This is a genomic window from Rhodoferax sp. GW821-FHT10B06 (genome assembly GCF_059415605.1).
The window spans coordinates 112213-157271 of record NZ_JBWKNO010000012.1; the positions used below are offsets into that span (position 1 = coordinate 112213).

The window sequence follows — 45059 nt, forward strand, 5'->3', positions numbered from 1 at the left end:
AACAACACCGGCTACCTGGGCATGTGCGGCCACGGCACCATCGGCCTGGTGGTCAGCCTGGCGCACATGGGGCGCATCCAGCCCGGCGTGCACAAGATCGAAACCCCGGTGGGCACGGTGGAGGCCACTCTGCACGCGGATGGCTCGGTCAGCGTGCGCAATGTGCCGGCCTACCGCTATGCAACCCAGGTGGCTGTGCAGGTACCGGGCTACGGCCTGGTGCATGGCGACGTGGCCTGGGGCGGCAACTGGTTCTTCCTGGCTAGCGACCATGGCCAGACCGTGGCCAGCGAGCAGTTGGCCGGCCTGACCCGCTACGCCAGCGCGCTGCGTGAGGCCTTGGGTGCGCAGGGCATCACCGGTGCCGAGGGCGCCGAAATCGACCATATCGAACTGTTCGGCCCGGACGATAACGGCGCCGACAGCCGCAACTTTGTACTGTGTCCGGGCCTGGCCTACGACCGCTCGCCCTGCGGTACCGGCACCAGCGCCAAGATTGCCTGCCTGGCGGCGGATGGCAAGCTGGCACCGGGTGCCATTTGGCAGCAGGCCAGCGTGATCGGCAGCCGCTTCGAGGCGTCCTACACCCTAGACAACGGCCAGGTGATTCCAACCATCCGCGGCCGCGCCCATGTCTGTGCCGAGAGTACCTTGCTAGTGGCCGAGGACGATCCCTTCGGCTGGGGCATCACCTTAGTACCCCGACTCGGAAGTATCGGAACATGAAAGCGCGTCTTCGCCCCCATGGCGGCGTTGCAAAGCCTCGCCATAGCCACAGCTATGTCTGCGTTTTACGCCTTGCCCTAGTGGCTAATCCATCACTTTCATTGTGTTCCTCCACTTCCGAGTCGGGGTACTAGGATGAACGCCGACACCATCGTCATCGGCGCCGGCATTGTGGGTGCGGCCTGCGCCCATGCGCTGGCACATGCCGGCCACCAGGTGCTGGTGCTCGACGCGCAACTGGGCGGCGCCACCGGCGCCGGCATGGGCCACCTGGTGGTGATGGACGACAACCCGGCGGAGCTGGCCCTGAGCCGGTATTCGGTCAACTTGTGGCAAGCCCTGGTACCGCAGATGCCAGCCGACTGCGCCTACAGCGGCTGCGGCACGCTGTGGATTGCCGCCAACGCCGAGGAAATGGCCGCCGCCGAGGACAAGCGCCAGCGCATGCAGCAGCACGGCATTGCCAGCCATTTGCTGGATGCTGCCGCCCTGGCCCAGGCCGAGCCGGCGCTGCGCCCAGGCCTGGCTGGCGGGCTGGTGGTGCCGGGCGACGCCATCGTCTACGCACCCAATGCGGCGCGCTGGCTGTTGCAGCAGGGCGGCACGCAGATCCAAGTTGAGCACGCCGAAGTCACGGCGATAGACGGCCAGCGCGTGCGCCTGGCCGACGGCAGCTACCGCCAGGCGCCACAGATCCTGCTGGCGAATGGCATCCAGGCCACCACGCTGTGTTCTGATTTGCCGATACGCCCCAAAAAAGGCCATTTGCTGATCACCGACCGCTACCCCGGTACCGTGCACCACCAACTGGTGGAGCTGGGCTACATCACCAGCTCGCACCATAGCGAAGGGCCTTCCGTGGCTTTTAACCTGCAGCCGCGCCCGACGGGCCAACTGCTGCTGGGCTCCTCACGCCAGTTCGACACGACGGACATGGATGTTGAGGCCCACATGCTGCAAGCCATGCTGCAACGCGCGTTGGGCTACATGCCGGGCCTAGCCGGGCTGAATGCCATCCGCGCCTGGACCGGCTTGCGTGCCGCCACGCCAGACAGCCTGCCCATTCTGGGCCCGCACCCCATGCGTGAAGGCCTGTGGCTGGCGGTGGGCCACGAAGGGCTGGGCGTGACCACTGCGCTGGGCAGTGCCCAGCTGCTGGCGGCCCAGATGACCGGCGGCACGGCCGCCATCGATGCCAGCCCCTACGGCTTGCAACGTTTCAAGGAGGCGGTATGCGCGTGAATCTGCATATCGATGGCCAGCCGGTAGCCGTGCCTATGGGCTGCACCGTGGCGGTGGCCTTGGCTATTTCGGGTAATGGCGTAGCGCGCATTTCCGTGCGTGGGGATGCGCGGGCGCCCCTGTGCGGCATGGGCGTGTGCCAGGAATGCCGGGTCAGCGTGGACGGTCAGCGCCAGCTGGCCTGCCAGACCCTGTGCATTGAGGGCATGCAGGTGGAGAGAACGCTATGACGCACAACTTGCCCATCCACGAATCCTGCGACCTGCTCATCATCGGCGCAGGTCCGGCAGGCATGGCGGCGGCGCTGGCCGCGGCGCCCAGTGGCGCGCGCATCGTGGTGGTGGACGACAACCCGTTGCCCGGCGGCCAGATCTGGCGTGATGGCCCCGGTGCCCAATTACCGCCTGTTGCACGCCACATGCGTGAGCAGGTGGCTGCCTGTGCCAATGTGCATTGGCTCAGCGCCACCCGCGTAGTGGCTGCACCCGCGCCCCAGACCCTATTGCTGGAAGATGCGCAGCGCGGCTGGTCCATCCAGTGGAACAAGCTATTGCTGAGCACCGGCGCACGTGAGTTGCTGTTGCCTTTCCCGGGCTGGACCTTGCCCGGCGTGACCGGCGCCGGGGGCTTGCAGGCGCTGATCAAGTCCGGCCTACCTGTCGCCGGCGAGCGGGTGGTGGTGGCCGGCAGCGGCCCTTTATTGCTGGCCGTGGCGGCTACCGCGCGCAAAGCGGGTGCCCAGGTGTTGCGCGTGGCCGAGCAGGCCAGCGCGGCAGCCATGGCTGGTTTTGCGGCACAGCTGCCGCGCTGGCCTGGCAAAGCGGTGCAAGCGCTGGGTCTGCTGCAGGCCGGCTGGCGCACGTCTTCGTATGTGCTGTCGGTGCAGGGCCAGGGCCGGGTGGAGTCGGTGCGGTTGCAGCAGGGCGGCAGCATTGTGGAGCTGGCTTGCGACCGCGTCGCCTGTGGTTTTGGGCTGGTGCCGAATATCCAGCTGGGCCAGCTCTTGGGCTGCGCGCTGGTACCTACCGCAACAGGCGCGCAGGCGCTGCAGGTTGATACCTGGCAGGCCACCAGCGTGCCCAATGTGTATGCCGCAGGCGAATGCACAGGTATAGGCGGTAGCGAGCGGGCATTGGCCCAGGGCGCAGTCGCCGGCCATGCGGCCGTGGGCCAGCAGGCTGCGGCGCAGCAGCGCTGGCCGGAGCGTGCACGTTGGGACCGCTTTGCGCAGCAGCTGGCGCACAGTTTTGCACTCCAGCCGCAGTTGCGCAGCTTGCCGCAGGCTGACACCCTGGTCTGCCGCTGTGAAGACGTGCCCTACGCCGCTGTGTCCGCCTGCTCCGGCTGGACCGATGCCAAGCTACACAGCCGCTGTGGTATGGGCGCCTGCCAGGGCCGCGTGTGCGGCGCCGCCACCCAGTTTTTACTGGGTTGGACGCCGCCCGTGCCCCGGGTGCCGCTGACGCCAACACGGGTTGGCACGCTTGCTGCAATGGTCTCCACACCAGGCGCTGCCCAGCGCCATACCTCTTGAAAGGATATTGCCAACATTAGCCGACCTTCTTTGCGCTCATATTTGCTTCAATCAGAACAAACCCGCCCATGCGACCCGGCCGTTAGAGCCTACAGTCCAGCGGTGGCCTATTACAAGCTTCACATATGTCTTACCCGGTGCCCTGTCGATGGTTACAAGCCCTTGAATCAGACACTGTGTAAGTCTTAACCCAATCCCTTTCTAGGACAGAGTTCATGCAACCTACTTTCACGAAGATCGCACTTGTTGGCGCCATGGCAATGGCAATGGCCGGCGGCGCGTACGCAGAAGACCAGATCGTCAAAATCGGTGTGACCGGCCCCTTGTCTGGCCCCAATGCTTTCATCGGCAAGGACAATGAAAACGGCGTACGCCTGGCAGTTGAAGACCTCAACGCCAAGAAAATGGTTGTCGGCGGCAAGACCCTGAAGTTTGAGCTGGAGTCCGAAGACGACCAGTGCGACCCCAAGTCCGGCGTAAGCGTGGCCCAGAAGCTGGTGGACGCAGGCGTCAAGTTCGTGATGGGCCCATACTGCTCGGGCGTGGCCATCCCCGCTTCGCGCGTGTACAGCCAAGGCAATGTGGTGGTGTCCACCGTGGGCAGCAACCCCAAGGTCACCATGGGTGGCTACAAGAACCTGTTCCGCATCATGGCCGGCGACAACGAAATCGGCGCACGCCTGGCCTTCTATGCGGCCAACATCATGAAGGTCAAGAAGGTTGCTTTGATCGATGACCGCACCGCCTACGGCCAAGGCCTGGCAGACGAGTTCTCTAAAGAAGCCAAGAAGCTGGGCCTGGAAATTGTGGGCCAAGAGTTCACCACCGACAAGGCAACGGACTTCTCCTCCATCCTGACCAGCCTGAAGGCCAAGCAGCCTGAAGTTATCTTGCTGGGCGGCTACGCGCCACAAGCTGGCCCCATGGTGCGCCAGATGAAGTCGTTGGGTGTGACCGCCAAGCTACTGGGTGGCGACGCCATCTGCACGGCTGAACTGGGCAAGCTGGCAGGTGATGCCGCGACCGACACCGTGTTCTGCGCCCAGGGTGGTGCGGTGCTGGAAAAGACGGCTGAAGGCCCCGCCTTCAAGGCCAAGTACAAGAAGCGCTTCAACATCGACCCCGATGCGTACGCTCCTTCGTTCTATGACCAGACCATGTTCGTGGGCCAGTCCATCCAGAAGGCTGGTGCAGTGGACTCCGAAAAGGTCGGCGCCGAGATCTACAAGACTTCCTACAAGGGTATGTCGGGCACGTTCGGCTTTGACGACAAGGGCAACCTGAAGGCTGCGCCTATCACCATCTACACCTTCAAGGCTGGCGCACCGTCCGCACTGGGAACGTACTAATCTCTAGCTCTGCTAGCGTGAAGTAAAAAGGGCCGTTCAGACGGCCCTTTTTTTATGCACAACTGTAGTGCGTAGTCAGTCTGCAGTGCCTTCGTCTTCGTCGTCCATGCCCTCGCTGTCCATCACGGCGATTTCGGCGTATTGCACGGCATTCAGCTGGTGGCGGTAAGCTGCATAGGCGTGGCGTGCACAGCCCTCGTCATCGCCGTCGTCGTCTGCTGTCGCGGCCAGCGCATGGAATTTGGCAGCCGCAGCAAAGTGGTGCGCCGCCATGCGGTGGTGGTCGCCCAGGGTTTCAAACTCTTCTTCCAGGATGGTGGTGTCGGCAGTGTTCATAAAGTCCTCGCAGATGCTGGCGCGGCGACATACCGCGTGCCTAGGATGCGTGGTTTGGATGAAGGCTTGATGACACGGGTGCTATGGTTGTTGTAGCTGGTTGCGCAGGTTTTATGTGCGCTGGAGGGGGATTTCTTTTCTTTAACCTTGGCGCTCGCGCCAGCCCAAAGGGTTAGGCCTCAGTGGGGTACGCGTACTGACTGCCAAAGGGTTTCTCCTCGGTGAAGTTACCCCAGAGATTCCAGAGGGATTGGTCGGGAACTGCTGCTGCGAAGACCCAGACTGACGCGACGTTTAGATGCTGGAGGTTCAGGCGACTCGGCTCAAATCTTCCTGACTGGTTCAGATGGATCGCAACGGTCAGGCCTGACGAGTTTGTGTACTTTGCAAGTCCATGGATGAGCGACGTCAGTTCCGCCTCTGTGTTCAATGATTTCGGGACAACTTCCTTCAGTTGCACTTGCGCCACGTGCTGTTCACTTCCGACAACCCAAGAAGCAACGAAATCGAAGTCTTGGTCCTCGTGCGCCGCAAAGTAGACCGTCTGGCCAATCCTTTGGCTCATTCCCTCACAGAACAGTGCAGCCTGTCGTTGCTCGCGCGCTTGCCTGAGTCCATTTGTGCGAAAGTTCTTTACTTTATCCGGCGTGGCTGATTGGGCAAGCTCCAGCTTAATTTTCCTCAAGTTGATAAGGAATGGCCGAGGGTCCTTGTATTTGAGTTTCTGGGCAGCGCGCAACCAAGGTCGGTCCATTCTGAGTCCTAACGAAAGAAAGGGACTTCCCAGTTCCAAGCCGATTGCGCCCGTTGGGGTTGCAGTGATCTGCCACAGAGTGTATTGATGAAGAGGCCCAGCCTTTCATCAACGTACGCACTTGAAAGGGGTATTTCATGGCGATCGTAACCGGTCATCGATCAGGCAAAGAATGTCTTTGCTTTACGGGGCACAATTGAAACCACGTTGACGTTCATGTGATCCCCGGCCGGGATGTGCGCCCGGCGGCGCAGTAACTTTTCTTTTGCGCAAAAGAAAAGTCACCAAAAGAAAGGCGCCCCCACTGTCTGCGTCCCAGCGCTATCGCACTGGGAAACCTGCGGTGCGCGCTTTGGGCGGGGTCTGGCTAAACTCGCTTCGCTCAAACAACGCCAGCCCTGATCCGCTCAAAGCTGTGCTCCTCGGCGCATACAGAGGGGGACCCCGGGGAGCGGGATCGGTGGCGCGCAGCGCCACATCGCGCCTAGGGCGCGAGCCCGGCTGCGCCGGGCTGGGGTTGGCTGTTCGGCTGTTGGTTCCCACGCCGTGTGGCGTCGGCGAGTAGCGCAGGGCTGGGCGGATCAGGGCCCGCGATTGTTTGAGGCCGCAGGCCGAGTTCGAGCGGGACCCCGACCAGACCGAGCAACGCAGCGTACCCCGGAGCGAAGCGCAGGGGGCGACGACTTCGGCTCGCCTTTCTTTTGGGTACTTTTCTTTGGCGAAGCAAAGAAGAAGTACCTCGCCCGCCGGGGCGAACTCCCGGCCGGGGATGCCAAAGACATCAACCCATCCAAAGGTTCAAGCCAAATCACCCGCTAGCGCAGGATTTACCTACGCTAGCGGCTATTAATTTGAGAGTAGACGTTCATCCGGCCCTGGGGTCAGAGCCGAAATGCGGGTGGGCGTGGCGGGCTTCAAAGAACAGGTGGCGCGCAATTCGGATCTGACCCCAGGGCCTGCCTGCGCGCAATGCCCTATCTGCGGGTATCAAGCCAAACGGATGCTTGCGCAGGTAGAACGTGCGCTAGCAGCTATCGAATCACTAGCAAAGACTACTTCGCCGCCAGCATCCACTCATGCGCCGGGTCGTTCTTGAAGACCCAGAAGCGGTTCGGGCCGGCCATCACGTTCAGGTAGTACAGGTCGTAGCCATGCGGCGCCACCACCGGGTGGTAGCCGCGCGGGACCATCACCACGTCGTGGTTTTCCACGGCGCAGGCTTCGTCCAGGCTGCGGTCGTCGGTGTAGACGCGCTGGAAGGCAAAGCCTTGCGGTGGGTTCAGGCGGTGGTAGTAGGTTTCTTCCAGCAGGGTTTCTACCGGTGGCTGCTCGATGTCGTGCTTGTGCGGGGGGTAGCTGCTGGAGTGGCTGGCGGGTGTGAGGACCTCGACCACCAGCAGGTGGGCGGCGGTGGGGTCGTCGTGCGGCAGCACGTCGCAGACATAGCGGGTGTTCGTGCCCTTGCCGCGCACGCTGCGGCGCATGTTGGCGGGGTCTAGCACCTTGACCGCATGCGGCGTGTTGCCAGCGGGCGCCGTGCACAGGCCGACTTCGGCATCGGTCTCGGCCAGCACCACTACCGTCTTGCCAGCCGGCACGTAGACCGCTGCGGGCGAGACTTCTTCGAACACGCTTTTGCGCGTGCCCAGGTGCGCATGGGTCTGGCCGTCGATGGTGACGCTGACGGTGCCGGTCAGCACCACCAGGCAGAGTTCGCGCGTGCTGGTGTTGACGGTTTCAGATTCGCCTTTTGCCAGGCGCACCGCGCGGAAACCCACATGGGTCCAGCCGGCGCGTTCGGGCGTGACGTTGACGATCTCGCGGCCCGTGGGGGCCGCCTTGGCGAGCAGGGGGCTGACCATCTCAGCCGCCGATCTTGTTGACCAGGCCGCGCAGCGTGTCGTAGCCTTTCTTGGCGTATTCGTAGCTGGGGGCGACGGCCGGGTCTTGCTCGGCTTCGACCACCAGCCAGCCTTCGTAGCCGGCGTTCTTCAGCGTGGTCAGCACGGCTTCGTAGTCGATGCTGCCGTCGCCGGGCACGGTGAAGGTGCCGTTGATCACACCGTTCAAAAAGCTCCAGCCGTCGTTGCGTGCCTGGGCAATCACGGGGGTGCGCACGTCCTTGCAGTGCACGTGAACTACGCGCTCCACATGGCGTTGAAGCAGGGTGACCGGATCGGCGGCACCGCCGAAGTAGGCGTGGCCGGTGTCGAACAGCAGGAACACCTTGGTCGGGTCGGTCAGGGCCATCAGCTTGTCCACATCGGCGGGGGACTCGACGTAGGCGCCCATGTGGTGGTGGTAGGCCAGTTTGATGCCATAGGTCTTGACCAGGTGCTCACCGAAGGCGTTCAGGCGGTCGGCGTAGGCCTTCCATTGTGCGTCGTTGGCGAACTTGGGGCGCTTGGACACGGGGGTGTCGATCTGGCCCTGGATGGTGTCGGCGCATTCGCCGTAGACCACCACGTTCACCTTGTTGTACTGCAGCTTTGTCATATGCGCCTTGCAGCGCTCGATCTCGGCTTCCACCGTGTCGTTGCCCAGAAAGCCGGAGTACCAGCCGGACACGCAGGCCAGGCCGAATTCGTCCAGCTTGGCTTTCAGGCCGGGGCCGTCCTTGGGAAATTTATTGCCCAGCTCGAAGCCTTCGTAGCCGATTTCCTTGCCTTCGCTCAAAGCCGTTTCCAGCAGGGTTTCGCCGCCCAGCGAGGGCAGGTCGTCGTTCATCCAGGACAGGGGGTTGATGCCGATGCGTACGTTCCAGGTCATAGTGGTTCTCTTGAGTAAATACTTAAATACGTTGTTCAGTTTTTGCGGCGGTGTAGCGCTCAAACGCTTCGTTCACCGCAGGGCGTTCAGAGACTTCGGGAATGGCGACCTCCCACCAGCAGCCGCCTTCGGCCGTAGTGCGCTCATAGGTGGTGTCGATCACGATGACTTGGCTCTTGGTGGCGGCGCGGGCGGCCACCATGGCGGTCTTCAGTTCGGCCACGTCCTTCACGTGCACCGCATCGGCGCCCATGCTGCGGCCGTGCATGGCAAAGTCGATCTGGCTGCTGCTGCCGCCCTCGGGGATGCAGTCGTCCAGCATGTTATTGAAGTTGGGCGTACCGCTGGCGCGCTGCAGGCGGTTGATGCAGCCGTAGCCCCGGTTGTCCAGGATCACCACGATCAGCTTCTTGCCCAGCAGCACCGAGGTGGCCAGCTCGGAGTTCATCATCATGTAGGAGCCATCGCCGACGATGACGATGACTTCCTGGTCGGGCCGGGCCATCTTGGCACCCAGGGCACCCGCCACTTCGTAGCCCATGCAGGAGTAGCCGTATTCCACGTGGTAGTTGCCGGGCCGGGTTGCGCGCCACAGCTTGTGCAGCTCGGCGGGCAGGGTGCCGGCGGCGCAGACCACCACGTCGTGCACATCGCTGTTGGTAATGGAGTCGCGCACCGCGCCAATGACTTCGGCGTCATAGGGCAGCACGTCCTTGGGCACGGCGGTAGTGAGCTCGGTCACGCGCTTCACCCAGCCTGCGGCCAGGCTGTGGGCGCGGGTGGTCCAGGCGGGTTCGGCCTTCCAGTCGCCAGCGGCGGTGCTGAGCTGGGCCAGGCCGACGCGGGCATCGGCCACCAGGGCGGCGCCGGCCCACTTGGTGGCGTCGAAGCTCTGTACGTTCAGGCACAACAATTTGGCCTTGGCGAACAGCGCGTGCGAGCCGGTGGTGAAGTCCTGCAGGCGCGTGCCCACGGCCAGCACCACATCGGCTTCGCGGGCCAGTTCATTCGCGGCCGGGCCGCCATCGACGCCGATGCCGCCCAGGTTCAGCGGGTGGTCCCAGGGCAGGCTGCTCTTGCCGCCGTGGGATTCGACTACCGGCACGCCGTGTTTCTCGGCAAAGGCGCGCAGCGCGTCCCAGGCCTGGCTGTACAGCACGCCACCGCCGGCGACGATCAGCGGCTGCTTGGCGGTCTTCAGCAGTGTGGCGGCAGCGGCCAGCTCGCGGGTGTCGGCCGGTGGGCGGCGGAAGTGGATCACGCCGGGCTGCAAAAAGCTTTCGGGGCAGTCGAAGGCATGGGTTTGCACGTCCTGGGGCAGCGCCAGGCAGACCGGGCCGCAGCTGGCCGGGTCGGTCATCACCTGGATGGCGCGGGGCAGGGCGGTCAGGATTTGCTCGGCGCGGGTGATGCGGTCAAAGAAGCGCGTCACCGGGCGGAAGGTGTCGTTGGCGCTCAGGTCGCCGTGCTGGAAGCTTTCGATCTGCTGCAGCACCGGGTCGGGCGCGCGCGAGGCAAAGGTGTCGCCGGGCAGCAGTAGCACGGGCAGGCGGTTCACATGGGCCATGGCCGCGGCGGTGACCAGGTTGGTGGCGCCGGGGCCGATGCTGGTGCTGACGGCCATGATGCGCTGGCGGAAATGCGCCTTGGCATAGGCCACGGCGGCGTGGGCCATGCCTTGCTCGTTATGGGCTCGGTAGGTGGGCAGTTGGGCGCGTTCGGCGTACAGGGCTTCGCCGAAGCCGGCCACATTGCCGTGGCCGAAGATGGTGAACACGCCCGCGCAGTAGGGTTGGATGCTGCCATCGGCCATTTCGACTTGCAGCGCGGCCAAGTGCTTGACCAGCGCTTGGCTCATGGTGAGTTTTTGGGTTTTCATGGGCGAATTTATTTGGCAGATTTCCGGTTACGCCAGGCATTGACGAGGGTAGCAAAGTTGTGCGCAACGGCGTCTTTGAAGGCGTCGTCGTTGATTTCGTTCTTCAGCCACTTTAGCGAAGGTTCTGCCCACAGGGTGCGGCCCACCATGAAGCCCTTGACGATGGGGTTGGTGGCGTGCACAAAGCTGTCGGCCAGGTGCTGCAGTGGCTGGTTCAGGCCCAGGATCACCGCGCCGCGGCAATACGGGTCGCGCTCGGCCACCAGGGCGGCCAGTTCGGTCCAGCCCTTAGCCTGCATGGGCGCCAGCTTCCACCATTCGGGCTTGACACCCAGGTTGTAGAAGCGCTTTACCGAACGCAGCACGGCCGCGTCTTCGGTGCCGGCGGGCGTCATGGCGCGGGGGCAGATGATTTCCAGCAGCAGCTCGTTGCCGCTGGTGCGGGTGGCTTCCCACAGTTCCAGCACGGTTTGCTCTTGCTGCAGGCGCAACTCGTAGCTGTCGTCCGGGTGGTAGTGCACCAGGCACTTGACCACGTGTTCGGTTGGCCAGTTGATGAGTGCGCTGCCGACCGAGCGGGTACCGTCAAAACGCAGCGGGCGCGAGCCGGGCAGCTCGACCGGGCGGCCCACCCACCAGCCACGGCCGGTGGCGCTGGCCAGCGCGTCGCGGCCGTAGTCGCCGCCGTCGATCAGCACGCCGGTGTGGCCTTGCAGCTTGTGGCTGGTTTCCACCTGCTCGGCGGCTTGCACCAGCAGTTTTTTCAGCGCGGGAATGCGCGAGTCGCTGGCACCGGCTTCACGGGCAATATCAAAAAACTGGCTGCGGTGGTCGAACGCCAGTACGCACATCTCGTTCCAGTCGGGGCGGGCCGCGGTGACGCGGTGCAGATGGGCCAACTGTTCATCGGCATCCACCTTGGGGTTGCGGCTGCCGCTGAACCAGTGGGCCAGCTCGGCCGGCGTGGCCATGGCAGCCGAGCAGGCGTGGCGCGACACCACGATGGCACCGCAGGCGTTGGCCACTTTGGTGGATTCGGCCCAGTCCTTACCCTGCAGCAGGCTGGCCATCAGGCCGGACAGAAAGGAGTCGCCCGCGCCCAGCACGTTCAGCACTTCGACGCGCTCGCCCTTAAAGGTGGGGGCGTCGTCGATATTCGTGGGAATCGCGCCTTCGATCACGCTGCAGCCAGCGGCGCCGCGCTTCACCACCAGGGTGGCGGAGCTGATGGCGCGCACCGCACGCAGGCTGGCCATCAGGTCGTCGGCCACGCCGCCGGCGATGAAGAACTCTTCCTCGGTGCCGACCAGCAGGTCGAACAGGGGCAGGGTTTCCTGCAGTTGCTTCGTCACGTGTGCATCTGCTACGTAACGATTTTCGCCGGCGCCGCGGCTGGTCAGGCCCCACAGCACGGGGCGGTAGTCGATGTCCAGCACGCGCACCACGCCGTGTTTCTTGGCGTAGGCGAGGGCGGTCTCCGAAGCGCGGCGGGTGCCGGGCGTGCTGAGGTGCGTGCCGGTGATGGCCAGAGCCCGGCATTGGGCAATGAAGTCTTCGCTGATTTGCTCGGCATCCACCGCCATGTCGGCGCAGTTTTCGCGCACGAACAGCAGGGGAAAGGTATCGCGGTCCTTCAGGCCCAGCAGCACCAGCGCGGTCAGGCGTTCGGGGTCGACCTGCACCTGGCTGGTGTCGCAGCCAACTTGATCCAGGGTTTCGGTAAGGAAGCGGCCCATCTGCTCGTTGCCCACGCGGGACAGCATGGCGCTTTTCAAACCCAGGCGGGCCACGCCAAAAGCCAGGTTGCCCGAGCTGCCGCCCAGGTACATGGCCATGCTGCGAGCGTCTTCAAGGCGGCTACCGAACTGCTGGGCATACAGATCCACGGCCAAACGGCCCAGGCAGGCAAGATCGATGCGGCGATTGGATGGGAAGTTTAGGTGGCTCATCAGACTACGGTTGATCAGGAAATGGGTTCTCGCGTCAGGCGAGAAGGCGGCATACGCAACGGCCAACTGTGCCCGTTGCAGCGACTATAAATTGTAGAGAAATATTTTTCTCTAAGTGTAATCACTTAGAAATTTATTTTCTATTTTGGCTTTTTGTGATTACAGTACGGATCGTGGTCAGGGACATTTTTGCGCCCTAGCCCCAACCAACCGAACGGCGCAACCGTCGCTGTTCTTTAACCATCCGGAGACGCATCAAAATGAAAAAATTGTTACTCGCTGCAGCCGTGTCGACCACCATGCTGGCCCCGATGGCCGCACATGCTGAAAAGGTCGGTTTGGCCATGGCCCAGCTGGACACTTTCTTGACGATCCTGAAGAACGGCGTAGTCGATGCCGGCAAGAAGTCGGGTACCACGGTGCAAGTGGAAGATGCACAGAACGACGTGGGCAAACAGCTCAGCCAGATCCAGAACTTGATTGCCCAGAAGGTCGACGCCATCATCGTCAACCCGGTGGATACCGACGTCACCCCCAAGATCACCAAGATGGTGACCGACGCCAAGATCCCGCTGGTCTATGTAAACCGCAAGCCGGTCGACTTTGCCAAGCTGCCCGCAGGCGTGGCGTTTGTGGCCTCCGACGAAGTGGTCTCTGGCACCCTGCAAACCCAGGAAGTCTGCCGCCTGCTCAAGGGCAAGGGCGAGATCGTGGTGCTGATGGGCGAGCTGTCGAATGAAGCAGCGCGCACCCGTACCAAGGACATCGAAGACGTGCTGGCCACCAAGGACTGCAGCGGCATCAAGGTCCTGGACAAGCGCGAAGGCAAGTGGGACCGTACCCAGGGCCAGGACATCACCACCAACTGGTTGTCCAGCGGCGTGAAGTTTGACGCCATCATCGCCAATAACGACGAAATGGCCATCGGCGCCATCAATGCATTGAAGGCATCCAAGAAGTGGACCCCTGCTTCCATCGTGGCTGGTATCGACGCCACCCCTGACGCCCTGGCTTCCATGAAGGCCGGCGACCTGAAGGTCACCGTGTTCCAGAACGCGGCCGGCCAAGGCAGCGGCGCGCTGGACGCCGCCCTGAAACTGTCCAAGAAGCAGCCCGTCGAGCGCTTCGTCAACGTGCCATTTGAACTGGTAACGCCGGCTAACTTGGCCAAGTACTCCGGCAAAAACTAATTTGCCCTGATTGGCCATTCGCCAGACGCCTCCACCGATGGGGGCGTCTACCCATTTTTACCGTTCAATCGAGTTAGCTGTATGTCAGATACCGCCACCATGGAGCGACCGGCTGCGCCGTCCGCCGCCGCCGTTCCGCCTTTGCTGGAGATCCAGGGCATCCTGAAGATATTTCCAGGTGTGGTCGCACTTAACAATGTGCAACTCAAGCTGCGCGCAGGTACCGTGCACGCGCTGATGGGCGAAAACGGCGCCGGCAAGTCCACGCTGATGAAGATCATTGCGGGCATTTACACGCCAGAGAAGGGTGATATCCGCCTGCGTGGCCAGCCCATCGTGCTGAAGTCGCCGCTGGACGCGCTGAACCAGGGCATCGCCATGATCCACCAGGAGCTGAACCTGATGCCGTACATGACGGTGGCAGAGAACGTCTGGATCACCCGCGAACCGAAAAACTGGCTGGGCCTGGTAGACCACGCCGAGCTGAACCGCAAAACCGCCGAGCTGTTCAAAGACTTGAACATCGATATCGACCCGGCGATAGAGATCCAAGAACTGTCTGTCGCCAGCCGCCAGATGGTGGAGATTGCCAAGGCCGTGTCCTGGAACTCCGATGTGCTGATCATGGATGAGCCGACATCGGCCCTGACCGAAACCGAAGTGGCGCATTTGTTCGCCATCATTCGCCGCCTGCGGGCCCAGGGCAAGGGCATCATCTACATCACACACAAGATGAACGAGCTGTTCGAGATTGCCGACGAGTTCTCGGTGTTCCGCGACGGCCAGTACATCGCCACCCATTTGTCCTCCGAGGTGACCCGCGACGACATCATCCGCATGATGGTGGGGCGGGAAATCACCCAGATGTTCCCCAAGCTGGACGTGCCGATCGGCGACGTCGTGCTGTCGGTGAAAGACCTGTGCGTCGAAGGCATTTTCAAGAATGTGAGCTTCGACATCCGTGCCGGCGAAATCGTCGGCATGGCCGGCCTGGTCGGCTCGGGCCGCTCGAATGTGGCCGAGGCGCTGTTTGGCGTGGTGCCTGCGACCTCCGGCACGATTTCCATCAAGGGCGAGCCCGTGCAAATCCGTACGCCGCAGCAGGCGCTGGCCGCGGGCATGGCGTTTTTGACCGAAGACCGCAAGGAAACCGGTTGCTTCCTGGCGCTGAATATCCAGGAGAACATGGACTCGGCGGTGCTCAACCAGCGCTACGTGAGCAAAGGCTTTGTGCAGAGCGAACAGCTTAACAAAGACTGCCTGGAAATGGCCAAGCGCCTGCGCGTGAAGACGCCCAGCATGGACGAGATCATCCAGAACCTGTCGGGTGGCAACCAGCAAAAAGTGCTGGTGGGTCGCTGGCTGCTGACCAACCCGCGCATCCTGATTCTGGACGAGCCCACCCGCGGCATCGACGTGGGCGCCAAGGCCGAAATCCACCGCCTGGTCTCCGAGCTGGCCGGCACGGGCGTGGCCATTTTGATGATTTCGTCGGAAATGCCCGAGGTGCTGGGCATGAGCGACCGCGTCGTGGTGATGCACGGCGGCCAGGTCACCGGCATCCTGGACCGCAAAGACGCCAACCAAGTCTCCGTCATGGACCTGGCTGCGAAGTAATTTAAAAGGAATGAATGTATGAGCTCCCCTACCATCTCTCAGCCCGCGTCAGGCGGCACCAAAGCAAAAATGAAGTTGCCCCCAGAGTTCAGCATCCTGCTGGTGCTGCTGGGTATCTGCGTCTTTTTTGAGGCGCTGGGCTGGTACCTGAACGGCCAAAGCTTCATGTTCAACGCCGAGCGGCTGCAGGTCATCATCTTGCAGATGTCGGTCATCGGCATCATCGCGGTGGGCGTGAACATGGTCATCATCACCAGCGGCATTGACCTGTCGTCGGGCTCGGTGGTGGCCGCGTCTGCGGTGGTGGCGGCCAGCCTGGCCCAGGTGTCGGACTTTCCGCGCGCCGTGTTCCCGCATCTGACCGATCTGAACCCGATCTGGCCCATCCTGGCCGGGGTGCTGGTGGGCGTGGTGGTGGGCTTGATCAACGGCTGGCTGATTGCCGCCACCGGCATCCCGCCCTTCATTGCCACGCTGGGCATGATGGTGGCTGCACGCGGCTTCGCCAAATGGTTCACCGGCGGCATGCCCGTCAGCATGCTGACCCCCGAGTTCGCCTGGATCGGCGAGGGGGCCAACCCGGTGATCATCTTCTTGGTGATCGTGGCGATTGCCCATGTGGTGCTGCGCTACACCCGCTTCGGTAAGTTCACCTACGCCATCGGTGCCAACCGCCAGGCGGCCCGCGTCTCGGGTATCAATGTGAACCGCCACCTGATCTGGATCTACACCATTGCCGGCCTGTTGAGCGGCGTGGCGGGTACCGTGACCGCAGCGCGTGCCATCTCCGGCCAGTCCGGCATGGGCGTGAGCTACGAGCTGGACGCGATTGCGGCCGTGGTGATCGGCGGCACCTCGCTGGTCGGCGGCCTGGGCCGAGTCACCGGCACCGTCATCGGCATTCTGATCCTGGGTGTGATGATGTCGGGCTTCACCTTCATCCGCATCGACGCCTACTACCAGGAAATGGTCAAGGGCGGCATCATCGTCGCTGCCGTGGTGGCCGACCAGTACCGCAACAAGAAGCGCCGTACCTGATGGTCCGGGCGGGGCTTGAAGGCTAAGCCATCCGCCCGTTGGTTTCCTTCAGGAAGCAGCCGCTGATGCGCCACTGTTTGTTCTTTTGCCGCTCCAGCGTGTAGATGACCATCCAGCTGGTGCCTTCGGCGTCTGACATCTGTACCGGCTGTACCACCACCTTGCCATCGAGGTCTGGCTGCAAATACGCCACCGACGCGGGCCGGTACACCACGGCATATTGGCCGCGCACCATAGCCATGAAGTACTGCGCCGAGGCGACCGATTTGCGCACACTGGGCGCCGCGTAGGAAAAGGCTTTTTCCGCATCGTCGGCGGCAAAGGCATCCAGCTGCGCATGGATGACCTCACGTACCGCCTTGGCATCCTGGCTACTGAGCGGCGTTGCCAGCGCGGACGCGCCCACCAGCAGTGCTAGCAGCATGCCGACCGTGGTGCGCCATAAGGATTGGAAGCATTGGATGGGGTTTTGCATGGCCACGGCTCCTTTCACAAACGCATGGAGCGCCCCACGCGGGGCTCCATGCCCATCCAGCTTACGCTTTTCAGCGGATTTGTGTCAGCGCAAGGTGTTGCCGGCACTGGCTGGCCTGTGCAGTACAGCTCAGCATTCCGTTTCTGGATTGATGGGGAAACATGGCTCTGGCGCAGGTATTGCCTGCGGTAGTAGCTATTAAAAGAGGAGTATTTTTCACGCGAAACGCGTGGGAAACGCGTGGGAAATGCGGTCTGGGCTGCGAGCCGTTGCGGCCCTGAAGGCGTTCTCAACCCGTGTCCCGTGCCACGCTGAATCCTATGGTGTTGATGCCGTTTGCACTGCTGGCGCTGACCTGGCCGCCGTGCATGCTGGCGACTGCTTTTACTATCGCCAGGCCCAGGCCGTGTCCGTGGTGTTGGCCCAGGCCCTGGCGGGATGTATCGACGCGGTAGAAGCGGTCGAACAGGTGCTGCTGGTGCGTTCTGGCAATCGGCTCGCCGGGGTTGGCGACCGAGATCCAGGTGGCCTTGGCCTCGTTGCGGAGTTGTACGGTCAGTTGCGCGCCGGGTTGCGAGTGCTCGATGGCGTTCTGCAGCAGGTTGCTCATGGCGCGGCGGAACAGGGCGGTTTCGAGTTCTGCCTCGACCGCCGCGTCGCCTTCGATACGAACCTGCATGCCGCTTTCGTCCAGCACGAATTCAAAGAAATCGATGGTCTTGCGCACCTCTTCGGCGATGGGGGTGCGCACCCGGCCGGTAGCGGCTTCACCCCGGTCGGCGCGCGCCAGGAATAGCATGTCGTTGACGATGGAGCGCAGGCGCTCCAGGTCTTCCAGGTTCGATGCCAGCACCTCTTGCAGCTCGGGGGCCGTGCGCTGGCGTGATAGCGCGACCTGCGTGCCACCTATCAGGTTGCCCAGCGGCGTGCGCAGCTCGTGGGCTACGTCGGCATTGAAGGCCTCTAGCTGGGCATAGGCTTCCTCCAGCCGGGCCAGTGCGCCGTTGAACGCCTGGGTCAAGGCTTTCAGCTCGATGGGCAGCGCGGCCTCCGGCAGGCGTTGTGACAAAGTCTTGGGGCGCAGGGCCTGGGCTTCGTTGGACAGCTGCTCCAGCGGCTTCAGGCCCACGCGGGCTATCCAGCGGCCGGCCAACGCCACCGCCAACACCGCCGCCAGGCTGAGCGCCAGTAGCGCGCTGACAAAGGCCTGGCGCGTGCGCCGGTAGGGCGTGGTGTCGCTGCCGATGATGAGCCGCACCCCGGGGCGTTCGTCCAGCGGCGCGATATAGATAGACCGGGTGCGCAGAGACGCTGCCTGGCCGGGTAGCGCCAGGGTGCCCCGGCCATCCGCCCCTTGGGTGATGCGCTCCATGTCGGCCAGGCCGCTGCCGTACACGAAGCGTGGGTCGTCGCTGAGCACCCAGAAGCGCACATTGCCATCTTGCGGCGCGAGCGTGTCCATCTTGGCCTGTACGCGGTTCCAGCGTTCTGCGCGGCCCACGCGCTGGATGGTGTAGGCCATGCTGTTGAGGCCGATGTTGAGCTCATCGTCCTGGTGGCGGGTCAGTTCGCGGTCCAGCACGGTGTACAGCGCGGCGCCTATCAGCGCAAAGGTCAGCAGCGCTGCTGCGGCGAACATGGTGACCAGTCGCGCCGTGATGGAGCGCTTCACGGCGCGGCGCCCCGGTCGGCTTCCGCCTCGGTGCGTACCTCCATCACATAGCCCATGCCGCGTATGGTGTGCAGCAGCTTGGGCGCGGCAGCCGCAAAGGGCACATCGATCTTGTCGCGCAACCGCTTGATGGCGACTTCGACCACATTGGTGTTGCTATCGAAGTTCATGTCCCAGACCAGCTCGGCAATTGCCGTCTTGGACAAAATCTCGCCCTGGCGCCGCGCCAGTACCGCCAGCAGGGCGAACTCCTTGGCGGTCAGGTCGATGCGCACCCCGCCGCGGAAGGCTTTGCGCTTGAGCAGATCGATCTGCAGATTGGCAATATTCAGCTGCATGGGCTCCTGGCTGCGGCCGCGCCGGTTCAGCGCTTGCAGCCGGGCCAGCAGTTCGATAAAGGAAAAGGGCTTGACGAGGTAGTCATCCGCGCCGTCGTGCAGCCCTTTGACGCGGTCTTCGATACGGTCACGGGCGGTGAGCATGATCACCGGCGTCTGCTTCACTGTGCGCAGCGAACGCAGCACCGAGAAGCCGTCCAGGCCGGGCAGCATGGCGTCGAGCACGATCACGTCGTAGTCGTGCTGCATCGCCAGGTGCTGGCCGTCGAGTCCGTTGTCGGCGACATCCACCGCGCAGCCTTGCTCGGTCAAGCCCTTGTGCAGGTACTCGGCCGTCTTGGCTTCGTCTTCGACAATCAGGATTTTCATCTCACTCCAAAATCTAAGCCTGGGCCTGCGGCTGTGGCAATGCTTCTGCGCCAGCTTTAGCGGCCTTTTTCGCGGCCCGGGCGTCCTTGCGTGCCTGGTACCAATAGTGTGCCCGATCGAGGTAGAGGTAGACCACCGGGGTGGTGAAGAGCGTCAGCATCTGCGACAAGATCAGGCCGCCCACCATGGCGTAGCCCAGGGGTCGACGCAGCTCTGAGCCCGAGCCATGGCCCAGCATCAGCGGCAAGCCGGAGAGCAGGGCGCACATGGTGGTCATCATGATGGGCCGAAAGCGCAGCAAGCAGGCCTGGTAGATGGCTTCTTGTGGCGCCATGCCGTGCTCGCGCTCGGCCTTCAGCGCAAAGTCGATCATCATGATGCCGTTCTTCTTCACGATGCCGATCAGCAGGATGATGCCGATCAGCGCGATCACGCTCAAGTCGTAGCCACCGGCCATCAGGATCAGCAGTGCACCCACGCCGGCTGAGGGCAGGGTGGACAGAATCGTTAGCGGATGGATGTAGCTCTCATACAGCAGGCCCAGCACGATGTACACCGCCACCAGTGCCGCGGCGATCAGGTAGGGCTGCGAGGCCAGCGAGTCTTGGAAGGCCTGCGCCGTACCCTGGAACGCGCCCGACAGCGACTGCGGCAAGCCCATCTCGGCCTGCGCCTGGTTGATGGCATTCACTGCCTCGCCCAACGCATGGCCCGGCGCCAGGTTGAAGGAGATGGTCACCGCCGGGAACTGGCCCTGGTGGTTGATCGCTAGGTAGGCGGTCTTGCTGGTGTCTACCTTCACAAAGGTCGACAGCGGCACCTGTTGGCCGGTCAGCGGCGAGTTCAGGTACAGCTTGCTGAACAGCGCCGGGTCCTGCTGCATCGCCGGCGTGACTTCCAGCACCACGTGGTAGCTGTTGAGCTGGGTGAAGTACTGGGCGACCTGGCGCTGGCCGATGGCGTCGTACAGCGTGGCGTCGATGGTTGCCGGCGTGATGCCGAAGCTGGCTGCACGGTCACGGTCTATGGTCAGCACGGCGGACGCTGCGGCGTTCTGCTGGTCAGAGGCCAGGTCGGTCAGCTCGGGCAGCTGGCGCAGGCGCTGCAGCAGCTTGGGCGCCCAGGTGTTGAGCTCGTCCAGGTTCGCATCGGTCACGGTGTACTGGTACTGCGTGCGCGACGAGCGGCCGCCCACGCGGATGTCCTGCCCGGCCTGCAGGAACAGGTTTACGCCCTGTATCTTGGCCAATTGCGGACGCAACCGGGCGATGATCTGGTCGGCACTGGCCTCCCGGCCGGCTTCCTTGGATTTGAGTCCGATGTAGAAGTTGCCGGTGTTGTAGGTGGACGAGCTGCCGTTCATGCCGAAGCCGGCGACATCCGGGTCGCGCCGCACCACGTCGGCCAGCTCGACCATGCGGGCGTTCATGGACTGAAACGATGCGTCTTGCGCGGATTCCGCAAAGCCCGAGATAAAGCCGGTGTCCTGCTGCGGGAAGAAGCCCTTGGGAATGATGAAGAACAGAAAGCCGGTGGCCACCACGGTGGCGATGAAGCCGCACAGGGTGATGAACTGGTGCCTGAGCACCAGGTGCAGGCCGCGCTTGTAGCCACTCAGCAGCGCGTCGAAGCCGCGCTCGAACAGCATATACAGACGGCCATGCTTGCTGGCATGCTCGTTCTTCAAAAAGCGCGAGCACAGCATGGGCGTGAGTGTGAGTGACACCACCACCGACACCAAGATGGTCAGCGTTACCGTGACAGCGAATTCGCGGAACAGCCGCCCGACGATGCCGCCCATCAGCAGCAGCGGAATGAACACCGCGATCAGCGACACTGAAATGGAGATGATGGTGAAGCCGATTTCGCCCGCGCCCTTGTAGGCAGCTTCCATCGGCGTCATGCCTTCCTCGATGTAGCGGTAGATGTTCTCCAGCATCACGATGGCATCGTCTACCACGAAGCCCACCGCAATGGTCAGCGCCATCAGCGACAGGTTGTCCAGGCTATAGCCCAGCAGGTACATCACGCCCACCGTGCCCATCAGCGCCAGCGGCACGGTCACGCTGGGGATCAGCGTGGCCGGCACATTGCGCAGGAACACGAAGATCACCGCCACCACCAGGGCAATCGTCAGCAGCAACGTGAACTCCACGTCTTTCACCGAGGCGCGGATGGTCTCGGTGCGGTCGATGATGGCGTTGACCTCCACCGTCGGCGGAATGGATGCCTTGAGCTTGGGCAGGGCCGCGTTGATGCGGTCTACCGTTTCGATGACGTTGGCACCCGGCTGCTTGGTAATGGCCAGCACGATGGAGCGGCCGTTCTGTACCGTGTTGCCCGCCGGTGCGGCAGCACCTGCATAGGCCCAGCCGGCGATCTTGGCGTTTTCGGGGCCGTCCACTGCCACGCCCAGGTCGCGCACGCGGATGGGGGCGCCGTTGCGGTAGGCCAGGATCACGTCGTTCCAGGGGCCGGACTTCAGAATCTGGTCATTGGTGTAGACGGTAAAGCTCTGGTTCGGCCCGTCTATCGTGCCCTTGGGCTGGTTGGCCGTGGCCGATGCCAGCACCGTGCGCACGTCCTCCAGGCCCAGGCCCAGCGCGGCCAGCTTGGCCGGGTCCAGTTGCACCCGCACGGCCGGCTTTTGTACGCCACCGATGTTGACCAGGCCCACGCCGGAGATCTGCGAAATCTGCTGCGCCAGGATGTTGTCGGCATAGTCATTCACCTCGGTCAGCGGCAGGGTTTTGGATTGCACTGCCAGTATCAGGATGGGCGAGTCCGCCGGGTTCACCTTGCGGAAGGTCGGCGGGCTCGGCAGCGTGGCCGGCAATTGCCCGCTGGACGCGTTGATGGCGGCCTGCACGTCCAGCGCTGCGGCATCGATGCTGCGGTCCAGGTCAAACTGCAGCGTGATCTGCGTCGAGCCCAGGCCGCTGGTGGAGGTCATTTGCGACAGGCCGGCGATCAGCGAGAACTGCCGCTCCAGCGGCTGTGCCACGTTGGACGCCATGGTCTCCGGGCTGGCGCCCGGCAAGCTGGCGGATACCTGGATGGTGGGAAAGTCCACCTGCGGCAGGGGAGCCACCGGCAGCAATGGGAACACCGCCGCACCGATGAGCAGCAGGGCAATCGCCAGCAGCGTGGTGCCGATGGGGCGTTTGATGAAGGCAGCAGAAATGCTCAATTTCAGCTCCCTGCCATCGTGGTGGATGGCTTGGCCGCGGCCTTGGTGGGCTCGATGATGCCTACGCCCACCTTGAGCTTGTACTGGCCATCGACCACCACGCGCTGGCCGGTACTTAGGCCCTTGTCGACCACGGCCACGCCGTCGGCAATCTGCGCCACGTGCACGGGGGTGTTGGCCACGGTGCTGTCATCGCCCACAGTCCACACATAGGTGCCGTCCTGGCTGCGCTGCACAGCGGCGGCGGGCACGGTCAGCGCATTCTGGCGTTGCCCCAGCTGCAGCCGTACGTTGACGAACTGGCCCGGCCACAGGCTGTGCGTGGGGTTGGCGAAGCTGCCCTTGAGCTGCACCGTGCCGGTGGTGGTGTCGATCTGGTTGTTCATCAGGATCAGCTTGCCGCTGCCCAGCATATTGCTGCCGCTGCGGTCATAGGCCACCACACCCAGCGGCTGCTTGCTGGCGTTCTGCGCGCGGTTGATGTCCTGCACGGCTTCTTCCGGCAGGGTGAACTGCACCGCGATCGGGTCGATCTGGTTGATGACGACCAGGCCGGTGGCGTCCGCCGCGTGCACGATATTGCCCGGATCCACCAGGCGCGCACCCACACGCCCGCTAATGGGCGAGGTGATGCGGGTGAAGCTCAGCTGCACCTCGGCGTACTGCACGGCGGCGTTGTCGGTCTGCACCGCGGCTTCCAGCTGCGCAACCAGCGCCTTTTGCGTGTCCAGCTGTTGCTGGGTGGCGGCGTCTTGTGCGATCAAGGTGGCGTAGCGTGCCAGGTCGGTGCGGGCATTCGCCAACGTCGCCTGGTCCTTGGCGCGGGTAGCCTGGGCCTGGGCCAACTGGGCTTGCAATGTGCGCGGATCCAGCTGCGCCAGCAACTGGCCGGCCTTCACGTCCTGGCCTTCGCTGAAGCCCACCTTGTCGAGCTGGCCGTCGATGCGGGCTTTGACGGTAACCGTCGCCATCGAGCTGACGGAGCCTATGCCGGCACGGTAGACCTGCACGTCCTGCTGCTGCACGCGGGCGGTGGTCACCTGCACCGGCGGCGTCTTCACGGCGGTATCCAGCTTGGCGGCAAACGCCGTGTGGTGCAGCGACCAGGCAGTGCCCGCGCCCAGGATCAGAACGGCAGTGGCCGGAATCCAGATCGGGCGGCGTTGGAGGAGGGGGGCGGGTGGAGTGGGAGTCGTCATGGTGTCAGGTTCCTGAACCGGTAGCGGTGGTCAAGGTGGTGGTCGATGCAGTGGTAGATGGTGTGGATGCGAGATCGGCGGTGTTCCAGCCGCCGCCGGTGGCGGCGATCAGCGCCACGCTGGCGACCAACTGGCGGCCGAGCAGCTGGGCGGCAGTGCGCTGGTTGCTCAGTGACAGGGTTTGCGCCGTCACCACGCTGAGGTAGGTGGCTGTGCCAGCGCGGTACTGGTCCAGGGCCAGGCGCTCGGACAGCTGTGCGGCCTCGACGGCTTTGGCCTGGAGTGCGGCCTCCTGCTCCAGCAGGCGCAGGGTGGCAAGGTTGTCCTCGACCTGCTGAAAGCCGCTGAGCACGGTCTGTTTGTACTGCGCCACGCTGGCGTCAAAGCTGGCAATCGCCTGGTCGCTGTGCGCGCGGCGCAAACCGCCGTCGAACACCGTCTGGGCCAGGGCCGCCCCCAGAGAGAAGACCCGGCTGGGCGTGTCGAACAGCGCGCCTATGGTGGCGTTGCTGAAGCCGCCGCTGGCGCTGAGCGTGATCTGCGGATAGAAGGCGGCCTGCGCCACGCCGATGTTGGCATTGGCCTGGCGCATGCGGCGCTCAGCACCGGCAATGTCGGGGCGGCGCTCCAGCAGTGTGGACGGCAGGCCGGGCGGCACCACCGGTATGGCCAGGTGCACGCCCTCGCGGGTGTCGATGGGCGCCAGCGTGAAGCTGGAGGGCGTCTGCCCGGTCAGCACCGCAATCGCATGTTCCAGCTGCGTGCGCTGGGCGTCCAGGTCTACCGCCTGTGCCTGCGCCTGGGCCAGCTGGCTTTGCGCCAGCGCCACGTCGGAGCGCAGCACCACGCCGGCCGCATACTGGTGCTGGGTCAGCTCCAGCGATTTGGCATAGGCCTCGGTGGTGGCGGCGTAGAGCTTGCGTTGCAGGTCGATGGCGCGCACCTGCATGTAGTCCTGTGCCAGGGTGGACTGGATGCTCAGGCGCGCTCCGGCCAGGTCGGCGGCACTGGCCTGGGTGCCGGCATCGCCGGCCTCGACGCTGCGCCGCACCGAGCCCCATACATCCGGCTCCCAGCTGGCGGCCAGCCCCAGGCTGTAGTCATCGCCCAGCTTGACGCTGCCGCTGCTATTGGTCTGCGCGCGGGTGGCGCCGGCGTTGGCGCCCAGGGTGGGGAAGAAGCTGGAGCGGGCTGCGGCCGCAACGGCCCGCGCTTCGCGGTACACCGCCTCCGACTGCAGGATGTTCTGGTTGGCGCGGTTGGCCTGGGCCATCAGCGCGCTCAGCGTGCTGTCCTGGTAGAGCTCCCACCAGGGCTGGTTGGCATCGATCACCTGGGGGCTCGCCGGTTTCCAGCCGCTGTCTTCCTTGTATTCCTTGTAGCGGCTGCCCAGGTCCAGCGGTGGCCGCACATAGTCGGGGCCGACCGCGCAGCCGGCGAGTAGCGCGGCCACGGCAGCGGCGCTCAGCCAGGGCGTGGGACGGAAGTGGCGGAAATGGTGCGACCGGTAGGGGCGCGGATGTGCATTGGGTAGGTTCATGGCACATCCCACTATAGGCAGCGCCTCCGACCGCACGCTGTCGGCTTTATGACGGTTTTGTCAGTTTCGCTCGGCGCCTGCCTTCGTCCGAACTTATGAATGAAATAGACCGGTAGCGCAATGGATACCTGCACAAGCAGCTACTTTTTATATAGCACTAGCCCATGTTTTCCGGCGTGAACAGGTCCATGGCTAGCAGCTTCTGTTGTGGCCCGGTGTAGCTGGCGCCGGGCAGGGTGGCGGCCAGCATCTGGGCCACGGCGGTCTGGGCCAGGCGCTCTTGCGGGGTGTGGATTACCAGGTCCACCACACCGTCGATCAGCGCGGCGCGGGTGGTGGCATTCAGCTCGTTGCAGACCACCACCAGTTTGCGGCCAGCGGCTTCTTCGCGCAGCGCCCGGATCACGCCGAATCCACCACCACCGGCCAGGTGCAGGCCCACCAGATCGGGGTGCTTGGCCAGCAGTTCCAGCGTGGCTTCATAGGCCAGCTGCGGGTCTTCCAGGTTCACCAGCGTGTCCAGCACCTTGAAGCCGGGCGCGTTCTCGCGCAGGTACGAGCGAAAGCTGATTTCCGATAGCTCGTGCCCCAGGTAGCGGTGGCTGCCGACGAACACCGCGACCTCGCCTGTCGCCTGCCGATTCAGCCGGCTGATGGCCCAGGCCGCGGTACGGCCACGCTGGCGGTTGTCCAGGCCGATATAGCCGGCGCGGTGCGGCGCGCTGATATCGCTGAGCAGCGCGAAGCAGGGCTTGCCTTGCCCATACAGCGTCTCCACCGCGGCGGTGACATGCGGGTGGTCCACTGCGACCACGGCCAGCGCGTCCACCTTGCTGCCCAACGCCAGCAGTTGTTCGGCAATCGCTGCGGGCTCCAGCGCGTCCATGAACGTGATGTGGGCTACGCAGGGTTCCGGCTGGTTCTGGGCCACGGCCTGTTGCAGCGCGGCGGCCAGGGTTTGGTAGAAATGGTCGTTGCGCTTTTGCAGGCAAAAGCCCAGGTGCCGCACCGGCACGCGCTCTTTCAGCCTCTCACGCATCAGGCCGACTGCGTGGTAGCCCAGCTTTTCGGCTGCGCCAATAACTTTCAGTGCTGTGCCTTCGCGCACCGGCAGGCGGCTGTTCAGCACGCGGTCTACGGTGGCGGTGCTGACGCCGGCCGCCGCGGCCACATCGGTCAAGGTGATTTTGGTCTTCATGGGTCTGCATCATCCCATTCCTTGCCATAAATGCAAGTTTTATACATATGTGGCTGATGGATTTTGATATGAAATGATGTTTTTTGAGGTTTTACATCACACGGCTAGCGGCCTTTGGTTTTAGCATCCGCCATCGCTTCCGCATAACGAGAGACAAGCCCCATGCCTACTGCCGAAACCCCCCGCTACGCAGGCCCGAACTGGGCCCGTACGCAAGACGACTACCACCTGATTTCCGGTGCCGGCGAACGCGCCCAGGCCGCCGGCCTGGTCAACGCCAGCTGGTACAAATGTCCGGTGCCGCGTCCGCGCATGAAGCAGTTGATGGTGCGCGAAGACGCGCAGGCGATCCGCGACACCGTGCTGTGGTACGCGTTGATCGTTGCCGCCGGTGCGGCGCTGGTCGCCACCTGGGGTACCGCCTGGGCCTGGCTGGCCTTTTTTGTCTACGCCACGCTCTACACCGGCCCGGCTGATTCGCGCTGGCACGAGGCCGGCCACGGCACGGCCTTCAAGACCCGCTGGATGAACGAGGTGCTGTACCAGGCGGCCTGCTTCCAGGTGCTGCGCCGCCCCAGCGTGTGGAAGTGGAGCCATGCGCGGCATCACACCGATACCCTGGTGACGGGGCGCGACCCCGAGGTCGCCGTGCCGCTGCCCACCGATTTTGCTGGCATATTGCTCAACCTGTTTTCCATCAAGTCCGGCCCACGCGAACTGTGGCGCGTGCTGCGCAATGCCTGCGGCATTCTGGGCGAGGAAGAAAAGACTTTTGTGCCCGAAATGGAATGGCCCAAGATGGTCCAGGAAGCTCGCGCCTGGGTGGCCATTTACGCCGTGTTGATCGCCAGCGCCGTGTACTTCGGCAGCTGGTTGCCGTTGGCCTTGTTCGGCCTGCTGCCGGTGATGGGCGGCACCTGGCTTTACACCTTCTTCGGCCTGACCCAGCATGCCGGCCTGCCCGAAAACGTGCTGGACCACCGCAAGAACTGCCGCACCGTTTACATGAACCCGGTGTTCCGTTTCCTGTACTGGAACATGAACTACCACGTGGAGCACCACATGTTCCCCATGGTGCCGTTCCATGCCTTGCCGCAGCTGCACGAAACCATCAAGGACGACTGCCCGCCGCCCTACCAGAGCACGGTAGAGGCCTACCGCGAGATCATCCCCGCGCTGTTCAAGCAGGCCAAGGACCCGCACTACTACGTGGTGCGCCCGCTGCCCGCCGCTCCCCTATCTGCACCCTGAAAAACCATAAGGAGACAAGCCCATGACTACCTGGACCGAAGTTTGCGCGCTGGAAGATATTGATGACGAAGACGTCATCCGCTTTGACCATAACGGCCACAGCTATGCCGTGTACCGCTATGAGGACAAGGTCTACGCCACCGACGGCCTGTGCACGCACGAGAAGGTGCACCTGTGTGATGGCCTGGTGATGGAACATGTGATCGAGTGCCCCAAGCACAACGGCCGCTTCGACATCCGCGACGGCCGCGCCCTGGGTGCGCCGGTGTGTGTGAACCTGAAGACCTACCCGGCCAAGGTCGAAGGCGGCACGGTTTTCATCCAGGCCTGAGTTTGCAGGCTGTCGCCGGGCTACACGCTTTGCTGCACCTGGATGTCCATGGGCACCATCAGCTGTCGCAGCCCGGTGCTGGGCTGGCTTAGCGCCTCGGCCATCTGCGCCACCAGTTGCGTGCACAGCAGCGGCAGCGGGTGCGACAGCACGGCATGCAGATGCCCGCTCAGCAAGGCGCTGCGCGTGACGGCCGTCAGGTCATTCGCCACACCGATCAGGCGCTGCGCGCCAGCGTGGCTGCGTAGCGCCCGCAGCACGCCTTCAATGCCGCCGCCCCCCACGTAAAAGCCGCACAGGTCGGGCCGGCGCTGCAGTAAGTCCAGTGTGCGTTCTTCACTGTAGTCGTCGCTCTCCAGCGTGGGGATGGTTTCCAGTAGCTCAAATTCCGGCGCGTGTTCACGGACGTACGAACGGAAGCTGATCTCGCTCAGCTCCTGGCATTGGAAGCGGTGGCTGCCCACAAAAATCGCCACAGGCCCCGGGGCTTTGGCCAGCTGGGTCACCATCCAGGCTGCCGTGCGCCCCAGGCGCCGGTTGTCCAGGCCGGCGTAGCCAGCGCGTTGGGCTGCACTCAGGTCGGAGATCAGCGCAAACACCGGCACACCGCCGGCGTGCAACTGCTCAATGGCTTCGCTGACCAACGGGTGGTCGGCCGTCACGACGGCGACGGCCTCCACCTGTTTGCCCAGGGCCAGCAGGTGGGCTGCCACATCTTCGGGGGATTGCTTCTTCAGGTACTCGACCACCGCCGTGCCCTGGATTAGCGGGCAAGCCGACGTGGCCTGGGTCAGGCTTTGTGCCAGGTCTTTGTAGAAGGCGGTGGCCGGTTGCTGCAGCAGAAAGCCCAGCCGGCGCCGGGGCTTGACCTCACGCACCCGCTCACGGATCACCTCGACCGCGTAATAGCCCAGCGCCTCTGCCGCCTGCTGGATGTGCTGTGCCGTGTCGGCGCGTACGGTGGTGCGGCCATTCAAAACCCTGTCCACGGTGGACAGGCTGTGGCCAGAGGCCTTGGCCACGTCTTGCATGGTCGGGCGGGTGGATTTTTGTCTTGACATATATATGTCAAACCTGCTTTTGTGGTGACGTGTTTTGAAACATTGTGATTTCATCATATGTCAAAAAACAGGGCCGCGCACTACCATCGCTGCACCTGCGGACGGACCTTGGATCCGCCCCATTTCCACAAGATCAGGAGACAACCATGTCCAGCCCACATCCCCACGCCCGCTACGCCTTGCGCGGCGAAGCCACTGCCCAGAGCGATCTGCAGAACCAGCAATTCGACACCCAGGTCAGCGACTTGTGGTTCACCCCCAAGGTGGACCGCAAGCTGCTCAAGTCGCTAATGAAACGCAGCGACGGCCCCGCGCTGTGGAACTACGGCCTGTGGCTGGGCCTGATGCTGGTCAGTGGCATCGGCGGCTACCTCACCTGGGGGACTGTGTGGGCCATACCGTTTTTTGCGGTGTACGGCACGCTCTACGCCACCAGCGACCACCGTGCGCATGAGCTGTCGCACGGCACGCCGTTCAAGACCCGCTGGATCAACGAAATCTTCTACCACCTGGCTGGCTTCATGACCCTGCATGAGGGGCACTACTGGCGCTGGAGCCATACCCGCCACCACACCCACACCGTAGTGGTCGGCAAGGACCCGGAGATCGCCGTGCCGCGCCCGGCGAACCGTCTGCACATCCTGCTGGACTTCTTCTTTCTGCGCTCCGGCCTGGTCCAGATCCGCAACATCTGCTGCCACGCGGTAGGCCACATCACTGAAGCCGGCTCGCACTTCATTCCGGATGCGGAGCGCCGCAAGGTCATCAACTCTTCGCGCGTCTTCGTGCTGATCTTTGCGCTGGTGATTGCCGCCTGTGTCTGGACGCAGAGCATTTTGCCGGCCATGTTCATCGTGCTGCCGCGCTTCTACGGTGGCGTGCTGCCCCAGATTTTCAACGTGACCCAGCACGCCGGTCTGGCCGAAGACGTGCACGACCACCGCCTGAATACCCGCAGCTTCGCCACCAACCCGGTGTTTCAGTGGCTGTACGCGAATATGAACTTCCACGTAGAGCACCACATGTTCCCCATGGTGCCTTACCACCGCCTGCCCGAGCTGCATGAGGCCGTGAAAGACCAGTTCCCCACGCCATGCCCCAGCGTGTGGGCCGCCTGGGCCGAGTTCTGGCCCGTGTTGTCGCGCCAGTCGCAAGACCCCGGCCACCATTTGGTGCGGCCCCTACCGGTTGCCAGCAACTAAAACCCAAGCCTATTCCCAACATCAGGAGACAAAAGCATGAGCACCTGGACCGAAGTTTGCGCACTCGACGACATCGACGACGAAGACGTCATCCGCTTTGACCACAAGGGCCACAGCTACGCCGTATATCGCTATGAGGACAAGGTCTACGCCACTGACGGGCTCTGCACCCATGAGCATGTGCACCTGAGCGACGGCCTGGTGATGGAGCACGTGATCGAGTGCCCCAAGCACAACGGCCGCTTCGACATCCGCGACGGCCGGGCCCTGGGTGCGCCGGTGTGCGTGAACCTGAAGACCTACCCAGCCAAGATCGAAGGCGGTACCGTCTTTTTGCAGGTCTGAGCCACGTCCTGCGTTGCCGCCTTAGTTGGGCCGCACCGTTGTCGGGGACTTTCTTTCAATTGGATGATGTGGCTTGGATGCTATGTAAAACATAGCTCTCAGCGCAGGTTCTATATGGGCTAGCGGCTTGTTTCGCATAAATTCTGCAGGGGCGGATGCGGGCTGTGCATCATGGCGACGGGCCCCAGGTATGGGTCACTTTCCGTCTGGCGTGCCGAGCAAGGCCTGTTCCGTTCCTGTCGCAATCTGGTCTGCGAAGGCGCCATTCCCAACGGCACGCGCGAGTGTCACGGCACCTGCCAGCGACGAGAGGGCGGCGCAAGCGGCGCCAATGTCCCGCGGTACACCGGGTGAGGCAGGACCATCGACGATCGCCTGGGCAACATCGCGCAAAGCCCCCTCAAACGTTGTACGCGAGGCTTCGTCCGATCGTGACACTTCCGCTGGCATCGTTTGCAGCGTGCAACTCTCTGACAAGTCGCAGGTGCGCTTGGCGCTGAGGTAGAAGCGCACAAACTCCGGCCACCAAGCGTGGCCGTGTTTTTCTTGGAAGTACAGCACGCCTCCTTTCAGTTCGGCCATGCCCTGGGCGACCGATTCCCGGAATGCGTGGGCTTTGGAGTCGAAATGGACGTAGAAGGCGCCCGATGTCAGGCCCGCTTCCTTCGCCAGGCCATCCACCCCGATCCCGCCGAATCCAGCCTTGCGAAACCCGCGACCTGCGCCCTCCAGGATGCGTTGCCGCGTCTGTAGCTTTTGTTCGGACCTTGACACGAGGGACTCCTTCGCCATGTGAAGTTATGAACAGGTTCTAACGATTGTAGTTGTTCAAAACACGAACGTTATGTATTATTGGATAACGATCGTTACTTGAAATGAGCTGCGTATTGCAGCGCATGGGTCGACGCCGTTCTTTCTATTTGGAGTACCTATGCCACTTACGCTCACCCTTACCGAGGGCGTTCTCCCCAAAGGCCAGGAAAAAGTCGCCTTCAGCCGCCTGTCCGATGCCATGCTCAAGTGGCACGGCCTGGCTGGAAACAAGGCGATGACGCCCAATATCGTTGGCTCGATCCATGTCTTGCCGAAGGAGCACACGTATTCCGGATCCAAGGAGGCCTCTGTGGCCTTTGTCGAATGGAAGGTTCCATCCTTTGTGTTCGCCAGCCGAGAGGTGCAAGTCGGCTACATCGAAGAGGCCACAAACATCATCCATGAGCTGTCTGGCACGCACCACCCAAAGGAGCGCATCTGGGTCAACGTAGTGCATGCGGTGGACGGGGCCTGGGGTATTGCGGGGATGGCCCTCAGCAATGCACAGCTTGGCCAAGGGGCGGCGGTATAAGCCCACTCATCTCAAGGTACGCGATCATGCAACTCTCGAACTATCTGTTTTTCACCACCAGCTGTGACCAGGCTTTGGCGTTCTATACGCAGTGCGGTCTTGGCTGCGTCGTTGAGGTGCTGCGCTACGGAGTCGACGGCATGCCTGTGAAGAACGAGGCCATGCGCGGCAAGGTCATGCACGCCAAGTTCGAGGGGCCCGGTCTGCTCTTCTACGCCTCGGACAACGACGATGCTGAGCCTATGCGGGGCTCCGCGCACTTGCTGGCGATGGACGACCGAGATTCCACGAACCGGCTATTCCAGGCCCTGGGTGCGGGCGGGACCATCACAACCCCCTTAGGCATCCAGGCCTGGGGCGACTACTACGGCAAATTGACCGATCGTTTCGGTGTCCAGTGGATGCTGAACTGCGCTGAGTGAGATTGCTGGCAGCGCGCCTGTGGAGCAGGGTTTTCTTCGCAACAAGCCAAAGGCAAAGGCCGGCAGCAGGCACCAAGCGGCTATCCAGCACCTTGCAGAAGATCGATGGCCAATTACTCCTCTGGCTGGTGAGCTTTATGGTGCTATGGTAAAAATAGCTGCCAGCGCTGGTAGTACCGGCGCTGGCGGCCTATTTAGCTTGAAGTTTCGCCCATTCCTCGCGCAGCCAGTTGGCGCAGGCGATGTTGTTGTCCCAGATCGAATAGCGTCCACCGCCGCCGTAGTCGGGGAAGGGGATGAACTCGCAGCTGATGCGTTGCGGCGCACGGTCTGGGTGGGCGTGCATCCAGGCCAGCAAGTCGCGTACGGCCTGCTTCCACGGCTCCAGTTCTTCGGCGCGCCAGGCGCTGTGGAAAGTGCTGGGCGGCGGCTGGATGAACGGGTACTGCACGGCGCGGCCGGGCAGGCCGGGGGCGCGTTCCATGGCTTTGTTATGCGGCACGCAGGTGGCGACGCTGCGGGTGTGGGCATGCACCACCCAGCCGGATTCCAGCCACAGCTTGTACAGGGCCAGTACCTCTTTGTGGCCACCGTCGGCTGCGTTGCTCAGGCCGCTGAGGGCCAGTTCCTGCGGGTTGTTGATCTTGAAGATCTGATGCGAATGGTCCAGCGTGATGCGCAGCGGCACGTGGCGGCGCGCCAGCAGCTCGGCCACACGTTCCACGCGGTGGAACTGCTCGTTCCACATGTCGATGTGCACTTCCAGGCTGGGCAGGCAATGGGCCGGCGCGCCATGTTCCATGGCGTCCAGGAAGAAGTCGGCCACCTGTTGGTCGCTCAAGGTGCAGCCGTCGGCATGGCGGGAGAACAGCTGCATATTGCACAGCTTGGCGCCTAGCTTGCCGCCGGTGGCCAGGCACCAGCGCATGCGTTCCTCGTCGCGCCCGGCGCAGAAGATGCCGCCGAACACGCCAATCGGCACGCCGTATTCGGCCACCAGGTCGAAGTAGGGCGCGAAGTCTTCGGCAGGGTTGTGGTTCTTCTCGATGTAATCAAAAGCGCCACTGTCGCGTATCCATGCAAAGCGTGTTGCGGCGTCGGGTGTTGGTAAACCATCATGCTGCAGCACACCATCGATATTGATGCCGATGGGCAAGAGGGTGTTAGCAGGCATTATTTGAGCAAGGCTTTTAATTTGGTCGTGGGGTCGGCGAGTGCTTCGGCGGAGGCGCTCACGCCTTTCTCCACCAGGGTGCGGGCCAGCTTCAATTCCTTGGCGACGCGGCTGGTTTCGCCCCAGCCACAGGCACCGACGATGCGCTGCGTGGCGTCCAGGTAGAAGATCACCAGGCCATCGTCTTCCAGTGCGCGCGTAGCCGACGTGACGGCCAGGGCCGGCTCGCCCACCACCTGCAGCTGGTAGTGGTACTGGTCGGACCAGAACCAGGGCAGGCTGGTGTAGCTGGCATTGCCGCCCAGCATGTTCTGCGCGGCAATGCCGGCTTGTGTTTCGGCGTTGTGCCAGGTCTCCTGGCGTATCAACTGGCTGGACAGCGCGCTGGGAAATTCGGCCACGTCGCCGGCCGCGAAGATGCCGGGCACGTTGGTGCGCAACTGTGCATCCACCTGGATGCCGCGCCCCACCGCCAGGCCGGCCGCCTTGGCCAGACCCAGGTGCGGCTCGATGCCGATACCGGCCAATACCGTGTCGGCATCCAGCTGCGTGCCGTCAGCCAGCAGCATGCGTACGCCATCGGCCGTGCGTTCAATACTTTGCGGGCTGGCACCCAGCAGCACACGCACGCCCTGGGTGCGGTGCAGGACCAGGGCGCGTTCGGCCACGGGCTCGGGCACGGCGCGGCCCATCAGGCGCGACGCGCCTTCGACCACGGTGACTTCGCAGCCCAGCTTGCGTGCCGAGGCCGCCACTTCCAGGCCGATGAAGCCACCGCCCACCACCAGCAGGCGCTTGCCCGGCTGCAAGCGTTGCGCCAGTGCGGCGGCATCGCCCAGATTGCGCAGGGTCAGCACCTCGGACAGGTCGCCGCCGGGAATGGTCAGTGTGCGCACCTTGCCGCCGTGGGCCAGCAGCAGCGACTGGTAGCCCAGCACTTCGCCGTTGCTCAGCGTCACGCAATGGTCTGCGGGGTGGATGGCCGTCACCTGCGCGACATGGCGCGTTACTTGTAAATTCGCCCAGTCTTCGTCGGAATGCAGGGCGCAAGCAGTCGCCGTTTTGTCGCCGGTCAGCAGGTCTTTGGAGAGGGGCGGGCGTTCATAGGGTGCGTGCGGTTCATCGCCCACCAGATGGATGGTGCCGGCCCAGCCAGCGCTGCGCAGCGCCTGGGCGGTGCGGCCACCGCAATGGCCTGCGCCGACGATGACCATGGACGTACGATCAAGGGTTTGCATGGAGAGCTGTCTCGTTATATTCAGAACGTGTCTGCGATTTATTTGGGGCCGCGCAACTGCCTTTTCGGGAGGGGCTGGTAGGCGCGGCTCGCCGCCAATAGCCCGGCTATTGGCAAGAGTCGCAACGCCCCAGACTGCCCGAAAAGGCAGCTGCCCTGCGGGTTGGGGAGAAATCGGGCGATTTGTCCGCCATCACCCTTGCATGGGCAGGGAGCCCATGCTGCAGGCGCTGACAGCCAACTCATCCCGATTGCTCCCCAACGCGGCCCCAAATAAATCGCAGACACGTTCTCAGGCTGAATTATAGGAAGCATGCGTGTGAAAAAGGTAAAAATTTTCTATTTCTAATTTTTTATGAAAATTAATTCTTTGGGTAAGATGGACTCTTTCACAAGCGCACACCACCATGGCCGTTGACACCGTTCCCAAGCTCAGCGTTGACCAGCTGATCAAGCGCATCACTGGCGAGTACGACGCCCTGAGCAAGCAGCTCAAGGTGATCGCGCGCCACGTCGAGCAGAACCGCCACCACATCGGGCTGGACGGTATCCAGCAGGTGGCGCAGCAGTGCAGCGTTCAGCCCTCGGCGGTGGTGCGCTTTGCCAAGCACTTTGGCTTCTCGGGCTTTTCGGAAATGCAGGCCATCTTCCGTGAAGGCTTGTCGCGCCAGTTGGCGCCAGCACGCAACTACAAGACGCGCATCCGCGACGCCATCGAATCGGGCGCGGGCAGCCTGTCCAGCATCGAGATTGCCAATGAATTTTTAGCCGGCAGCATCGCCGGCATGCAGGAGCTGCAGGCCAGCCTGCACGGCCCCACTTTCAAGAAGGCGGTGGACCTGCTGGTGGAGAGCGACTGCATCTGGATCGCAGCGTCGCGCCGCTCGTTTCCGGTGGCGGTGTACCTGGACTATGCCTTGCAGCACACCGACAAGCGGGTAGGCCTGGTGTCGGGCCTGGGCAGCATGCACCTGGGCCAGATGCGTTCGGTGCGCAAGGGCGATGTGATGCTGGCGATCTCGTTCTCTCCCTATGCTGAAGAAACCATAGGCGTGGCCAAAATGGCGGTGGAGCGCGGCGCGCGCCTGATCGCCATCACCGACAGCCGCATGAGTCCGCTGGCCAAACTGGCACAGGCCTCGCTGGTGGTGCAGGACAACTCCACCTTCGGCTTCCGCTCGCTCAACAGCACCATGGGCCTGGCGCAAAGCCTGTTCATTGCCCTGGCCTACACGCTGGAGCTTCCCTACCAGGCCACCACACCCAACGGCCAGGTGGCTTAAAGAAAAACCGCCTCTAGCGCAGGTACTACCTGCGCGGGTAGCTATTTATTTGGTAGCAAGCCGCTGCTGGGCAGGTAGGGCTGGCTGGGCAGGTTCTCGGCGCAGAACAGGCGGAACTCGTTGGGGCCAACGGGCGGTTTCTGGTCCAGCCATTTGTTTTCAAACAGCAGGTGTTGCATGCCCGACATCACCTGGCCGTCGGGGTCCTGGTCGATCACCAGGTCCATCACGCCGAGCTTGAGCCAGCGGCGGTGCTCGTCCGACAGCTCATGCCCAATCCATACCACCTGGCCCAGGCAGCCATGGCGCTGCAAGGCTTGATGGATACCAGCCGAGCCCGCGCCGCTGTGGTAGATGCCGGCCAGGGCGCCTTGCTTGAGTGCGGCGCCCACCGCCTGGAACACCTGGTCGGTGTCATCAAAACAGGGGGTGATGGGTAGGCAGGTGAGGGCGGGGAATTTCTCTTGCACAGCATCCAGAAAGCCGGCCGTGCGGTCGCGGTGGGCGCGAAAGTGCAGGTCGTTGGTCAGCACCAGCAGCCGTCCGGTCTTGGCGGCAAGCCGGCCCATGAAGTGCCCGGCGGTGCGGCCGGCGTGCAGATTGTCTATGCCCGCATAGTGCAGGCGCAGGGCGTTGTGGCTGCCGCTGGGGTCGCTGATGTCGCTCATCAGGGTGACCACCGGCACACCCTTCTGGCTCACCTGCTGCACCGCGGCGCGCAGCACCGGCGTGTCGTGCACGGCCAGCAGCAGGCCGTGGCGCGGGTGGGGCGGGCGGCGGATGAAGTCTGCCGTGCGCTCGTCGTCACCGGGCGCGAAGCTGTGGCGGTGCACCACGATGCGCCGGTCCAGCAGTTGCACGAAGCGGGTCAGCGCCAGCTCCATGCGCTGGAAGAACGGCGTCTGGCTGCGCGCCAGCACCACGTCAATGCGGGTCAGGCCCCGGTGCACCTCGGGCATCAGGCGCGGCACGGCCAGTTGCTGGGCCGCGCGCACCACCTTTTCGCGCGTGGCCAGCGACACGCTGCCTCGGTCGTTCAGCACCCGGTTGACGGTGGCGATGCTGACCTGGGCCTGCGCCGCGATGTCGATGAAGCGGGCGCTGGATTTTTTGCGCGGAGGTACGGTGTCTGCCATGCCCCCACTGTAGATGATCAAGCTGCTACGGCGGCCTTTTGCTTCTCAGCGGCCACGGCCTGGGTCAGGTAGGCCATGCTGCTGGCCAGTTGCTGCTCGATGTCTTTGGCGGTGGCGATTTCTTCGGCAAAGGGCTCGAACGACACATAGCCCTGGTAGCCCGCGTCTAGCAGGGTGTTGAGCTGGGTGGCATTGCCCAGGCGGTCGGCTGCGCCGACCAGTACGCGGTGGCTGTCGCGCATTTGCGCAGGCGTGAGGGCCGTGTCTTCCACGCCGGAGATATGCACCAGACCAGTCAGCTCGGGGAAGAACAGGCCTTCGCCGGCCAGGTGGTGGTGGAAGGTGTCGTGCACCAGCTTGAAGGTGTCCTCGCCACCGATTTCGCGGATGGCGCGCACGGCCTGCGATTTGCGGCGCACCGCGCATTCTTCAAAGCCCAGCGGCTCGACCAGACCGACCAGGCCAGCGGTGTCGAGCAGCGGTTTGAGTTGCTTCAGGGCGTGGACCAGGTCCAGGTGGCGCTGGTCTGCCGAGCGCTTGTCGCGCAGGTCGTTGGTGGGGCAGAGCACCAGGGCTTCGGCGCCGCAGGCCACGGCGTAGGCAATCATGTCCGTGGCTTCGTGCAGGCGCTTGGCGTCGAACTGTTCGAAGCGCTGCAGCGCGTTGATGGAGCGGATCACCAGGCCCTGCGCCCGGGCGGCGGCGCCTATGTCTTTGGCCGCTGTGCCGTCGACCATTTCGGCATCGGGCAGGTCATTGCGGATCTCGATGGCGCCCACGCCCAGGCGCTTGGCCAAGGCGGCGAAAGCGGTGAAGGGAATGCGTGGAGCGCTGATGCGGTTGATCGAGAAGGGGATGGTCTTGGACATGGGGCAGGTCTCCGTATGGGGTTGGTTGGTGTCGCGAATCAAGCCGCCACTCTAGAGAAACTGGGTCGCCCTGGCATCCGGTTTTTTGATCATTTTTGATCATTTACTAGGGTTTACCTTGAAACAAAATTCGACTTTTAAATTTTTTAGAAAAATATTTTCGAAAGTGAAAATTCCCCGTATAGTTCGGCCTGTCGTCACCCGGTTTGCGGGTTTTCTCGTCGATTTGCCGCCCCTTATCTCGACTATTTATCTGGACTATTTATGAAGAACGTTGCTGTTTTCGGTGCCGGCCGCATTGGCCGTATCCACTCCTCCAACCTGGCTGCGTTGCCCGGTGTCAAGCTGAAATACGTGTGCGATCCCGTGCCTGCGGCCGCCAGTGATCTGGCGCAGAAATACGGCGCCGAGGTGTCTTCCATCGAAGCCGTGTTGGCCGACAAGAGCGTGGATGCCATCGCCATCTGTTCGTCCACCGATACCCACAGCGACCTGATCATGCGCGGCGCCGCCGCAGGCAAGCACATCTTCTGCGAAAAACCAGTGGACCTGTCTGTGCCCCGCGCCCAGGCCTGCGCCGATGCGGTCAAGGCCGCTGGTGTGGCCTGCATGATCGGCTTCCAACGCCGCTTTGACCCTACCTTCAACGATGCCAGCCGCCGTCTGGCCGCCGGCGAAATCGGCAAGCCCGAGATGCTGATCATCACCAGCCGCGACCCAGGTGCGCCTCCGGCCGAATACATCAAGGCTTCCGGCGGCATCTTCCGCGACATGCTGATCCACGACCTGGACGTGTTCCGCTGGATTCTGTGCGCCGACGGCGACGAAGCCGTGTGGCTGAGCGCTACCGGTTCGGTGCTGACCGACCCGGCCATCGCCGCCACCGGCGACGTGGACAGCACCGCTGTCAGCATCCGTACCAAGTCCGGCCGCCTGTGCCAGATCAACACCAGCCGCCGCGCCGCCTATGGCTACGACCAGCGCTTTGAAGTGCTGGGCTCCGCCGGCCTGCTGCAATGCGGCAACCACACGCCTACCGAAGTGGTGCAGTGGGATGCCAACGGCATCCGCGCCGACAAGCCCGAGGCCTTCTTCCTGCAGCGCTATGCCGCCGCCTATCGCCTGGAAATTGCACACTTCTTCGAGTGCCTGCAGTCCGGCGCGGCCTTCAAGACCACGGTGGCCGATGGCGTTGCAGCACAAAAGCTGGCCGACGCTGCCACCGAAAGCTACAAGTCCGGCCTGCCCGTTACGTTCTAAGCCATGGCTACCAAACCTAATTTGCGGATCGGTATTGCCGGTCTGGGCCGTCTCGGCCAACGCCATGCCGAAGCCCTGGCTTTCAGCACCCGCCATTGCACCCTGGTGGCGGCCTGCAGCCCGGTGGCCAGCGAGCGCGCCTATGCGGGCGAGCAGCTGGGCATCGCGCGGCTGTACGAAGATTTCGACGCCATGTTGGCCGACCCCGAAGTCGATGCGGTGGTGCTGGTGACACCCACTTCATTGCACGCAAACCAGACCATTGCGGCGTTGGAGGCGGGCAAGCATGTGTTCGTGGAAAAACCGCTGGCGTTGAACGTGGAAGATTGCGAACGTGTGCTGGCCGTGGCCGAGCGCCGCCCTGACCAGGTGGCCATGGTGGGTTTTGTGCGCCGCTTTGACCCCAGCTATGTCAGCGCCCAGGCGGCGGTGGCATCGGGCGAGATTGGCCAGCCTTTCCTGGTGCGTTCGCAAACTTGCGACCAGAACGATCCCGAAGGCTTCTTCGTGCGCTTTGCACCCACCTCCGGCGGCATCTTCATGGACTGCAGCGTGCACGACATCGATCTGGCGCGTTGGATGCTGGGCCGTCCCAAGGCGTTGCGGGCCTTCGCTACCGGTACCAATGCGCTGCACCCGGCGCTGGCCGAATTTGGCGATGTTGACAACGGCCTGGCGGTGGTCGAGTTCGAAGGCGGCGCCCGTGCCGTGCTGTACGCATCGCGCACCATGGCCCATGGACACGAGACCAGCACCGAAGTGATCGGCACGGCTGGCAAGCTGACCGTGGGCGAGCACGCCGCGCGCGACCGCGTGGTGCGCAGCGACGGCCATGGCGTGCGCCATGCGGTGGTGAAGGATTTCTACGAGCGTTTCGAAGCCGCGTTCGCGGCCGAGATGGCAGCCTTCGTCGCGGCTTGCCGTGGTGAAAAGCCTTTGACGCTGACCTTGGCCGACGCGCTGGAAGCGACCCGTATTGGCCTGGCCATTACCCGCTCGCTGCGTAGCGGGCAAGCCGAATCGGTGTAGCGCCTGCTACCCGTCTTACCGCACCGGCCTGTCTGCGGTGCGGTAAGCCAGCCCTGAGGGGCTAACGACAAACGTCCTGCCCAGGCGGGTCGATAAAAAAAGAGGCGGAGACAATGTTCAAATTCAAGCTTCCCAAAAAGACAGTCGCGCGCCAGTTGGCGCTTTTGTCGTTTGCCGGGCTGGTGCTGGTCTTGCTTGGGGCCAGTGTGGCCATAGGCGTGCTGGAGCACCGCAGCACGCATGCGCTGATGGTCTCATCGGTGGCCGAGCGGGTACAGGGCATCGTGGCCTCTACCGACGCGTCCGACCAGGTCAACCGGGGCCTGGTGGTGAATGCGTTCGGCGCCTTGCGGCGCAACTTCGACCGGACTGTGGTGCTTGACCCCGCGTCCGGCGAACTCATGAGCGGCGGCAATGCCATCAACGATGACTTCCAGGTGGTGGACAAGTACGCGCGCGACACCGGTGGCGTGGTGTCGGTGTATGCCAAGCAGGGTGATGACTTTGTCTCCATCACCTCGTCGCTGCGCAAGGGGGATGGCGCACGTGATATTGGCACGGTGCTGAACAAGCAGTCGCCAGCCTACAAGCTGGTCATGGCGGGCGAGGGCTATTCCGGCGTTGCCAACCTGTACGGCAAGCCGTATATGACGCATTACGAGGCTATGAAAGATGCCGCGGGTGCGATCGTGGGGGTGCTGTTTTCAGGGACCGACGTGTCCTTCCAGCAGTTCGTGATGGGCAAGCAGATTGCCGACACGCATTTTTTTGAAACCGGCGGTGTGTACTACATCGACGCCAGCGGCGCTGTATCGGACGCCCGATTCCTGGTGCACCCCGAGGCCAAGGGCAAGAAGGTGCTGGATGCCTACCCGAACGCCGGCAAGTTCCTGGACACTCTGGCCGCCGCGCCAGACGGCTATGTGCGCAATGCCTTTCCGTTCCTGGGCGAGCCCGACGAGGACCGCTGGGCCGTGATGCGCAAGACCAAGGAGGGCAATGGTTGGATCGTCGCCGAAGTGTCGGAGCGCGAGTCGATGGCGCCGTACTGGGCGAATATGCGCATGGTCTGGGGCATGCTGGGCGTGACCGCGTTGCTGCTGGCGGCCGGGCTGTTCTTGCTGGTGCGCCGCATGGTCAGCCAACCGTTGGGAGAACTGACTACCGCCATCAACCAGGTGACGCAGGGTGATCTGACCCAGGCCCTGCTTTCCCAGCGCAACGATGAAATCGGCGACCTGGTAAACCAGGTGGACGCCATGCGGCAACGCTATAGCCAGACCTTGTTGAAAGTGCGCGGCTCGGTGGACAGCATAGGCACGGCCAGCTCCGAGATTGCCAGCGGCAGCCAGGATTTGAGTGTGCGCACCGAGCGCGCCGCCACCAATTTGCAGACTGCTGCCACGAATATGGAGCAGCTGACCAGCGCGGTGAAAAGCTCGGCCGATGCCGCGCGCCAGGCCAATCTGCTGGCGGCAACCGCTGCCGAGGTGGCGGCCCGAGGCGGTGCGGCGGTGGGTGATGTGGTGTCCACCATGGACGAGATCAACCGCAGCTCGAAGAAGATATCCGACATCATCGGCGTGATCGACGGCATTGCGTTCCAGACGAATATTCTGGCCTTGAACGCTGCAGTGGAGGCTGCCCGGGCCGGAGAGCAAGGGCGGGGCTTTGCCGTGGTCGCCAGCGAGGTGCGTAGCCTGGCCGGGCGCAGTGCCGATGCGGCGAAGGAAATCAAGCTGCTGATTGGTGCCTCGGTGCAGACCGTGGTAAACGGCTCCCGGCTGGTGCGCAATGCCGGTGACACCATGAATGAGATTGTGGGTTCGGTGCAGCGCGTCAGCGCCATCATCGGCGAGATTACCGCCGCTGCGGGCGAGCAATCAGACGGTATTGCCCAGGTGAACCACTCGGTGGGCGAGCTGGACCAGATGACGCAGCAAAACGCGGCCCTGGTCGAACAATCCGCGGCGGCGGCCGAGAGCCTGCGCGATCAGGCCCAGCTGCTGGCCCAGGCGGTGGAGGTGTTCAAGCTCGCGCCCGGACACCTCGCCTTGCCTTAAAACGGCGCGTCTTCGCTCTTGCTGTCTTCGGCCGCGTCTTCCATGGGCGCGGCTTCAGCGGTTTCGCTTGCTGCAGCCTGGCGCAGCGTGGCTTTTTCGCCGGCGCTGGCGAACTTGCTGTACTTGCCCAGGATGGACACCAGCTGGCCGTAGACGCGCGGGTTGCCGGCCATGCATTCCTTCTGGTCCAGGAAGTCGGCTTCGCCGGTGAAGTTGCCCACCAGGCCACCGGCTTCGGTGATCAGCAGCGAGCCGGCCGCCATGTCCCATGGGTTCAGGCCGGTTTCAAAGAAGCCGTCGGTAAAGCCGGCGGCCACATAGGCCATGTCGAGTGCGGCCGCGCCCGGGCGGCGCATGCCGGCCAGCTTGGGCATCAGGTCGGACATCATGCCCAGGTAGTTCTTGAAGTTGTCGCCCGGGCGGAACGGGAAGCCGGTGGAGATCAGGCATTCGTTCAAGCGCACGCGCTTGGACACGCGGATGCGGCGCTCGTTCATGTAGGCGCCACGGCCCTTGGTGGCGGTGAACAGGTCGTTGCGGGTGGGGTCGTACACCACGGCTTGTTCGATCTTGCCCTGCACGGCCAGCGCGATGCTGACGCAGTAGAACGGAAAGCCGTGGATGAAATTGGTGGTGCCGTCGAGTGGATCGATGATCCACACGTACTCAGAATCTTTGGCGCCGTGTTCCGAACCCGATTCCTCTGCCAGGATGCCGTGGCCAGGATAGGCCGCCAGCAGCGTCTCGATGATCACGGCCTCGGCGGCTTGATCGACTTCGGTGACGAAGTCATTGATCTGCTTCTGCGAGATACGCACCGCTTCGACATCGAGTGCCGCGCGGTTGATGAGGTTGCCTGCGGCACGGGCGGCCTTGACGGCCACGTTAAGCATCGGGTGTAGGTTGGGGAGCGCCATAAATTGTAGGTAAGAGCAAAAGAAGAGCGGCCGGGCGATGCGGGCAGCGACAATCGGGGGATTTTACCTCTTCAAAAGTTTTTGCCGATTTCGCCATGCAAAGCCGTTTTATTCTGATCCAACCCAGCCATGCTGGCAATGTGGGTGCCACCGCCCGCGCGATGAAAGTCATGGGCTTTGACGACCTGGTGCTGGTCAACCCGCGCTGGCCGAATGTGCTGCGCCGCCAGGAGACCATACAGCGCGCCAGCGGCGCCCTGGACGTGTTGGACAAGGCCCGCATCGTCGCCTCCCTGGACGAAGCGCTGGACGGCATGGACCACCTGTGCGCCACTGCCATGACGCCGCGCGACTTTGGCCCGCCCACGCGCGCACCGCGACAGCATTTTGAAATGCTATTGAAACAGGAGCTGCCCACGCAGGCAGAATATGCGCCAGAGGCTAATTTGCCTTCAAGCCTGCCGGAGGGCGTGGCCTTCTTGTTTGGTTGTGAACGCTTCGGCATGGCAAACGAAGACGTGTACCGCAGCCATGTCGCTTTGAGCATTCCCACCAACCCGAAATTCGGCTCGCTGAACCTGGCCGCAGCCGTGCAGCTGATCGCCTACGAATGGCGCATGGCCCTGGGCGGTTTTGCGGTGGAAAGCAGCACGCCACCGCCGGTGCGGGCCGATGCGCGCCAGGTGGCCGGCATGCTGGCGCACTGGGAGCAAGCGCTGACCAAGCTGGGTTTCCTGGACCCGGCCGCGCCCAAGAAGCTGATGCCGCGTCTGAACCAGTTGTTCAACCGCGCCCAGCCGCTGCAGGAAGAAATCCACATCCTGCGCGGCATTGCCAAAGCCATGACTCAGATGGCGGATAAAGCGCAATCCCTAGCAAACGACTAGACTATTCTGATGTTTTCTCGCCTCCGCTCCGACATCCGCTGCATCCTCGACCGTGACCCCGCTGCCCGCAGCACCTGGGAGGTGCTCACGTGTTATCCCGGTCTGCATGCCGTGGTGCTGCACCGCCCGGCCCACTGGTGCTGGAACCATGGCTTCAAGTGGTTGGGCCGCTTCATTTCGCATTGCACGCGTTGGCTGACCGGCATCGAGATCCACCCCGGCGCCAAGCTGGGTGAACGGGTGTTTTTCGACCACGCCATGGGTGTGGTGGTCGGCGAGACCGCGGAAATTGGCGACGGCTGCACCATCTACCAGGGCGTGACCCTGGGCGGCACCTCGCTGTACAAGGGTGCCAAGCGCCATCCGACCCTGGGCCGCGACGTGGTGGTCAGCGCGGGCGCCAAGGTGCTGGGCGGCTTTACTGTCGGCGATGGCGCCAAGATCGGCTCCAACGCCGTGGTCATCAAACCGGTGCCGGCCGGCGCCACGGCGGTGGGCATCCCGGCCCGCATCATCCTGCCGAAAGACGGCCAGGTGGGCGACGCCGCCATGGCCACACCACGCTTCAGCGCCTACGGTATCACCCCCGACGGCGACCCCATCGGCGAAGCCATGCGCGGCTTGATCGACAACGCCTCCAACCAGGACCACCAGATCGCCATGCTGTGGCAAGCCATCGAAAAGCTGTCTGCCAGCCAGACCACGCCCGACTGCGTGCCCTGCGACGCGGCACGCACCGAGTGTTTTGAAGCAGAGAAGCTCACGCAGCTGGTGGGCAAATAGAAATTTAAGCTCTTTAAGGCGCTAGCGCAGGGCGAACTCAAATCTGAAGTGCAACACCTTATTCAACTAAGGTGCAGAAATGACAAAACCCCGCCAGTAC

The 45059-nt window shown here is 63.4% G+C and carries 40 protein-coding genes (1 of these 40 running past the window's edge); 20 read left to right on the top strand and 20 right to left on the bottom strand.

Translation table 11 applies throughout. The features are described 5' to 3' along the window. From AC07O2_RS18210 to AC07O2_RS18230, 5 genes are all read left to right on the top strand, one after another. Nucleotides 1–726: the 3' portion of a 4-hydroxyproline epimerase gene (locus AC07O2_RS18210; protein WP_495077158.1), read on the top strand. It extends 237 nt beyond the left edge of the window; the window shows 726 of its 963 coding nt (coding positions 238–963); its start codon lies beyond the left edge, outside the window; the stop codon is at nucleotides 724–726. A 135-nt stretch (nucleotides 727–861) separates the two neighbouring features. Beyond that, nucleotides 862–1968 (top strand): NAD(P)/FAD-dependent oxidoreductase, encoded by a 1107-nt coding sequence (locus AC07O2_RS18215; RefSeq protein ID WP_495077159.1) that lies wholly within the window; start codon nucleotides 862–864, stop codon nucleotides 1966–1968. Then, on the top strand, nucleotides 1959–2198 hold the full coding sequence (locus tag AC07O2_RS18220) for a (2Fe-2S)-binding protein (protein ID WP_495077160.1): 240 nt from the start codon (nucleotides 1959–1961) through the stop codon (nucleotides 2196–2198). The genes AC07O2_RS18215 and AC07O2_RS18220 overlap by 10 nt, the downstream gene beginning before the upstream one ends. Continuing rightward, a complete protein-coding gene (locus AC07O2_RS18225; RefSeq protein WP_495077161.1) occupies nucleotides 2195–3502 on the top strand; it encodes an FAD-dependent oxidoreductase in 1308 nt (435 codons plus the stop codon). Before AC07O2_RS18220 ends, AC07O2_RS18225 begins: the two co-directional genes overlap by 4 nt. Nucleotides 3503–3717: 215 nt before the next feature. Next, complete coding sequence (locus AC07O2_RS18230; RefSeq protein WP_495077162.1) at nucleotides 3718–4851, top strand: branched-chain amino acid ABC transporter substrate-binding protein; 1134 nt, start codon at nucleotides 3718–3720, stop codon at nucleotides 4849–4851. A gap of 75 nt (nucleotides 4852–4926) precedes the next feature. Here AC07O2_RS18230 and AC07O2_RS18235 read toward each other — a convergent pair whose 3' ends face one another. From AC07O2_RS18235 to AC07O2_RS18260, 6 genes are all read right to left on the bottom strand, one after another. Next, complete coding sequence (locus tag AC07O2_RS18235; protein WP_495077163.1) at nucleotides 4927–5187, bottom strand: hypothetical protein; 261 nt, start codon at nucleotides 5185–5187, stop codon at nucleotides 4927–4929. Between the two features lie 172 nt (nucleotides 5188–5359). Further along, the gene (locus AC07O2_RS18240) at nucleotides 5360–5941 is read right to left on the bottom strand and encodes a hypothetical protein (RefSeq protein WP_495077164.1); all 582 of its coding nucleotides are present in this window, start codon (nucleotides 5939–5941) and stop codon (nucleotides 5360–5362) included. Nucleotides 5942–6993: 1052 nt separating this feature from the next. Continuing rightward, nucleotides 6994–7803, bottom strand: a complete 810-nt coding sequence (gene iolB / locus AC07O2_RS18245) for a 5-deoxy-glucuronate isomerase (protein ID WP_495077165.1) — start codon at nucleotides 7801–7803, stop codon at nucleotides 6994–6996. A 1-nt stretch (nucleotide 7804) separates the two neighbouring features. Beyond that, the gene (gene iolE, locus AC07O2_RS18250) at nucleotides 7805–8710 is read right to left on the bottom strand and encodes a myo-inosose-2 dehydratase (RefSeq protein ID WP_495077166.1); all 906 of its coding nucleotides are present in this window, start codon (nucleotides 8708–8710) and stop codon (nucleotides 7805–7807) included. A gap of 22 nt (nucleotides 8711–8732) precedes the next feature. Continuing rightward, entirely contained in the window at nucleotides 8733–10589 is a 1857-nt protein-coding gene (iolD, locus tag AC07O2_RS18255; protein ID WP_495077167.1) for a 3D-(3,5/4)-trihydroxycyclohexane-1,2-dione acylhydrolase (decyclizing), read from the bottom strand. 8 nt (nucleotides 10590–10597) lie between these two features. Continuing rightward, a complete protein-coding gene (locus tag AC07O2_RS18260) occupies nucleotides 10598–12538 on the bottom strand; it encodes a bifunctional 5-dehydro-2-deoxygluconokinase/5-dehydro-2-deoxyphosphogluconate aldolase (RefSeq protein WP_495077168.1) in 1941 nt (646 codons plus the stop codon). Nucleotides 12539–12798: 260 nt separating this feature from the next. On the opposite strand from AC07O2_RS18260, the gene AC07O2_RS18265 reads away from it, so the two are divergent. The 3 genes from AC07O2_RS18265 (at nucleotide 12799) to AC07O2_RS18275 (ending at nucleotide 16383) form a co-directional block, all read left to right on the top strand. After that, nucleotides 12799–13728: a sugar ABC transporter substrate-binding protein gene (locus AC07O2_RS18265; RefSeq protein WP_495077169.1), complete on the top strand. Its 930-nt coding sequence runs from the start codon at nucleotides 12799–12801 to the stop codon at nucleotides 13726–13728. An 81-nt stretch (nucleotides 13729–13809) separates the two neighbouring features. Continuing rightward, nucleotides 13810–15345: a sugar ABC transporter ATP-binding protein gene (locus tag AC07O2_RS18270; RefSeq protein ID WP_116603781.1), complete on the top strand. Its 1536-nt coding sequence runs from the start codon at nucleotides 13810–13812 to the stop codon at nucleotides 15343–15345. An 18-nt stretch (nucleotides 15346–15363) separates the two neighbouring features. Beyond that, nucleotides 15364–16383: an ABC transporter permease gene (locus tag AC07O2_RS18275; protein WP_092756321.1), complete on the top strand. Its 1020-nt coding sequence runs from the start codon at nucleotides 15364–15366 to the stop codon at nucleotides 16381–16383. A gap of 22 nt (nucleotides 16384–16405) precedes the next feature. Here the strand turns inward: AC07O2_RS18275 and AC07O2_RS18280 are convergent, their stop codons facing one another. The 7 genes from AC07O2_RS18280 to AC07O2_RS18310 all read right to left on the bottom strand — a co-directional run bounded on the left by AC07O2_RS18280 (nucleotide 16406) and on the right by AC07O2_RS18310 (nucleotide 26364). Then, entirely contained in the window at nucleotides 16406–16858 is a 453-nt protein-coding gene (locus AC07O2_RS18280) for a DUF4864 domain-containing protein (RefSeq protein ID WP_495077170.1), read from the bottom strand. Nucleotides 16859–17147: 289 nt separating this feature from the next. After that, on the bottom strand, nucleotides 17148–18530 hold the full coding sequence (locus tag AC07O2_RS18285; RefSeq protein ID WP_495077171.1) for a heavy metal sensor histidine kinase: 1383 nt from the start codon (nucleotides 18528–18530) through the stop codon (nucleotides 17148–17150). Further along, the gene (locus tag AC07O2_RS18290; protein ID WP_495077172.1) at nucleotides 18527–19237 is read right to left on the bottom strand and encodes a heavy metal response regulator transcription factor; all 711 of its coding nucleotides are present in this window, start codon (nucleotides 19235–19237) and stop codon (nucleotides 18527–18529) included. The genes AC07O2_RS18285 and AC07O2_RS18290 overlap by 4 nt, the downstream gene beginning before the upstream one ends. Nucleotides 19238–19250: 13 nt before the next feature. Then, nucleotides 19251–22427: an efflux RND transporter permease subunit gene (locus tag AC07O2_RS18295; RefSeq protein WP_495077173.1), complete on the bottom strand. Its 3177-nt coding sequence runs from the start codon at nucleotides 22425–22427 to the stop codon at nucleotides 19251–19253. Between the two features lie 2 nt (nucleotides 22428–22429). Then, nucleotides 22430–23626: an efflux RND transporter periplasmic adaptor subunit gene (locus tag AC07O2_RS18300; protein WP_495077174.1), complete on the bottom strand. Its 1197-nt coding sequence runs from the start codon at nucleotides 23624–23626 to the stop codon at nucleotides 22430–22432. 4 nt (nucleotides 23627–23630) lie between these two features. Beyond that, nucleotides 23631–25166, bottom strand: coding sequence for an efflux transporter outer membrane subunit (locus tag AC07O2_RS18305; protein ID WP_495077175.1), 1536 nt, complete (start codon nucleotides 25164–25166; stop codon nucleotides 23631–23633). A 157-nt stretch (nucleotides 25167–25323) separates the two neighbouring features. Further along, nucleotides 25324–26364, bottom strand: coding sequence for a LacI family DNA-binding transcriptional regulator (locus AC07O2_RS18310; RefSeq protein WP_495077176.1), 1041 nt, complete (start codon nucleotides 26362–26364; stop codon nucleotides 25324–25326). 162 nt (nucleotides 26365–26526) lie between these two features. Here AC07O2_RS18310 and AC07O2_RS18315 point away from each other — a divergent pair, with 162 nt between their 5' ends. Continuing rightward, a complete protein-coding gene (locus AC07O2_RS18315) occupies nucleotides 26527–27615 on the top strand; it encodes a fatty acid desaturase family protein (RefSeq protein ID WP_495077177.1) in 1089 nt (362 codons plus the stop codon). A 22-nt stretch (nucleotides 27616–27637) separates the two neighbouring features. Then, nucleotides 27638–27946, top strand: coding sequence for a MocE family 2Fe-2S type ferredoxin (locus tag AC07O2_RS18320; protein ID WP_495077178.1), 309 nt, complete (start codon nucleotides 27638–27640; stop codon nucleotides 27944–27946). A 20-nt stretch (nucleotides 27947–27966) separates the two neighbouring features. Here the strand turns inward: AC07O2_RS18320 and AC07O2_RS18325 are convergent, their stop codons facing one another. Further along, nucleotides 27967–29007 (bottom strand): LacI family DNA-binding transcriptional regulator, encoded by a 1041-nt coding sequence (locus AC07O2_RS18325; RefSeq protein WP_495077179.1) that lies wholly within the window; start codon nucleotides 29005–29007, stop codon nucleotides 27967–27969. 146 nt (nucleotides 29008–29153) lie between these two features. Between AC07O2_RS18325 and AC07O2_RS18330 the strand changes: the two genes are divergently transcribed. Both AC07O2_RS18330 and AC07O2_RS18335 read left to right on the top strand, forming a co-directional pair. Then, entirely contained in the window at nucleotides 29154–30209 is a 1056-nt protein-coding gene (locus AC07O2_RS18330) for a fatty acid desaturase (protein WP_495077180.1), read from the top strand. 36 nt (nucleotides 30210–30245) lie between these two features. Further along, nucleotides 30246–30554 (top strand): MocE family 2Fe-2S type ferredoxin, encoded by a 309-nt coding sequence (locus AC07O2_RS18335; RefSeq protein ID WP_495077181.1) that lies wholly within the window; start codon nucleotides 30246–30248, stop codon nucleotides 30552–30554. A 195-nt stretch (nucleotides 30555–30749) separates the two neighbouring features. On the opposite strand, the gene AC07O2_RS18340 is transcribed toward AC07O2_RS18335, so the two are convergent. After that, a complete protein-coding gene (locus AC07O2_RS18340) occupies nucleotides 30750–31346 on the bottom strand; it encodes a TetR/AcrR family transcriptional regulator (RefSeq protein ID WP_495077182.1) in 597 nt (198 codons plus the stop codon). A 139-nt stretch (nucleotides 31347–31485) separates the two neighbouring features. On the opposite strand from AC07O2_RS18340, the gene AC07O2_RS18345 reads away from it, so the two are divergent. Further along, nucleotides 31486–31899: a 4-oxalocrotonate tautomerase gene (locus tag AC07O2_RS18345; RefSeq protein WP_495077183.1), complete on the top strand. Its 414-nt coding sequence runs from the start codon at nucleotides 31486–31488 to the stop codon at nucleotides 31897–31899. Between the two features lie 26 nt (nucleotides 31900–31925). Beyond that, a complete protein-coding gene (locus tag AC07O2_RS18350; RefSeq protein ID WP_495077184.1) occupies nucleotides 31926–32321 on the top strand; it encodes a VOC family protein in 396 nt (131 codons plus the stop codon). A 190-nt stretch (nucleotides 32322–32511) separates the two neighbouring features. Here the strand turns inward: AC07O2_RS18350 and AC07O2_RS18355 are convergent, their stop codons facing one another. Together AC07O2_RS18355 and AC07O2_RS18360 are read right to left on the bottom strand one after the other, a co-directional pair. Next, nucleotides 32512–33495 (bottom strand): xylose isomerase, encoded by a 984-nt coding sequence (locus tag AC07O2_RS18355; RefSeq protein ID WP_495077185.1) that lies wholly within the window; start codon nucleotides 33493–33495, stop codon nucleotides 32512–32514. Next, nucleotides 33495–34733: an NAD(P)/FAD-dependent oxidoreductase gene (locus tag AC07O2_RS18360; protein ID WP_495077186.1), complete on the bottom strand. Its 1239-nt coding sequence runs from the start codon at nucleotides 34731–34733 to the stop codon at nucleotides 33495–33497. Before AC07O2_RS18360 ends, AC07O2_RS18355 begins: the two co-directional genes overlap by 1 nt. Before the next feature lie 406 nt (nucleotides 34734–35139). Here AC07O2_RS18360 and AC07O2_RS18365 point away from each other — a divergent pair, with 406 nt between their 5' ends. Further along, nucleotides 35140–36015 carry a MurR/RpiR family transcriptional regulator gene (locus tag AC07O2_RS18365; protein WP_495077187.1) on the top strand — a complete coding sequence of 292 codons (876 nt, stop codon included), beginning with the start codon at nucleotides 35140–35142 and terminating at the stop codon, nucleotides 36013–36015. A gap of 41 nt (nucleotides 36016–36056) precedes the next feature. On the opposite strand, the gene AC07O2_RS18370 is transcribed toward AC07O2_RS18365, so the two are convergent. Next, nucleotides 36057–37151: a LacI family DNA-binding transcriptional regulator gene (locus AC07O2_RS18370; protein ID WP_495077188.1), complete on the bottom strand. Its 1095-nt coding sequence runs from the start codon at nucleotides 37149–37151 to the stop codon at nucleotides 36057–36059. Nucleotides 37152–37168: 17 nt separating this feature from the next. Continuing rightward, entirely contained in the window at nucleotides 37169–38020 is an 852-nt protein-coding gene (locus tag AC07O2_RS18375) for a TIM barrel protein (protein WP_495077189.1), read from the bottom strand. Nucleotides 38021–38284: 264 nt separating this feature from the next. Between AC07O2_RS18375 and iolG the strand changes: the two genes are divergently transcribed. The 3 genes from iolG to AC07O2_RS18390 all read left to right on the top strand — a co-directional run bounded on the left by iolG (nucleotide 38285) and on the right by AC07O2_RS18390 (nucleotide 42372). Then, nucleotides 38285–39280, top strand: a complete 996-nt coding sequence (gene iolG / locus AC07O2_RS18380; RefSeq protein ID WP_495077190.1) for an inositol 2-dehydrogenase — start codon at nucleotides 38285–38287, stop codon at nucleotides 39278–39280. Nucleotides 39281–39283: 3 nt separating this feature from the next. Further along, complete coding sequence (locus tag AC07O2_RS18385; RefSeq protein ID WP_495077191.1) at nucleotides 39284–40309, top strand: Gfo/Idh/MocA family oxidoreductase; 1026 nt, start codon at nucleotides 39284–39286, stop codon at nucleotides 40307–40309. A gap of 113 nt (nucleotides 40310–40422) precedes the next feature. Next, nucleotides 40423–42372, top strand: a complete 1950-nt coding sequence (locus AC07O2_RS18390) for a methyl-accepting chemotaxis protein (protein WP_495077192.1) — start codon at nucleotides 40423–40425, stop codon at nucleotides 42370–42372. Here AC07O2_RS18390 and AC07O2_RS18395 read toward each other — a convergent pair. After that, on the bottom strand, nucleotides 42369–43289 hold the full coding sequence (locus AC07O2_RS18395; protein WP_495077193.1) for an inositol monophosphatase family protein: 921 nt from the start codon (nucleotides 43287–43289) through the stop codon (nucleotides 42369–42371). The two genes, AC07O2_RS18390 and AC07O2_RS18395, sit on opposite strands and share 4 nt — an antisense overlap. 95 nt (nucleotides 43290–43384) lie before the next feature. Here AC07O2_RS18395 and AC07O2_RS18400 point away from each other — a divergent pair, with 95 nt between their 5' ends. Beyond that, on the top strand, nucleotides 43385–44176 hold the full coding sequence (locus tag AC07O2_RS18400) for an RNA methyltransferase (protein WP_495077194.1): 792 nt from the start codon (nucleotides 43385–43387) through the stop codon (nucleotides 44174–44176). 9 nt (nucleotides 44177–44185) lie between these two features. Continuing rightward, on the top strand, nucleotides 44186–44959 hold the full coding sequence (gene cysE / locus AC07O2_RS18405) for a serine O-acetyltransferase (protein WP_495077195.1): 774 nt from the start codon (nucleotides 44186–44188) through the stop codon (nucleotides 44957–44959). Nucleotides 44960–45059: the final 100 nt, after the last annotated feature.

Bases quoted from the DNA above. Each gene is read 5' to 3' on its own strand.
- AC07O2_RS18215 (WP_495077159.1), top strand. From the start codon at position 862: ATGAACGCCGACACCATCGTCATCGGCGCCGGCATTGTGGGTGCGGCC.
- AC07O2_RS18220 (WP_495077160.1), top strand. From the start codon at position 1,959: ATGCGCGTGAATCTGCATATCGATGGCCAGCCGGTAGCCGTGCCTATG.
- AC07O2_RS18225 (WP_495077161.1), top strand. From the start codon at position 2,195: ATGACGCACAACTTGCCCATCCACGAATCCTGCGACCTGCTCATCATC.
- AC07O2_RS18230 (WP_495077162.1), top strand. From the start codon at position 3,718: ATGCAACCTACTTTCACGAAGATCGCACTTGTTGGCGCCATGGCAATG.
- AC07O2_RS18235 (WP_495077163.1), bottom strand. From the start codon at position 5,187: ATGAACACTGCCGACACCACCATCCTGGAAGAAGAGTTTGAAACCCTG.
- AC07O2_RS18240 (WP_495077164.1), bottom strand. From the start codon at position 5,941: ATGGACCGACCTTGGTTGCGCGCTGCCCAGAAACTCAAATACAAGGAC.
- iolB (WP_495077165.1), bottom strand. From the start codon at position 7,803: ATGGTCAGCCCCCTGCTCGCCAAGGCGGCCCCCACGGGCCGCGAGATC.
- iolE (WP_495077166.1), bottom strand. From the start codon at position 8,710: ATGACCTGGAACGTACGCATCGGCATCAACCCCCTGTCCTGGATGAAC.
- iolD (WP_495077167.1), bottom strand. From the start codon at position 10,589: ATGAAAACCCAAAAACTCACCATGAGCCAAGCGCTGGTCAAGCACTTG.
- AC07O2_RS18260 (WP_495077168.1), bottom strand. From the start codon at position 12,538: ATGAGCCACCTAAACTTCCCATCCAATCGCCGCATCGATCTTGCCTGC.
- AC07O2_RS18265 (WP_495077169.1), top strand. From the start codon at position 12,799: ATGAAAAAATTGTTACTCGCTGCAGCCGTGTCGACCACCATGCTGGCC.
- AC07O2_RS18270 (WP_116603781.1), top strand. From the start codon at position 13,810: ATGTCAGATACCGCCACCATGGAGCGACCGGCTGCGCCGTCCGCCGCC.
- AC07O2_RS18275 (WP_092756321.1), top strand. From the start codon at position 15,364: ATGAGCTCCCCTACCATCTCTCAGCCCGCGTCAGGCGGCACCAAAGCA.
- AC07O2_RS18280 (WP_495077170.1), bottom strand. From the start codon at position 16,858: ATGCAAAACCCCATCCAATGCTTCCAATCCTTATGGCGCACCACGGTC.
- AC07O2_RS18290 (WP_495077172.1), bottom strand. From the start codon at position 19,237: ATGAAAATCCTGATTGTCGAAGACGAAGCCAAGACGGCCGAGTACCTG.
- AC07O2_RS18300 (WP_495077174.1), bottom strand. From the start codon at position 23,626: ATGACGACTCCCACTCCACCCGCCCCCCTCCTCCAACGCCGCCCGATC.
- AC07O2_RS18305 (WP_495077175.1), bottom strand. From the start codon at position 25,166: ATGAACCTACCCAATGCACATCCGCGCCCCTACCGGTCGCACCATTTC.
- AC07O2_RS18310 (WP_495077176.1), bottom strand. From the start codon at position 26,364: ATGAAGACCAAAATCACCTTGACCGATGTGGCCGCGGCGGCCGGCGTC.
- AC07O2_RS18315 (WP_495077177.1), top strand. From the start codon at position 26,527: ATGCCTACTGCCGAAACCCCCCGCTACGCAGGCCCGAACTGGGCCCGT.
- AC07O2_RS18320 (WP_495077178.1), top strand. From the start codon at position 27,638: ATGACTACCTGGACCGAAGTTTGCGCGCTGGAAGATATTGATGACGAA.
- AC07O2_RS18325 (WP_495077179.1), bottom strand. From the start codon at position 29,007: ATGTCAAGACAAAAATCCACCCGCCCGACCATGCAAGACGTGGCCAAG.
- AC07O2_RS18330 (WP_495077180.1), top strand. From the start codon at position 29,154: ATGTCCAGCCCACATCCCCACGCCCGCTACGCCTTGCGCGGCGAAGCC.
- AC07O2_RS18335 (WP_495077181.1), top strand. From the start codon at position 30,246: ATGAGCACCTGGACCGAAGTTTGCGCACTCGACGACATCGACGACGAA.
- AC07O2_RS18340 (WP_495077182.1), bottom strand. From the start codon at position 31,346: ATGGCGAAGGAGTCCCTCGTGTCAAGGTCCGAACAAAAGCTACAGACG.
- AC07O2_RS18345 (WP_495077183.1), top strand. From the start codon at position 31,486: ATGCCACTTACGCTCACCCTTACCGAGGGCGTTCTCCCCAAAGGCCAG.
- AC07O2_RS18350 (WP_495077184.1), top strand. From the start codon at position 31,926: ATGCAACTCTCGAACTATCTGTTTTTCACCACCAGCTGTGACCAGGCT.
- AC07O2_RS18355 (WP_495077185.1), bottom strand. From the start codon at position 33,495: ATGCCTGCTAACACCCTCTTGCCCATCGGCATCAATATCGATGGTGTG.
- AC07O2_RS18360 (WP_495077186.1), bottom strand. From the start codon at position 34,733: ATGCAAACCCTTGATCGTACGTCCATGGTCATCGTCGGCGCAGGCCAT.
- AC07O2_RS18365 (WP_495077187.1), top strand. From the start codon at position 35,140: ATGGCCGTTGACACCGTTCCCAAGCTCAGCGTTGACCAGCTGATCAAG.
- AC07O2_RS18370 (WP_495077188.1), bottom strand. From the start codon at position 37,151: ATGGCAGACACCGTACCTCCGCGCAAAAAATCCAGCGCCCGCTTCATC.
- AC07O2_RS18375 (WP_495077189.1), bottom strand. From the start codon at position 38,020: ATGTCCAAGACCATCCCCTTCTCGATCAACCGCATCAGCGCTCCACGC.
- iolG (WP_495077190.1), top strand. From the start codon at position 38,285: ATGAAGAACGTTGCTGTTTTCGGTGCCGGCCGCATTGGCCGTATCCAC.
- AC07O2_RS18385 (WP_495077191.1), top strand. From the start codon at position 39,284: ATGGCTACCAAACCTAATTTGCGGATCGGTATTGCCGGTCTGGGCCGT.
- AC07O2_RS18390 (WP_495077192.1), top strand. From the start codon at position 40,423: ATGTTCAAATTCAAGCTTCCCAAAAAGACAGTCGCGCGCCAGTTGGCG.
- AC07O2_RS18395 (WP_495077193.1), bottom strand. From the start codon at position 43,289: ATGGCGCTCCCCAACCTACACCCGATGCTTAACGTGGCCGTCAAGGCC.
- AC07O2_RS18400 (WP_495077194.1), top strand. From the start codon at position 43,385: ATGCAAAGCCGTTTTATTCTGATCCAACCCAGCCATGCTGGCAATGTG.
- cysE (WP_495077195.1), top strand. From the start codon at position 44,186: ATGTTTTCTCGCCTCCGCTCCGACATCCGCTGCATCCTCGACCGTGAC.